Annotated in this window: 49 protein-coding genes (2 of these 49 cut by a window edge); 25 read left to right on the plus strand and 24 right to left on the minus strand. The window is 73.5% G+C overall.

Annotated elements, in window-relative coordinates; genetic code table 11:
* On the plus strand, positions 1–6 hold the end of the coding sequence (locus tag HDA43_RS07280) for a GNAT family N-acetyltransferase (RefSeq protein WP_312873075.1). It extends 2607 nt beyond the left edge of the window; only the last 6 of its 2613 coding nucleotides appear in the window; the start codon falls outside the window, past its left edge; it ends in the stop codon at positions 4–6.
* 22 nt (positions 7–28) lie between these two features.
* Here the strand turns inward: HDA43_RS07280 and HDA43_RS07285 are convergent, their stop codons facing one another.
* The gene (locus tag HDA43_RS07285; RefSeq protein WP_179818969.1) at positions 29–1765 is read right to left on the minus strand and encodes a right-handed parallel beta-helix repeat-containing protein; all 1737 of its coding nucleotides are present in this window, start codon (positions 1763–1765) and stop codon (positions 29–31) included.
* Positions 1766–1829: 64 nt separating this feature from the next.
* Here HDA43_RS07285 and HDA43_RS07290 point away from each other — a divergent pair, with 64 nt between their 5' ends.
* The 3 genes from HDA43_RS07290 to HDA43_RS07300 all read left to right on the plus strand — a co-directional run bounded on the left by HDA43_RS07290 (position 1830) and on the right by HDA43_RS07300 (position 4688).
* A complete protein-coding gene (locus HDA43_RS07290; RefSeq protein ID WP_179818971.1) occupies positions 1830–2717 on the plus strand; it encodes a TetR/AcrR family transcriptional regulator in 888 nt (295 codons plus the stop codon).
* Positions 2718–2861: 144 nt separating this feature from the next.
* On the plus strand, positions 2862–3731 hold the full coding sequence (locus HDA43_RS07295) for an AraC family transcriptional regulator (RefSeq protein WP_179818973.1): 870 nt from the start codon (positions 2862–2864) through the stop codon (positions 3729–3731).
* A 144-nt stretch (positions 3732–3875) separates the two neighbouring features.
* A complete protein-coding gene (locus HDA43_RS07300) occupies positions 3876–4688 on the plus strand; it encodes an aminoglycoside 3'-phosphotransferase (protein WP_179818975.1) in 813 nt (270 codons plus the stop codon).
* 136 nt (positions 4689–4824) lie between these two features.
* Here HDA43_RS07300 and HDA43_RS07305 read toward each other — a convergent pair whose 3' ends face one another.
* The gene (locus tag HDA43_RS07305) at positions 4825–6345 is read right to left on the minus strand and encodes a glycoside hydrolase family 3 protein (RefSeq protein ID WP_179818977.1); all 1521 of its coding nucleotides are present in this window, start codon (positions 6343–6345) and stop codon (positions 4825–4827) included.
* 304 nt (positions 6346–6649) lie between these two features.
* Between HDA43_RS07305 and HDA43_RS34810 the strand changes: the two genes are divergently transcribed.
* The 3 genes from HDA43_RS34810 (at position 6650) to HDA43_RS07320 (ending at position 8863) form a co-directional block, all read left to right on the plus strand.
* Positions 6650–7279, plus strand: coding sequence for a phosphatase PAP2 family protein (locus tag HDA43_RS34810; protein WP_312873077.1), 630 nt, complete (start codon positions 6650–6652; stop codon positions 7277–7279).
* Positions 7280–7489: 210 nt separating this feature from the next.
* A protein-coding gene (locus tag HDA43_RS07315; protein WP_376770459.1) for an IS5 family transposase occupies positions 7490–8364 on the plus strand; the annotation gives its coding sequence in 2 pieces (ribosomal slippage) (positions 7490–7858 and positions 7861–8364; 873 coding nt in all).
* A 184-nt stretch (positions 8365–8548) separates the two neighbouring features.
* On the plus strand, positions 8549–8863 hold the full coding sequence (locus tag HDA43_RS07320; RefSeq protein ID WP_179818980.1) for a hypothetical protein: 315 nt from the start codon (positions 8549–8551) through the stop codon (positions 8861–8863).
* A 147-nt stretch (positions 8864–9010) separates the two neighbouring features.
* On the opposite strand, the gene HDA43_RS07325 is transcribed toward HDA43_RS07320, so the two are convergent.
* Together HDA43_RS07325 and HDA43_RS07330 are read right to left on the minus strand one after the other, a co-directional pair.
* Positions 9011–9667, minus strand: coding sequence for a response regulator (locus HDA43_RS07325; protein WP_179822909.1), 657 nt, complete (start codon positions 9665–9667; stop codon positions 9011–9013).
* Positions 9668–9769: 102 nt separating this feature from the next.
* Positions 9770–11398, minus strand: coding sequence for a sensor histidine kinase (locus HDA43_RS07330; protein WP_218911639.1), 1629 nt, complete (start codon positions 11396–11398; stop codon positions 9770–9772).
* A gap of 91 nt (positions 11399–11489) precedes the next feature.
* On the opposite strand from HDA43_RS07330, the gene HDA43_RS07335 reads away from it, so the two are divergent.
* Complete coding sequence (locus tag HDA43_RS07335) at positions 11490–12188, plus strand: TetR/AcrR family transcriptional regulator (protein ID WP_179818984.1); 699 nt, start codon at positions 11490–11492, stop codon at positions 12186–12188.
* 269 nt (positions 12189–12457) lie between these two features.
* Positions 12458–13174: a DNA alkylation repair protein gene (locus HDA43_RS07340; RefSeq protein ID WP_179818986.1), complete on the plus strand. Its 717-nt coding sequence runs from the start codon at positions 12458–12460 to the stop codon at positions 13172–13174.
* Between the two features lie 271 nt (positions 13175–13445).
* On the opposite strand, the gene HDA43_RS07345 is transcribed toward HDA43_RS07340, so the two are convergent.
* The 5 genes from HDA43_RS07345 to HDA43_RS07365 all read right to left on the minus strand — a co-directional run bounded on the left by HDA43_RS07345 (position 13446) and on the right by HDA43_RS07365 (position 18477).
* On the minus strand, positions 13446–14357 hold the full coding sequence (locus tag HDA43_RS07345; RefSeq protein ID WP_179818988.1) for a carbohydrate ABC transporter permease: 912 nt from the start codon (positions 14355–14357) through the stop codon (positions 13446–13448).
* A complete protein-coding gene (locus HDA43_RS07350) occupies positions 14357–15259 on the minus strand; it encodes a carbohydrate ABC transporter permease (RefSeq protein ID WP_179818990.1) in 903 nt (300 codons plus the stop codon). Before HDA43_RS07350 ends, HDA43_RS07345 begins: the two co-directional genes overlap by 1 nt.
* A 139-nt stretch (positions 15260–15398) precedes the next feature.
* Complete coding sequence (gene ngcE, locus HDA43_RS07355; protein WP_179818991.1) at positions 15399–16808, minus strand: N-acetylglucosamine/diacetylchitobiose ABC transporter substrate-binding protein; 1410 nt, start codon at positions 16806–16808, stop codon at positions 15399–15401.
* Between the two features lie 19 nt (positions 16809–16827).
* Positions 16828–17598 carry a sugar isomerase domain-containing protein gene (locus HDA43_RS07360; RefSeq protein WP_312873079.1) on the minus strand — a complete coding sequence of 257 codons (771 nt, stop codon included), beginning with the start codon at positions 17596–17598 and terminating at the stop codon, positions 16828–16830.
* Between the two features lie 3 nt (positions 17599–17601).
* A complete protein-coding gene (locus HDA43_RS07365; protein WP_179818993.1) occupies positions 17602–18477 on the minus strand; it encodes a MurR/RpiR family transcriptional regulator in 876 nt (291 codons plus the stop codon).
* Positions 18478–18715: 238 nt separating this feature from the next.
* Between HDA43_RS07365 and HDA43_RS07370 the strand changes: the two genes are divergently transcribed.
* The 5 genes from HDA43_RS07370 to HDA43_RS07390 all read left to right on the plus strand — a co-directional run bounded on the left by HDA43_RS07370 (position 18716) and on the right by HDA43_RS07390 (position 25006).
* Complete coding sequence (locus HDA43_RS07370; protein ID WP_179818995.1) at positions 18716–19363, plus strand: MerR family transcriptional regulator; 648 nt, start codon at positions 18716–18718, stop codon at positions 19361–19363.
* 292 nt (positions 19364–19655) lie between these two features.
* Positions 19656–20669, plus strand: coding sequence for a glutamine synthetase (gene glnII, locus HDA43_RS07375; RefSeq protein ID WP_179818997.1), 1014 nt, complete (start codon positions 19656–19658; stop codon positions 20667–20669).
* A gap of 420 nt (positions 20670–21089) precedes the next feature.
* Positions 21090–21776: a TrmB family transcriptional regulator gene (locus HDA43_RS07380; RefSeq protein ID WP_218911640.1), complete on the plus strand. Its 687-nt coding sequence runs from the start codon at positions 21090–21092 to the stop codon at positions 21774–21776.
* A 76-nt stretch (positions 21777–21852) separates the two neighbouring features.
* Complete coding sequence (locus HDA43_RS07385) at positions 21853–23520, plus strand: NAD(P)/FAD-dependent oxidoreductase (RefSeq protein ID WP_179818999.1); 1668 nt, start codon at positions 21853–21855, stop codon at positions 23518–23520.
* Positions 23521–23590: 70 nt separating this feature from the next.
* Positions 23591–25006, plus strand: a complete 1416-nt coding sequence (locus tag HDA43_RS07390; protein ID WP_179819000.1) for an ATP-binding protein — start codon at positions 23591–23593, stop codon at positions 25004–25006.
* Positions 25007–25091: 85 nt separating this feature from the next.
* Here HDA43_RS07390 and HDA43_RS07395 read toward each other — a convergent pair whose 3' ends face one another.
* Entirely contained in the window at positions 25092–26351 is a 1260-nt protein-coding gene (locus HDA43_RS07395; RefSeq protein WP_312873080.1) for an alpha/beta fold hydrolase, read from the minus strand.
* Between the two features lie 165 nt (positions 26352–26516).
* Between HDA43_RS07395 and HDA43_RS35820 the strand changes: the two genes are divergently transcribed.
* Positions 26517–26771, plus strand: a complete 255-nt coding sequence (locus HDA43_RS35820) for a GntR family transcriptional regulator (RefSeq protein WP_218911641.1) — start codon at positions 26517–26519, stop codon at positions 26769–26771.
* 119 nt (positions 26772–26890) lie between these two features.
* Here HDA43_RS35820 and HDA43_RS07405 read toward each other — a convergent pair whose 3' ends face one another.
* From HDA43_RS07405 to HDA43_RS07415, 3 genes are all read right to left on the minus strand, one after another.
* Entirely contained in the window at positions 26891–27421 is a 531-nt protein-coding gene (locus HDA43_RS07405) for a DUF3147 family protein (RefSeq protein WP_179819002.1), read from the minus strand.
* Entirely contained in the window at positions 27418–27765 is a 348-nt protein-coding gene (locus HDA43_RS07410; RefSeq protein ID WP_179819003.1) for a DUF3147 family protein, read from the minus strand. The genes HDA43_RS07405 and HDA43_RS07410 overlap by 4 nt, the downstream gene beginning before the upstream one ends.
* Positions 27766–27911: 146 nt before the next feature.
* Positions 27912–29471, minus strand: coding sequence for a BCCT family transporter (locus HDA43_RS07415; RefSeq protein ID WP_179819004.1), 1560 nt, complete (start codon positions 29469–29471; stop codon positions 27912–27914).
* A 130-nt stretch (positions 29472–29601) separates the two neighbouring features.
* On the opposite strand from HDA43_RS07415, the gene HDA43_RS07420 reads away from it, so the two are divergent.
* The 3 genes from HDA43_RS07420 to HDA43_RS34815 all read left to right on the plus strand — a co-directional run bounded on the left by HDA43_RS07420 (position 29602) and on the right by HDA43_RS34815 (position 34184).
* Positions 29602–31455, plus strand: coding sequence for a serine/threonine-protein kinase (locus tag HDA43_RS07420; protein ID WP_179819005.1), 1854 nt, complete (start codon positions 29602–29604; stop codon positions 31453–31455).
* Between the two features lie 113 nt (positions 31456–31568).
* Entirely contained in the window at positions 31569–31910 is a 342-nt protein-coding gene (locus tag HDA43_RS07425) for a VOC family protein (RefSeq protein ID WP_179819007.1), read from the plus strand.
* A 249-nt stretch (positions 31911–32159) separates the two neighbouring features.
* On the plus strand, positions 32160–34184 hold the full coding sequence (locus HDA43_RS34815; protein ID WP_246423923.1) for a CHAP domain-containing protein: 2025 nt from the start codon (positions 32160–32162) through the stop codon (positions 34182–34184).
* A 108-nt stretch (positions 34185–34292) separates the two neighbouring features.
* On the opposite strand, the gene HDA43_RS07435 is transcribed toward HDA43_RS34815, so the two are convergent.
* The 4 genes from HDA43_RS07435 to HDA43_RS36335 form a co-directional block, all read right to left on the minus strand.
* Complete coding sequence (locus tag HDA43_RS07435) at positions 34293–36086, minus strand: S1C family serine protease (RefSeq protein WP_179819009.1); 1794 nt, start codon at positions 36084–36086, stop codon at positions 34293–34295.
* Positions 36087–36232: 146 nt separating this feature from the next.
* The gene (locus HDA43_RS07440; RefSeq protein ID WP_179819011.1) at positions 36233–36847 is read right to left on the minus strand and encodes an SSI family serine proteinase inhibitor; all 615 of its coding nucleotides are present in this window, start codon (positions 36845–36847) and stop codon (positions 36233–36235) included.
* Positions 36848–37337: 490 nt separating this feature from the next.
* Entirely contained in the window at positions 37338–39581 is a 2244-nt protein-coding gene (locus tag HDA43_RS07445; protein ID WP_179819012.1) for an MMPL family transporter, read from the minus strand.
* Positions 39582–39856: 275 nt separating this feature from the next.
* Positions 39857–41947 (minus strand): serine/threonine-protein kinase, encoded by a 2091-nt coding sequence (locus HDA43_RS36335; protein WP_179819014.1) that lies wholly within the window; start codon positions 41945–41947, stop codon positions 39857–39859.
* Positions 41948–42210: 263 nt separating this feature from the next.
* On the opposite strand from HDA43_RS36335, the gene HDA43_RS07455 reads away from it, so the two are divergent.
* Positions 42211–43032 (plus strand): HipA family kinase, encoded by an 822-nt coding sequence (locus HDA43_RS07455; RefSeq protein ID WP_179819016.1) that lies wholly within the window; start codon positions 42211–42213, stop codon positions 43030–43032.
* Positions 43029–43406 carry a DUF3037 domain-containing protein gene (locus HDA43_RS07460; protein WP_229810903.1) on the plus strand — a complete coding sequence of 126 codons (378 nt, stop codon included), beginning with the start codon at positions 43029–43031 and terminating at the stop codon, positions 43404–43406. The genes HDA43_RS07455 and HDA43_RS07460 overlap by 4 nt, the downstream gene beginning before the upstream one ends.
* Positions 43407–43512: 106 nt before the next feature.
* On the opposite strand, the gene HDA43_RS07465 is transcribed toward HDA43_RS07460, so the two are convergent.
* The 4 genes from HDA43_RS07465 to dxr all read right to left on the minus strand — a co-directional run bounded on the left by HDA43_RS07465 (position 43513) and on the right by dxr (position 48602).
* Positions 43513–44355 carry a GNAT family N-acetyltransferase gene (locus HDA43_RS07465; protein WP_179822919.1) on the minus strand — a complete coding sequence of 281 codons (843 nt, stop codon included), beginning with the start codon at positions 44353–44355 and terminating at the stop codon, positions 43513–43515.
* Between the two features lie 56 nt (positions 44356–44411).
* Positions 44412–46097, minus strand: coding sequence for an alpha/beta hydrolase (locus tag HDA43_RS07470; RefSeq protein ID WP_179819017.1), 1686 nt, complete (start codon positions 46095–46097; stop codon positions 44412–44414).
* Between the two features lie 126 nt (positions 46098–46223).
* Positions 46224–47393 (minus strand): flavodoxin-dependent (E)-4-hydroxy-3-methylbut-2-enyl-diphosphate synthase, encoded by a 1170-nt coding sequence (gene ispG / locus HDA43_RS07475; RefSeq protein WP_179819018.1) that lies wholly within the window; start codon positions 47391–47393, stop codon positions 46224–46226.
* 36 nt (positions 47394–47429) lie between these two features.
* On the minus strand, positions 47430–48602 hold the full coding sequence (gene dxr / locus HDA43_RS07480; RefSeq protein ID WP_179819019.1) for a 1-deoxy-D-xylulose-5-phosphate reductoisomerase: 1173 nt from the start codon (positions 48600–48602) through the stop codon (positions 47430–47432).
* Between the two features lie 208 nt (positions 48603–48810).
* Here dxr and HDA43_RS07485 point away from each other — a divergent pair, with 208 nt between their 5' ends.
* Both HDA43_RS07485 and HDA43_RS34820 read left to right on the plus strand, forming a co-directional pair.
* Positions 48811–49950, plus strand: a complete 1140-nt coding sequence (locus tag HDA43_RS07485; protein ID WP_179819020.1) for a trypsin-like serine peptidase — start codon at positions 48811–48813, stop codon at positions 49948–49950.
* A gap of 131 nt (positions 49951–50081) precedes the next feature.
* Entirely contained in the window at positions 50082–51287 is a 1206-nt protein-coding gene (locus HDA43_RS34820; RefSeq protein ID WP_246424450.1) for a trypsin-like serine peptidase, read from the plus strand.
* A gap of 111 nt (positions 51288–51398) precedes the next feature.
* Here the strand turns inward: HDA43_RS34820 and HDA43_RS07495 are convergent, their stop codons facing one another.
* Positions 51399–52829, minus strand: coding sequence for an aldehyde dehydrogenase family protein (locus HDA43_RS07495; RefSeq protein WP_179819021.1), 1431 nt, complete (start codon positions 52827–52829; stop codon positions 51399–51401).
* A 217-nt stretch (positions 52830–53046) separates the two neighbouring features.
* Here HDA43_RS07495 and HDA43_RS07500 point away from each other — a divergent pair, with 217 nt between their 5' ends.
* Complete coding sequence (locus HDA43_RS07500) at positions 53047–53673, plus strand: TetR/AcrR family transcriptional regulator (RefSeq protein WP_179819022.1); 627 nt, start codon at positions 53047–53049, stop codon at positions 53671–53673.
* Between the two features lie 139 nt (positions 53674–53812).
* Here HDA43_RS07500 and HDA43_RS07505 read toward each other — a convergent pair whose 3' ends face one another.
* Complete coding sequence (locus tag HDA43_RS07505) at positions 53813–55270, minus strand: PucR family transcriptional regulator (RefSeq protein WP_179819023.1); 1458 nt, start codon at positions 55268–55270, stop codon at positions 53813–53815.
* A 98-nt stretch (positions 55271–55368) separates the two neighbouring features.
* Between HDA43_RS07505 and gabT the strand changes: the two genes are divergently transcribed.
* Together gabT and HDA43_RS07515 are read left to right on the plus strand one after the other, a co-directional pair.
* Entirely contained in the window at positions 55369–56721 is a 1353-nt protein-coding gene (gabT, locus tag HDA43_RS07510) for a 4-aminobutyrate--2-oxoglutarate transaminase (protein WP_179819024.1), read from the plus strand.
* Between the two features lie 178 nt (positions 56722–56899).
* Positions 56900–57145, plus strand: a complete 246-nt coding sequence (locus tag HDA43_RS07515) for a hypothetical protein (RefSeq protein WP_179819025.1) — start codon at positions 56900–56902, stop codon at positions 57143–57145.
* Positions 57146–57274: 129 nt separating this feature from the next.
* Here the strand turns inward: HDA43_RS07515 and HDA43_RS07520 are convergent, their stop codons facing one another.
* Positions 57275–57671 carry the 3' portion of an ABC transporter family substrate-binding protein gene (locus HDA43_RS07520; RefSeq protein WP_179819026.1) on the minus strand. It continues 1307 nt past the right edge of the window, so 397 of the gene's 1704 nt are visible here — the last part of the coding sequence; its start codon lies beyond the right edge, outside the window; its stop codon occupies positions 57275–57277.

Consider the following 57671-nt stretch of genomic DNA (forward strand, 5'->3'; position numbering starts at 1 on the left):
CGCTGACCTCGTCGCCGGCCGCGACGGCTCAGGCCCCGGCCGACCGGTCCCGGTCCCGGTGCCGCCGTCCGGCCCGCGCCCGGATGGCGGCGGTGGCGGCGTTCAGCTCGTGCTCGTCCTTGATGGTGACGTTCCCCTCGTAGGTGACGCCGCTCGGCGGGTCGTCGTGGCCGAGCGGGTCGGCGTCCCAGAAGTTGCCCCGGTAGACGACGTTCTCCAGCGGCGGCCCCACGTGCAGCACGGCCGTGTTGTCGGCGCGGGCGACGACGTTGCCCTCGACCGTCACCCATGAGGCCCCGTAGTCGGTGTAGAGCCCGAAGTTGTACGGCGTGCGGGTGTCCTCGATGACGTTGCCCCGCACCAGCGCGCCGTTGCCGTGCGAGTCGCCCTGCGGCCCGGACAGGTAGACCCCGCCGCCGTCGGCCAGGACCTGCATGGTGTCGGCGGTGCGGTTGTTCAGGATCCGGGTGCCCTCGCCGGGTCCGGCCGTGATCCCGCAGTGCGGCACGTCGCCGATCTCGTTGTGCGCGACGACGCAGCCGGACGTCCCCATGATCGAGATGCCGGGCGATCCGCGGTATTCGAGCCCGATGCCGCGCACCAGGTTGTCCTCGATCACCGTGCCCCGGCTGCCGGACACCACGACGGCTCCGGCGGAGAGGGTGTCGAAGTCGCATCCGCGCACGGTGAGCCCTTCGCCGCCGGACACGCCCAGCCCGGACGCCCCGAGCCGGGTGAACCGGCAGCCCTCGACCACCGCGTCCACGGTGTCCTCGAAGACGACACAGGCGGGAATCGTCACGGAAGCGGCGGGATACGTCACGGACGCCCCCTCCCCCAGGACCGCCACCCCGACGCCGCCGCCCTCGTAGTAGCCGCTGCCGTGGTAGTGCACGAAGCCCTCGGGACGGCTCGGGCGCAGCCAGGTCGCGTCGGCGAACACCAGCCCCAGGAACGCCGTCCCCCGCGCGCCGGCCACGCGCAGCAGGGTCTCCAGCACCGGGGCGACCACCCGGGTGCGCGCGGGGTCCTCACCGGGGCGGGGCAGGTAGCGCAGCACGTGGTCGCCGGGGCGGGAGCGGTCGAGCACGAAGGTGCCCGGCTCGCGCAGGAAGCTCGGGTCGTTCTCGATCCGGGTGGGCAGGCCGGGGCCGGTGGAGGTGACGCCGTCCCACGTGGAGTCGTACAGCTCGGCGGCCCAGTCGAAGGCGGGCCGGGCCATGGTGATCGCCGTCAGGCCGCCGTCGCGGGAGACGTCCGCGACGCCCAGGCGGGCCTCCGTCCACGGGTAGACGCCCCGGTGGACGAACTCCACGTCGCGGGGGCTGCGCCAGCCGAGCGGCTCGGCGCTGTCGGTGACGTATCCGGTGGCGGTCGCGGCCGGGGACGAGCCCGGCAGGCCCGGGATGCCGGCGCGGGCGGCGCGGCGGCCGTCGACGTGGAGCTGGCGGGTCTCCAGGTCGCCGACCTCGGCCGTCCAGACGCCGTCGCGCTCGCGCCAGCCGGTGATCGTCCGGCCGCCGCTCAGCACGGCCTCCTCCCGCGCGGGGGTGCCGTACCCGTACGCCTGGTAGACGACGCCCGAGTCGGCCTCGGTGAGTTCGAGGGGCCGGGCGAGTTCGTGGGTGCCGCCCCGGAGCAGGACGACGACGTCTCCGCCCGCCTCCCTGGCGGCCGACCGGGCCCGTTCCAGGGTGGCGAAGGGGCGTTCGAGGGAGCCGGGCCAGGAGTCGTCCCCGTCGGGGGCGACGTGAAGATGGAACATGCTTGACCGCCTTTGCTGTTTATACCGTACACAAGGTATTACACCATAAACACAGGAGGTGCCAATGGCGCAGGGCAGAGCCGGGGACCCCGACCACGGGGTGGAGCTGCTGTGGCGGGAGGCGGAACGCGAGCCGCGACCGGGCCTCAGCCTGCGCCGGATCGTGCGCGCCGCCATCGAGCTGGCCGACGCCGAGGGCCTGGAGGGGCTGTCGATGCGCAAGGTCGCCGACCGGCTCGGCTTCACGACCATGTCGCTGTACCGGCACGTTCCCGGGCGCGACCAGCTCGTGGACCTGATGCGGGACGAGGTCCTGGGCGAGGTGCTCGCCGAGGCGCCGGAGGAGGGACCGGGCGCCGAGGGGGGCTGGCGGGAGCGGCTCGTGGAGGTGGCCCGGCAGGGGTGGGAGCTCCGCGGGCGGCATCCCTGGCTGGCCGAGGTGCGCGGCTCCCGTCACCTGCCGGGGCCCAACGCCGTGGCCCACTACGACTACATGCTCGGCACGCTGACCGGCACCGCGCTGCGACCGTCCGAGGTGATCGCGGTGATCGACCTGCTCGGCCGGTTCGTGGACGCCGAGGCCCTGCTCCTGGCCGAGACGCGACGCGAGGAGCGGCGCAGCGGCGTGTCCGAGCAGGACTGGTGGGGCGCCCGCGACTCCCTGTACGAACGGCTCGACCGCTACCCCACGCTCACCCGCCTGTGGGAGACGGGCGGCTGGGACCACCCGGAGGACTCCTTCACGTTCGGCCTGCGCCGCCTCCTGGACGGCGTCGAGGTGCTCGTCCGCGAACGCGAAAGAGAGAGTGACGAAAGTCGTGACGAAACAAGTCCGGAGAGCTGCCCCGAATGCGGCACCCCGCTGGACGCCGCCCCCTCGGGCCGCCCCCGCGTGTACTGCTCGCGGGCCTGCCGGCAGCGCGCCTACCGCAGGCGCAGGGCCGACGCCTAGGAACGGCCCGGACGAGCAGGCCCCGTACCCGTATGACCCGGCCGGCACGGCAGGCGCCGTACCCGATCCGAGCGGGCATGGAATGTCGGGTCCGGCCTGGTTCGCCACGCCTAGCGTGATGACGCGAAAGAGAAGGAGACGGGGATGCTGGACCGGCTGAACCAGGCCATGCGGCACATCGAGGAGCACCTCGACGAGCGGATCGACGTCGCCGAACTGGCACGGATCGCCGTCACGTCGGAGTACCACTTCCGGCGGATGTTCTCCGCGCTGGCCGGCATGCCGCTGTCGGAGTACGTCCGCCGCCGGCGGCTCAGCGTCGCCGGTGCCCTGGTGATCGCCGGGGAGGAGACGCTGCTCGACGTGGCGGTGCGGTACGGCTACGGCTCCAGCGAGGCGTTCGCCCGCGCGTTCCGCGCCGTGCACGGCATCGGCCCCGGCGAGGCCAGGCGGACCGGCGCGGCCCTGCGCTTCCAGCCCCCCATGTCCTTCCGCCTCGTCATCGAAGGGAGCATGAGCATGCGGTACCGGATCGTGGAGAAGGACGAGTTCCGCGTGGTCGGCAGGAAGGCGCGAATCCCCCTCGTCCACCTGGGGGTGAACCAGCCGATGGCCGACCACATCCGGAGCATCGACCAGGAGACGCTGGGGCGGATGGCGGCGCTCTCCGACCAGGAGCCGCGGGGGATCGTCTCGGTGTGCGACGACATCGACCCCGGCCGCGCGGAGGGCAGCGAGCTGGACTACTACCACGGCGTGGTGACCGGCGCCGACGCGCCCGGGGACCTGGACGCCCTCGTCGTCCCGGCGGGGACGTGGGTGGTCTTCGAGAGCTCGGGACCGGTCCCGGAGGCGCTGCAGCGCATCTGGGCGGACGCCTACTCGCAGTGGTTCCCGTCCAACCCGTACCGCACCAGGCCGGGGCCGGAGATCATGCGGCTCACCCGGATGTCACAGGACGGCAAGGAGGCCGCCGCCGAGCTGTGGCTGCCCGTGGAGCGGACCGAGGGCTGATCGGCCCGCGGGAGACGCCTGCCCACGAGAAACGCCTGCCCGTGGGAGACGTGCGTCCGGGGTGGGCCGTCCGGCGGTCCCGTGCGGACCCGCCCGCGGGAAACCGTTGGCCACCGGCCCGGAGCGGGGAGGATCATGTCTGTCATGAGCCTCCCCGTCATCTCCGAGATCCCGACCGGGCCGGTGGCCGTCCCCGCCGTCGTCGCGGCGCTCGCCGGCGACGACACCGTCACCCCGGTGTGGCGCAACGAGCTCGGCGGCCTGACGTTCCGCCTCCAGGACGCCTCCGGCGGCGCCCGTTACGCCAAGTGGGTCGCCGCGGGCACCCCGGAGATCGACCTCGCCGGCGAGGCGGAGCGCCTGGCCTGGGCTCAGCGGTGGGTGCCCGTCCCGCGGGTCATCGAGCACGGCTCGGACGCCGACGGCGCGTGGCTGGTCACGGCGGCGATCCCCGGCCGGTCGGCGGTGGACCCCCGGTGGACCGCCGAACCGGCGACCGCGGCCGCCGCGGTCGGCCGGGGACTGCGCCTGCTGCACGACGCCCTGCCCGTGGAGGAGTGCCCGTTCGACTGGGGCGTCGAGCGGCGGCTCGTCCGCGCGGACGAGCGCATCGCCGCCGGGGATGGACCGGCCGACGGCCTCGCCGCGCACGGGTGCGCCGACCTCGCCGAGGCCCGGGCGCGCATCGGCGAGCCGCCCCCGATCGACCGCCTGGTCGTCTGCCACGGCGACGCGTGCGCCCCCAACACCCTGCTGCGCGACGACGGCGCGTTCGCCGCACACGTCGACCTCGGCTCGCTCGGCGTGGCCGACCGGTGGGCCGACCTCGCGGTCGCGGTGTGGAGCACGGAGTGGAACTACGGCCCGGGATACGAAGGCATCCTCTACGACGCGTACGGGGTCGCCCCGGACCCCGAGCGCATCGCCTACTACCGCCTGCTGTGGGACATGGCCTGACCGGCCGCGTCCGCCCGGCCTCCGCGAGGGACGGCCGGGCGGGTCCCCGTTCGGCGATTCGTTCCGCCCCGCTCCGGCGTTATCTCTGGCTTGTCGGTTCTTTCGAGAAGGACACCCTTTACGAAGTACGTCCGATTTAGCCGTCTGAGCCCGCGCACCCGGCGAGCAGCTCGGCGGCGGCCTGGCCGCAGACGCGGGCTGCGCCGTACGTCGCCACGTGGACCGCGCCGAGGTCGCAGCGGTCGGGCAGCCCCATCTCGACCACGACGGCGTCCGGGCGGGCGGCCAGCAGGTGTTCGAGGACGGCGGTCTGCCAGGCGTGGCGGTGGGCGTCGCGGACGACGGCGACCAGGGGACGTCCGGCCGCCGTGGCCAGGGCCGCCTCGACCGCTCCCCCGGTGGCCTCGGGGGCGGTCAGGCGGGTCACCGTGGTGCCGGGCAGCAGCTTGCCGAGCGGCTCGCCGACGCCCCAGGGGGTGTGCGGGTCGATGGCGAGGTTCATCTCGGGGGCGAGTTCGAGCACGTGAGGCGGGGCGGGCAGCGGGATGACGGCGGCCGAGGAGCGCCGGGTGACCCGCAGCGCCCGCCGGGCGGCGGCCAGGCCGACGGGGACGTCCCCGGGGGACGCGGAGACGGCGGACCGGCGGGCGGGTCCGGCGGAGGCGGCCCAGAGGGCCAGGTCGCAGACCCGCTCGGCCGCGTCGGCCAGCCGTTCCTCGGGGAGCCTGCCCTCGATCACGGCGTCGGCGATGGCGTCGCGCACCTCGACGGCGGTCCGCTCGTCGGCGTGCTCACCGCCCACGCAGATCGCGTCGGCCCCGGCGGCGATGGCCAGCGCGGACGCGCCGCCGATGCCGTGTGGCCCGGAGACCGCCTCCATCTCGATGCCGTCGGTGACGATGACGCCCTCGAAGCCCAGCTCGTCGCGGAGCAGGTCGCGCAGCACCGGACCGCTGAGCGTGGCGGGCTGGGCGCGGTCGATCGCCGGGACCAGCAGGTGACCGGTCATGACCGCCCGCACCCCCTCGGCCACGGCCGCACGGAAGGGCGGCAGCGCCACCTCGCGCAGCTCGTCCGCGTCGGCGCCGACGATCGGCAGGCCGTGGTGGGAGTCGACGGAGGTGTCGCCGTGCCCGGGGAAGTGCTTGGCGCAGGCGGCGACCCCGGCCGACTGCAGGCCGCGGATCCAGGCGGCGGTGTGCCGGGCGACCAGGGCCGGGCCGACGCCGAAGGAACGCAGCCCGATGACCGGGTTGCGCGGGTTGGAGTTCACGTCCGCCGAAGGGGCGAAGTCGAGGTTGATGCCGGCCAGGGCGAGGTCGCGCCCGAGGTCGCGGGCGATCTCCTCGGTGAGGCCGGGATCGTCCACCACGCCCAGGGCGAAGTTCCCCGGCCTGCCGCTGCCGGTGGCGGCCTCCAGGCGGGTGACCTCCCCCGCCTCCTCGTCGATCCCGACGAGGACCTGCGGGTTCTCCGCGCGCAGCGCCGCCGTGAGGTCCGCGACCTGGCTCGGAGAGGCGATGTTGCGGGAGAAGAGCACCACTCCGGTCAGGCCGTCGGACAGCCGCCGCCGGAGCCAGTCGGGCGGGGTCCTCCCCTCGAATCCGGGGAGAACGACGGTGTCCGCCAGGCGAAGCAGCTCTCGGCCGCGCTTCATGCATCCTCCTCGCCCGGCGACGGCGTCTCCTGCCGTGGGCGCGCGGGCAGCACGTTGTCCCAGGGGCCTTCCCGGCGAGAGCGCTCTCCCGGGACTCCCCGCAAATCTAATAGGAAAGTTTACTAATTACCAGGGGGCTGACCGTGGGCCTTCGCCCCGGCAACCGGTCCCGTTCCCCGTGGGTCCCGGTCGGCGTGGGCGGCATTGACCAAAGTCAACGGCAGCCGGCGACGTTCGGCGACGGCCGGCCGCACCTCCCGTTCCCTACGGTCATCAGCACCGCATGGAACGACACGGAGGAAGCGTGCCCAACGAGATCGAAGACGTCCCCGACGTGAGCGCCGAGTGGTACCGGCAGATCACCGCGTTCGCCCGGACCACCCCGCACTGGTTCCAGGAACTGGCCGAGATCGGCACCGAGGCCGTACTGCTGGTCTTCGCCGTCCTGTACCTCGCCACCTGGTGGCGGGCCAGGCGGCGCGACGACCGGGCCATGGCGCTGGCGCTCCTCGCCCCCGCCGCGATGGTGGCGTCCTACCTGGTCAGCGAGATCGTCAAGGGCGCGCTGCGGATCGACCGCCCCTGCCGCCTGGTCCACGGCGTGGTCACCCTCGCCCCGTGCCCGGAGTTCGGGGACTGGTCGCTGCCGAGCAACCACGCGACGCTCGCCGGCGCCACCGCCGTGGCGCTGGCGGTCGCCTGGCGCCGCACGCTGCTCTACGTGCCGGTGCTGGCGGCGCTGGGGGCCTTCTCCCGGGTGTTCGTCGGCGTCCACTTCCCGCACGACGTCCTGGCCGGCCTGCTGCTCGGCGCGGTGGTGGCGCCGCTGGTCATGTGGGCCCTGGCCGTACCGGTGACGAGGCTGGTCGGCCGGTGGCGCGCGCACGCCACCCTCCGGACGCTGGTGCTGGACACCAGGACGGCCCGCCGCTAGGACCTGTTTTGTGGATCACTGAACGGTGAATGGCGCGACCCGCGTCTCGGACCTCGCTGGGTCTTCGCGCTGCGCGCGTATCACGCTCGGGCTGTGTCTATTTGGGGCGTTGCCCCAAACCCCAGGTGAGGGGCCTTGCGGCCCCTCACACTCCCCAGCCACCGGCCGGTTCGCCTGACGCGGCACCGATGATGTGGCTGGATAGGACACATGGTTCGCCGCCATGAACTGACCGATGACGCCTGGGCGCGCATCGCCCCATTGCTTCCGGCCAACCCCGAACGCGGTGGCCGCTGGCGCGATCACCGCCAGGTACTCAACGGCATCGTCTGGAAGATCCGCACCGGCGCCGACTGGCGCGACATCCCCGACCGCTACGGCCCCTGGCAGACCATCTACCAGCGCTTCCGCCGCTGGTCGGCCGACGGCACCTTCGCCCGACTCCTGGAACACATCCAGGTCCACAACGATGCGATCGGCCAGGTCGACTGGTCGGCCATCTGCGTGGACTCCACCATCGTGCGCGCCCACCAGCACGCCGCCGGCGCCCGTAAAGGGGGAACCGGCACCGGACGCCCGGGCAGCAATCAGCTCAGACCGATCAGGGCCGACAGGCGCTCGGGCGCTCGCGCGGCGGACTGACCACCAAGATCCACCTGGCCGCCGACGGACGCGGCCTGCCCCTGGCATTCGTGCTCACCGGCGGCAACGTCAACGACTGCACCCAGTTCACCACCGTGATGGAGGCCATCCGCGTCCCCCGCCCCGGCCCCGGCCGGCCACGCACCCGCCCCGCCCATGTGATCGCCGACAAGGGCTACAGCTCCCGCACCATCCGCGCCTACCTGCGCCGACGAAAGATCGGCGCGACCATCCCCGAACGCGCCGACCAGCTGGCCGGACGAGCCCGCCGCGGACACCGCCGCCACGCCTTCGACCCGATCCGCTACAAGCGGCGCAACGTCGTCGAACGCTGCTTCAACCGGCTCAAGCACTTCAAAGGCATCGCGACCCGCTACGACAAGCTCGCCACCCACTACCGATCGGCCGTGACCATCGTCTGCCTACTGCTCTGGCTCAGATGATCCACAAAACAGGTCCTAGGACCTGTTCCGTGGATCCCCGCCACGGCGAAGCTCCGCGGAAGAAGCTCCACAGGACAGGTCCCGGGGCCCTCCACGACCTTGCCCGCGCCGGGAACACCCGATCCGCCGGGAAACCACGCCGCCCCCTTGTGAAGCGGATGCCGACAAGCGATCAAGAATGCCCGTGACGAAAAAGATCTTCTCCGGCATCGCCGGCATCGTTCTCGGGGCCACCGCCCTCATCGGTGCCACCACCTCCCCCGCCGCCGCGGTGGGCGGCTGCACCAAGACCGCGGGCACCAACAACTCGGTGAGCGTCAAGTGCACCAGCGGGCTTGAGACCTACTTCCGGGTCTACGGCTACTTCTGCTCCACCTCGTCCTGCTCCTACGTGCCGGGCTCCCTGGTCTCCGTGGGCAGCACGAGCAAGGCCAGCAGCGGCGCCTACTACAGCGGCAAGTGGTACGTGAAGAGCTGCTACTCGACCGACGGCTGCTGAGCCTCCGGGCCTGGACCTCCGGGGGTCCAGGCCCCGGCCCGCTCCTCCGCCCCGCTCCGGACATCTCTCCGGACGCCTCTTGGGGCGCCTCGGCACCGCCGGGTACGGGCCCCCGCGCCCCGGCCCCCTCACCGCGGCGGAGTCCGCTCAGGACCGCGCGGCCAGCCCCGCCTCGTGGGCCAGGATGGCGGCCTGCACCCGGTTGCGCACGCCGAGCCGGCCCAGGATCGTGCTCACGTACGTCTTGACGCTGCCCTCGGCCAGGTGCAGGCGGCGGGCGATCTCCGCGTTGGACAGCCCCGCGCCGAGCAGGCCGAGGACCTCCCGCTCGCGGCCGGTGAGCGCGCCGATCCGGTCGCGGGCGGCGGCGCTCCTGGCGAGCCGGTCGCCGGTGATGCCGTCGATCACCCGGGAGGCGACCCGGGGCGACAGGTAGGCGGCGCCCTCGGCGACCGCCCGCACCCCGAGCAGGAACTCGCGCGGATCACCGGTCTTGAGCAGGAAACCGGCCGCGCCGTCACCGAGCGCCCTGGCGATGGCGGTGTCCTCACCGAAGGCGGTCATGATCAGCACCGCCGTATCGGGGGCGACCCGGCGCAGCTCGGGGACCGCGGCCAGCCCGTCGAGCCCGGGCATCCGGACGTCCACCAGCGCGACGTCCGGCCGGTGGACGCGCACCAGCTCGACCAGGGACCGGCCGTCGCCGGCCTCGGCGACCACCTCGATCCCGGGATCGGCGGACAGGATCATCCGCACCCCCGCGCGGACCACGGCCTCGTCGTCGGCCAGTACGACCCGGACCACCATGTCCCCCTCCGAACCTCGCAAATCCCACGCACCCCTCACGCGAACCCCGCGTGAACCCCACGGCCCTCCGGCCCGGCGGGCCCCGGTCGCCGCCCGACTCTACGGAACCCGGCCGACGGGCAGGAAATCCTTGCCCACCAGCCGCCCGCCCGCGAAGCACAGCCGGTACAGCTCCCCGCCCCGCGCGCCGAAGGGGTCGGCGTGCGTGCCGTAGTACCGGCACCGGGCCCCCGCGGGCACCGGCGGCTCCCCCACCGCCGGACCGTCGATCCGCGTCCTGGCCGGGAGCAGGGCCTCCACCGCGGCCTGCTCCATCCCCGTCCGGAGCCGCCCGAAGCCGGCCGGGGACAGTACGGAGGCCGCGGCGTCGTAGGCGGTGTACCCCACCACGGCGGCCGCCGTCCCGATGACCGTGAGCAGGGCGGCGGTGAGCGCCACCGCCCGGGTGCGGCGCACCCGGCGCCGGGCCCGCCGCAGGTGGTCGGCGGACGGCACGGGGACGTCCCGCACCGGACCGGGGACGCGGGGCAGCCTGGCCGTCAGCTCGAACCCGCCGGCCCGCTCCCCCGCGTGGAGCGATCCGCCGCACAGGCGCACCCGCTCGGCCAGCCCGACGAGCCCGTACCCCCCGCCCGGTCCCGCCCCGCCCGGGTCCGCCGCCCCGGTCGCCGCTCCCGCCCCGTTTCCCGGCCGGCCCGGGTCCGCCGGGCCGGCCCCGGCCGCACGGGTGCCCGCGGCGCGGGGCGGCGGGCCGCCGAGGCCGGTCACCACTGTCACCACGGTCTCGTCCGCGGTCCGGTCGAGCCGGACCGTCACCGGCGCTCCGGCCGCGTGCTTGGCCGCGTTGGTCAGGCCCTCCTGCACGACCCGCCGTACGGCCTGCCCGGCCATCGGGGCGAGGCCGTCCTCTCCGGGGCCGTGCAGTTCGACGTCCATGCCCGCCGCCCGGGCCCGCTCGACGAGGTCGGCGACGCCGTGCCGTACCGGGTCGGGGGCGGTGTCGTCGCGGAGCACCTCGACGATCTCCCGGAGGCGGCCGGCGGCGGCGGTGACCGCCGACCGGGCCTGCCCGGCGATCTCCCGATGGCGTTCCGCGAGGTCGGGGGCCACCTCCAGCGCGCCGATCCGCAGCGCGACCAGGCTCAGCTCGTGGCCCAGCAGGTCGTGCATGTCCCCGGCGATGCGGGCGCGCTCGCGCAGCCGTACCTGCTCGGCGACGGCGCGCTGCTCGCGCTCCAGCCGTTCGGCCCGTTCCCAGCCCGCGCGGACCAGCTCCAGGTGCTGGTGCCGGGCGTGCCCCGCCAGCCAGGGGACGACCCCGAACAGGGCGATCCCGGCGACCGTCACGAACCAGTCCCCGGTGTCGCGGCTCAGCACCGGTACGGCGAGCACCGCCGCGGCCGTGCCGGCGCCCAGCGCGATCAGCGCGGGCCGCACCCGCGGCACGCGCAGGCCCGCCAGGTAGCTCATGACGGCCAGCGCCGGGAAGCAGCCCACCGCCTTGCCGGTCCCGGCGGCGGCCAGCCAGAGCGCCGCGGTGACGAGCATCGCCGGGAGCGGGCGCGACCGGCCCAGCGCCACGGCCGCCCCGATGGCGGCGGCCCCGGCGGCGATCTCCCAGGGGGTGTAGCGGTCGGCCAGCAGGACGGACCGGCCGCCCCACAGCAGGGGCAGGCACAGCACCGCCCACAGCAGGAGATCCCTGGCCGCCGTCGCCTTCCGCCTCACGCGGGCCACGGTATCCGGACAGCGGCCCGCCAGGGAAAACGGGCGTGAGCTGGTGTGTTCCGGTGAACAAGCGATTGCGCAAAGGACCATAATGGGTGACGTGAACCCGCGAAAGAACTCCGGCGGCACGACCGGCGCCCCGGCCAGGCGCCAGGGCGCGGCCAGGCGCGCGACCGCGTCCGGCTCGGCCTCCGAGCGCCGTGACCACCTCGTCCAGCTGGCCGCCGAGCTCTTCGCCCGCAAGGGGTTCCAGGCCACGACCGTCCGCGAGATCGCGGTGGAGGCCGGCATCCTGTCCGGGAGCCTCTACCACCACTTCGACTCCAAGGAGTCGATCGTCGACGAGGTGCTGACCACCTTCCTCGACGACCTGGTGGGCCGCTACCGCGCCGTGTTGGCGCGCGGGGGCGAACCGCGCGAGGTCCTGGCGGAGATGGTCCGCACCGGGTTCGCCGCGCTGAAGCCGCACCGCGCCGCGGTCACCGTCATGCAGAACGACTGGAACTACCTGCGATCCCTGCCCGGCGACCGCTTCGGCTACCTGGTGAAGGCCGAGGAGGAGGTCGAGCGGATGTGGATCGAGCAGATCAAGCGGGGCCAGGCCACCGGCGGGATCCGCCCCGACGTCGATCCCAAGCTCACCTACCGCATGATCCGCGACACCATCTGGGTCGCGGTCCGCTGGTTCCGGCCGGACGGCCGCCTCGACACCGCGGCCATCGCCGAGCACTACATCATGATCCTCTTCGACGGCCTGGCCACCGGCGAGCGCAGCAGCCACCCGGGCTGACGGCCCGCGGGCCACGAGCCGGACGCCCCGGCCCGCGGCTTCCGGGTGACGGCCGCTCCCGGTCGGCGGTTTCCGGGCCCGGCTTGACGCCCGGGGACGGAACCGACACGGTGATGCGAACCGGCACGGCGACGCCCGGCGGCAGGCGAGGGGCGGGCCGGCGGCGGAGCCGAGAAGGAGCCGAGGAGAATCCGGCGAAGAGCCGGCGAGGAGCTGACCATGAGCGCCGGGCGGGCCACGCGCGGGGACGGCGCGGCGGACGGGGAGTGATGGACACACTGCACAAGGCCGTGCGGATCGCCCTGACAGAGGCGGCGGACCCGGGCAAGGCCGAGGCGATGCGGGCCTACATGAAGTCGGACCTGCCCTTCCTCGGGGCCCAGGCGGTGCCGCGCCGTACCGCGCTCCGGAGGGTCTTCGGCGAGCACCCGCTGCGGGACGCACGCGAGTGGCGCGAGGCGGCGCTGACGCTGTGGCGGGACGCCGAGTACCGCGAGGAGCGCTACGCCGCGATCGAGCTGACCGGTTTCCGCCTCTACCGGGCCCACCAGACGCTCGACGCGCTGCCGATGTACGAGGAGATGATCGTCACCGGTGCGTGGTGGGACTACGTCGACGAGCTGGCCGTCCATCGCGTCGGCGGCCTGCTGGCGGCCTTCCCCGACGTCATGCGCCCGCTCATGCTGCGCTGGGCCCGCGACCGCGACCTGTGGCGGCGCCGTACGGCCATCCTGTGCCAGAACCGGTTCCGGGGGGCCACCGACCCCGGCCTGCTCTACGCCTGCATCGAGCCGAGCCTGTCCGACAACGACTTCTTCGCCCGCAAGGCGATCGGCTGGGCACTGCGCGAGTACGCCAGGAGCAACCCCGGCGAGGTGCTCCGCTACGTCGACCACATGGGCATCACCGGCCTGAGCCGCCGCGAGGCCCTGAAGAACCTGACGGATCCCAGGAACCCCGGGAGCCCGAAGAGCCCGGCGGTGTGAGGGGCCGGATGACGTGAGGGGCCGCGGGGCCCGCCGGCCCCTGATCCGCCGCCGGGCGATCCGGCCGGTGGACGACCGGCCCGGCAGGCGGGCGGACGGTCCGGCGGACGACGGACGCCCGGACCCGGCACCGCCGGGCGGCCCCTCCCGGGGAAGGTGGAGAGGCCGCCCGCCGGCCCGGCCCCCGGCCCGGATGCCCGGCCGTCCTCCGCCGGCCCGGATGCCCGGCCGCCGGGCGGAGGGCGGCACGCAGCGGGGCGTCAGCGGGACGTCACTTGAGCGCCCCGGCGGTCAGGCCCTTCTGGATCTGGCTCTGGAAGATCGTGTAGACCACGAGCATCGGCAGGATCGCCATGCTGAGCGCCGCGAACAGGGCCGACCAGTCGGCGTCGTAGCCCGCGGCGGTGGAGATGTCGGCGATGCCCTGGGTGAGCACCCACTTGCTCCGGTCGGAGTTGAGCAGCACCAGCGGGAGCTGGTACTGGTTCCACTGCCCCAGCACGTTGAAGATCGTCACGCTGACGATGCCCGGGCGGGCCATGGGCAGCATGATCTGGAAGAACACCCGGGTGTGCGAGGCCCCGTCCACGAAGGCGGCCTCGGCCACCGCGCCGGGCAGCGTACGGAAGAACGCCGCCAGGAAGAACACGGTGAACGGCAGCGAGTAGGCGATGTAGACCAGGACCAGCCCGGCGTGGGTGTTCAGCCCGATGAACGGCCCGACCACCGGCAGCGTCCCCATGTTCTGCACGACGAAGAACAGCGGGGTCAGCGCGAGGTAGACCGGGAAGGCCAGACCGGAGACGAACAGGAGGTAGATCGCCCGGTTGCCGACGAACCGGTAGCGGGCCAGCACGTAGGCCGCCATGGAGCCGAACAGCATGGTGCCGAACACGCCGAACGCCACGACGACCACGCTGTTGATCATGTACTGGCCGATGTGGGCCTGGTCCCACGCCCGCGCCCAGTTGTCGAGGCGCAGGGCGGCCGGCAGCGACCAGGCGTCGCCGAAGATCTCGTCCTCGCTCTTGACCGACGCCAGGAAGGTCCATGCGATCGGGACCACGACCAGGACCGTCCACACCAGCAGCGCGAGGTGCGTCAGGACCCCGAACGGGCCGAGCCGCCGCCTGCGCTCCTCCCGGGCGAGGGCCCGGCTGCGGGGTATCGCCGCTTCCGCCACTAGAACTCGATTCGCTCACGCCGCGACAGGCGCAGGGCCAGCGCCGCGAACCCGATGGTGAAGAAGAAGAGCACCACGCCCATCGCCGAGGCGTAGCCGAACTTGAAGTACTGGAAGGCCGTCCGGTAGATCTCCGCGGCCATCACGGTCGTGGAGTGGTCGGGCCCGCCGTGCTCGGCCGTCATCACCCACACGATGGCGAAGACGTCCAGCGCCGCGATGCCGAGGTAGACCCAGCCGACCTGGATGGTGTCCCACAGCAGGGGCAGGGTGATCCGGAAGAAGAGCTGCGCTCCCCCGGCGCCGTCGATCGCCGCCGCCTCGAACAGGTCCCGCGGGATGGAGGCGATGCCGGCCGAGAACAGCACCACGTAGAAGCCGACCGCCTGCCAGACGAGCACGCCGAGGATCGACCACAGCGCCACGCCGGTGTCGGACAGGAAGCCGACGGGCTCGAACCCGAGGGCGATCAGCGGCGCGTTGAGCATGCCGCTCCGGTCGGGCCGGAAGACCTGCTGGAACAGCACCGCGACCACGGCCACGGCCAGCACCTGGGGGAAGAAGAACACCACCCGGTAGAACTTCGACCCCCACACGCCCGCGGCGCCGCCCCGTCCCCCGGCGTTGAGCAGGAAAGCGAAGAAGAGGGCGATACCGACGGTGAGCAGCGGCATCAGGATCAGCAGGAGCAGGTTGTGGCCGACCGCCGTCCAGAAGACGTCGTCCGCGAAAAGCCTGCGGAAGTTCTCCAGGCCGACGAACCCCGGGGACGCGGTGACCCCGCGCCAGTCGGTGAGCGCGATGTAGAACGCCTGCGCGTAGGGGGCGATCACATAGATCAGGTACAGCGCCACCGGGACCGCGAGGAACCCGGTGACGAACCTCAGCCTGCCGTGGCTCACCGGCCGTCCTCCGCTTCCCCGGCCGCCGCGCCCGGCGCGCCCACCGCGTGCTCCGTACGCGCCGGACGCGGAGTCCACGCGGTACGCGCCGTGCCCTCCCCCGCCACCGGCCGTCCGGCCGTGCCGCCGCTCACCCCGGTTACCTCGAGAACTTCTTCACGGAGGAGTCGTTCTTGATGGAGTCGGCCTTCTTCTGCACGCGGTCCGTCCACTGGTCGACGGTCAGCTTGCCGCTCATGAGCTGCCCGGTCGCGGCGGCCACCTCGTCGTGCATCTCGACGTACCACTTGCGGAACAGGAACCAGACGGTGTTGTCACCGGCCGCGGTCAGCACGTCGGAGGAGCTCTTCAGGCCCGGCTTCAGGGTGCGTCCCTCGCCGGCGCCCTTGACGATGGTGAGCGTGGAGACCAGCTCCATGAACTTGCCGGCGCCCTCCTTGGAGAGCATCGCGCGCATGTACTCCATGCCCGCCCGGGGGTTGCCCGACTTGGACGGCACGACGTACTCCTCGCCCGGCCGGGCGTGCACCGTGCCGTACGGCAGGGCGTCGGAGGAGGTGAAGTCCGGCAGCGGGAACATCGCGTAGTCGAAGTCGGCGGGGGTGGTGTCCTTCTGCTCGTTCTCCAGCCAGGAGCCGCAGGGCAGCATGGCGACCTGGCCCTTGTTGTGGGCGGTCTGGGTCTGGATGTGGTCCAGGCCGGCGGTGCCCTGGAGGAGGTACTTGGCGCCGAGCTCGGCGAAGGCGGTGGCGGCCTGCTTGACCGGCTCGGCCTTCCAGGCGCCGTCCTCCAGGTTGTCGATGTTCTTCAGCACGTCCTTGCCGCCGATCTTCGCGGCGAGGGTGAGGATGGTCTCGTAGATGTAGAAGGGGTGCTTGCCGGCGTAGGTGAACGGCGCCATCTTGCCGGCCTTCTTGATGGTCTCGCAGAGCTTGAGGAACTCGTCCCAGGTCTTGGGCGGCTGCCAGCCCTCGGCGTCGAAGAGCTTCTTGGAGTACCAGATGCCCCAGACGGTGGTGGCGTAGTTGAGGACGTACGGCGTGCCGTCGTAGCTGCCCAGCTCGATCGCGACGGGGTCGATCGTGTCGCGCACCTTGACGGCCGGGTCGTCCCAGCTCGGCGCGTCGAACAGCGGCGTGAGGTCGGCGAGCTGGCCGTCCTGGACGAGGGCGCCGAAGTCCATGGCGTCGGCGCCGGAGTTGTTGATGAACTCCGGGGGGTTGCCGCCGGCGAAGCGCGGCTGGAGGGTCTTGGCGATCTCCTTGGTCGCGTTGTGCTTGATCTCCAGCTTGGGGTGCTTGGCCTTGATCAGCGCTTCGTGGACGTCCTTGGCGTAGGCGTCGCCGAAGCCGCCGTCGAAGATCCAGATCTCCAGGGGTTTGCCCTCGGTGAAGCCGAGCGGGTTGGCCGCGCTGGTGGCTCCGGCGGCCGGCGCGGACTGGGAGGCTCCGCCGTTGCCCGCGGGAGTGGCGCAGGCGGACAGCGCGGGCAGCGCGATTCCCGCGAGGACCGCGCTGCGCAGCAGCTCGCGCCGGGACAGTTGGGTCATTCTTCCTCCTGGGGGGTGATCAGGCACCTCGCCGGATCCTTCCGGCGTAGCGGTTCTCAAGGTCGCGGTTGTGCTCGTCGCCGCCGGTCACGTTGACGGACCGGTAGACCGGCGGTGTGCGGCCCGCCCCGGCCAGGGCGCGCACCACCTCGGCGACGACCATCTGGGCCAGCAGCGCGGAGGTGATGGTGGAGACCGCCCCGAACGTGCCGCCCCCCGGCAGCGGCATGATCGCGTCGCCGTACGGTGCACCGTTGTCGAGGACCACGTCGGCGAGGTCGAGGAGCTTGCGGCCCGAGGGGTGGCGGGAGGCCATCTCCGTACTGTGCCGTACGGAGGTCACGGCGACCAGGCCGTGGCCCTTCTCCTTGACGATGGAGGCCAGCTCCACCACCGAGCCGTTCACCCCCGAGCTGGAGATCAGCACGAACGCGTCCTGGGGCCGCACGGGGGCGAGGTCGTAGATCCGCCGGGCGACGCCGGGGTCGCGTTCCAGCTCGCTGGGAGCGCCGAGGAGCATGTCCACGGGGGCTCCGCCGTACAGGACGAGGTCGCGCAGCGAGAGCCGGTTGGTGGGCACGAGCCCGCCGGCGCGGCCGGCGATCTCCATCGCGATGGCCTCGGAGTGGCCGGAGCCGAACGCCTGGATGACGCCGTCGTCCAGGACGGACGCGGTCAGCAGCGCCGCGGCCCGTCCCACCGCCTCCGCCTGCGTGCGGACGACCTCGTCCATCAGCGCCCGCGCCTCGCGGGCGTAGTCCGCGGCTCCGACCTCCATGCCGGTCTCCACTCGTCAGCTCCTTTCCACGCGGTGGCTTTCGAGCACCCGGATGGTGAGCTCGAACGCCCGGTCGGTCTGCTCGTAGGTGCGCTGCGCGACGGCGACGTAGACGGCGTCGAGGACGAACAGCTGGGAGTGGACGGCGGCCAGGCCGCCCAGCCGGAAGGTGGTCTCCCTGCTGGCGGTGGTCAGCACCAGACGGGCGAGGTCGGCCAGCGGGGAGCGGACGAAGGAGGTGACGGCGACGGTCGTCGCGCCGCGGGCGGCGGCCTCGGCGAGCGGCTCCAGGACCTCGCGGGTGCGGCCCCGGTGGGAGACGCCGATCGCGACGTCGCCGGGGGCCAGCAGCGCCGCCTCGGCGAGGGACTCGTGGGCGTCGGCGTGGCTCCAGCAGGGCATCCCGATCCGGCGCAGCCGCCCGGCCATCATGCTCGCCGCGGACCCGCTGGTGGAGACGCCGAAGATCAGCGTCCGGCGGGCTGCGACGACGGCGTCGGCGACCCGCGCGACGGCGGTGGCGTCGAGCTGGGCCGCGGTCTCCTGGATGAGCCGGGAGTCGGTGGCGGCCATCACGCCGATCGCGACGTCCAGGGGGTCGGTGGGGGCGATCTCGTGGCCGACGCCGGCGTCCCAGTGGGCCTGCGCGGCCCGCCCGGTCTCGGTGGCCAGCGCGACCCGCAGCCCGGCGTAGCCGGTGAAGCCGAAGACCCGGCAGAACCGGGTGACGGTCGCCGGGGAGCTGCCGCTGCGCTCGGCGAGCGCCATGATCGTGGAGCGGGCGGCCGCGGCGGGGTCGGCCAGGATGGCCTCGCCGACCCGGCGGAGGGCTCCGGGCAGCGTGGGCGTCTCGGTCTGGATGCGTCCGAGTGCGCCTGCGGCCACAGACATTCCTTTCACCAGCCGGGAGATTGGATGAAAATTATTCTTACCGGGAGATCGCGTCAACCCCCTGCCGCTTTCCGGTGAAAACCGACGTGTCAGAGAAGGAAATCCCACGAATTCTCGGAAATCACGCGGATTTCGCCCGACTCTCCGGCCTTCCCGCCGTTCCGGCGCATGGCGGCCGGTCCGCCCCGGCCCGGCTCGCCGCTCCGGCGGCGGCCCGGGCCGCCGATACCATCCGGTCATGCGGATCTCCCAGCTCAGCGCCGCCACGGACGTCCCCGTCCCGACCATCAAGTACTACCTGCGCGAGGGTCTCCTCCCCCCCGGGGAGCAGACGTCGGCCACCCGGGCGGAGTACGGCGAGGGCCACGTGCGCCGGCTGCGCCTGATCCGCGCGCTGCTGAAGGTGGGCCGGCTGCCCATAGCCGCCATCCGCAGGGTGCTCGCCGCCGTGGACGACGAGAGCCTGGACATGCACACCGTACTCGGCACCGCCCACTACGCCCTCGCCCCGGCGGTCGAGCCCCGGCCCGACGACGAGGACTGGCGGCGCGCCCGCGCCGAGGTGGACCGGCTGGTCGACGACCTCGACTGGCGGGTCACCCCCTTCGCGCCCGCCCGCGACGAGCTGGCCCAGGCCGTCCTGACCCTCGGCCGGCTCGGCATGCCCGCCACCGGCGAGAGGCTGCGGTCCTACGCCGAGGCCGCGCTCCGGCTGGTCACCGAGCGCGAGACCGGCGTCATCCCCTTCGACGGCCCCCGGGAGAGCGCGGTCGAGGCGCTGGTGGTCCTGACCGTGGTGTACGGCCGGATCTTCGACGCCATGCGCCGTCTGGCCCAGGAGTCGGTCTCGGCGGGCCGCTTCGAGGCCGGCGGCTCGCCTGACTGAACGCCGGGCCGACCACCCGACCGGCCACCGGGCCGGACACCGGAACGGCCACCGGAACGGCCACCGGGCCGAACATCGGGCCGGACACCGGAACGGCTCGCCCGGACCGGACACCGGGACCGCACCGGCGTGCCGGGCCGGCCCGCGCACCGCCCCCCAATGGGACATATCACCCAAAACTCGGCAAACGGGCATCGGTAACATTCTGTTCACATACGGGCAACAGCCGGGAAACCGCTCCTTGCGAGTCTGGAAGCGCACCAGACCTCTCCCTCCTCAAGGAAGTCCGCGGATGACCTTCAAGGCCGAATACATCTGGATCGACGGCACCAAGCCGACCGCCAAGCTGCGCTCCAAGACCAGAATCCTGGCGGACGGCGCCGAGCCGCCCCTCTGGGGCTTCGACGGTTCCAGCACCAACCAGGCCGAGGGCCCGTCCTCCGACCGCGTGCTCAAGCCGGTCTTCACCTGCCCGGACCCGATCCGCGGCGGCGACAACGTGCTGGTGCTCTGCGAGGTCCTCAACACCGACCTGACCCCGCACGTCAGCAACACCCGGGCCAGGCTCGTGGAGGTCGCCGAGCGGTTCGCCGACCAGGAGTCCTGGTTCGGCATCGAGCAGGAGTACACCTTCTTCAAGGAGGGCCGCCCGCTCGGCTTCCCGCAGGGCGGCTTCCCCGCCCCGCAGGGCGGCTACTACTGCGGTGTCGGCGCCGACGAGGTCTTCGGCCGTGACGTCGTCGAGAAGCACCTCGACCTGTGCCTGGAGGCCGGCCTGGCGATCTCCGGCATCAACGCCGAGGTCATGCCGGGCCAGTGGGAGTTCCAGGTCGGCCCGGCCGGACCCGTCGAGGTCGCCGACCACCTGTGGATGGCCCGCTGGCTGCTCTACCGCGTCGCCGAGGACTTCGACATCGCCGCCACGCTCGACGCCAAGCCGGTGAAGGGCGACTGGAACGGCGCCGGCGCGCACACGAACTTCTCCACCAAGGCGATGCGCGAGGGCTACGACGCGATCATCACCGCCTGCGAGGCGCTCGCCGAGAACGCGCTGGAGCACGTCAGGAACTACGGCGACGGCGTCGAGGACCGCCTCACCGGCCACCACGAGACCGCCCGGTGGGACCAGTTCAGCTACGGCGTCTCCGACCGCGGCGCCTCGGTGCGCATCCCGTGGCAGGTCGAGGTGGACAAGAAGGGCTACATCGAGGACCGCCGCCCCAACGCCAACGTCGACCCCTACACGGTCACCCGCCTCATGGTGGACACCTGCTGCACGGCCCTGGAGAAGGCCGGCCAGGTCTGACCCTCCCGCGCCGGCGCGTCACGTCCGGGCCGCGGCCGCCTCCACCGGGGACGGCCGCGGCCCTTCGCCGTTCCCGGGGGTCCTCCGTACGGCGGCCCGGCGGAAAAGCCCGCGCGACCCGAGGGCCGCGCGTGGCCCGAGGCCCCGCGGTCCGAAGCTCCGCGTGATCCGAAACCCCGCGGTCCGAAAGCCCCGTCCGGCCCGAAGGCTCCGCGCGGTCCGAAACCCCGACCGGCCCGAAGGTCCCGCGCGGCCGGAAAGTCCGGCACGGCCGGAAAATCCGACGGTGAGCGACCCGTGGAACGGCCGCCGGGTTGAGCGGCCGGGAGCCGGGTCCACGACTCCGACCTGGAACATGGAACCGAATTTGGCGGTTTGGGACAACACTAAACGGTGACAGCGCGCCGTAGCATGACTGCGATGCGAGACGTCGTGGAACAGTTGCAGCGCCTGGGCATGTCGGGATACGAGGCCAAGGCGTACGTCGCGCTGGTCGGAGCCGGACGGCCGCTCAACGGCTACGAGGTGGCCAAGCGCTCGGGCGTGCCGCGCAGCACGGTCTACGAGACGCTGGGCAAGCTGGTGTCCCGGGGCGCCGCCTACGAGCTGCACGAGGAGGAGGGCGCCGTCGGCTACCAGCCGCTGCCGCCCGCGGCCCTGCTGGAGCGCATGCGCCGGGAGTTCGACGACTCGATGGAGTCGCTGCAGTCCTCGCTGCCCACGATCGCCGCGCCGCCCGAGGCGCCGCCGACCCACAACCTCAGGGACGCCGAGTCGCTGCTCACCCGCGCCGGGGACGTGGTGGCCGCCGCCCGCTCCGCCCTGCTCGTCGCGGCCTGGCCGGAGGAGACGGCGCTGCTGTCCCCGCTGGTCCGCAGGGCCGCGAAGCGCGGGGTCGAGGTGTCGGCGACGTGCTTCGGGACCGAGCCGGACAGGGCGGGAGACCGGGCCGGCGAGGACGCCGGGGGCCGCCTCCTCGTCGTCGTGGGCGACCGCCGGGAGGTCCTGATCGGCGGCCTGGCGAACGGCGCGGGCTGGGGCGTCTACACCCAGGACCGCGCCGTGGTCCTGCTGGCCGCGCAGTACATCAGCGGCGTCCGTCGCTGATCTTTGAGGCGTCCGATATTGGTATGTCCGCCTATGACATCCTTCAAGGAGGCGCCGTATCCCTGGAAGGCAGACAATGGATAAACCGGTCATCGTTACGGTTGACGACGACCCGGGCGTGTCACGGTCGGTCGCGCGTGACCTGCGACGCCGCTACAGCCACTCCTACCGCGTCGTCCGGGCCGAGACGGCGGCCCAGGGCATGGAGAGCCTCCGCGAGCTGCGGCTGCGCGGCGACGACGTCGCGATCGTCCTCGCCGACTACCGCATGCCCCAGATGAACGGCGTGGAGTTCCTGGAGCAGGCCATGGACCTGTACCCCCACGCCCGCCGCGTGCTCCTCACCGCCTACGCCGACACCGACGCGGCGATCCAGGCGATCAACGTCGTGGACCTCGACCACTACATGCTCAAGCCGTGGGACCCGCCGGAGGAGAACCTCTACCCGGTGCTGGACGCCCAGCTCGACGCCTGGCAGCGGACCGACCGGCGCGAGACCGGCGAGCTGCGGGTGGTGGGCGCCCGCTGGTCGGCGCGGTCCTACGAGGTCCGCGACTTCCTGTCGCGGAACCAGGTGCCCTACCGCTGGCTGCTGGCCGACGCCCCCGAGGGCGCCGAACTGCTCGCCGCGGCGGGTGAGACGGACGCGACCCCGCCGGCCGACCGGCTTCCGGTGGTGGTCACGGCCGAGGGCGCGACGCTCACCGCCCCCTCCGTCCCGGAGCTGGCCGCGGCCGTCGGCCTGTCCACCACCCCCGCCACCGACTTCTACGACCTGGTCGTCATCGGCGGCGGCCCGGGCGGGCTGGGCGCGGCGGTCTACGGGGCCTCGGAGGGGCTGCGCACGGTGCTGGTCGAGCAGCACGCCTCCGGCGGTCAGGCCGGGCAGAGCTCCCGCATCGAGAACTACCTCGGCTTCCCCGACGGCCTGTCCGGCGCCCAGCTCGCCGACCGCGCCCGCCGCCAGGCCCTGAAGTTCGGCGCCGAGCTGCTCACCGCCCGCCAGGTCACCAGCCTGGAGGTCAGGGGCCGGGCGCGGGTGATCGGCTTCGCCGACGGCGGCAGCATCGCGGCGCACACCGTGATCCTGGCCACCGGCGTCGCCTACCGGCGGCTCACGGCCCCCGGCCTCGACGGTTTCATCGGCTCCGGCTGCTACTACGGCGCGGCCCTGACCGAGGCGCCCGAGTGCGCCGGCAGCGACGTCTACGTCGTCGGCGCGGCCAACTCGGCCGGGCAGTGCGCGGTCCACCTGTCGAAGTACGCCCGCACGGTCCATCTCCTCGTCAGGGGCGACTCGCTGGAGAGGTCCATGTCGCACTACCTGATCGAGCAGATCTCCGGGCTGCGGAACATCGAGGTGCACACCGGGACCGAGATCACCGCCGCCGAGGGCGACGATCACCTGGAGCGGCTGGTCCTCAAGGGGCCGGACGGCGAGCGGACGGTGGACACCGAGCGGTTGTTCGTCTTCATCGGCGCCGAGCCGTTCACCGACTGGCTCGGCGACACGGTCGAGCGTGACGCCCGGGGCTTCGTCCTCACCGGGCCGGACCTGACCTCCGGCGGGAACCGTCCCCGTAACTGGCCGCTCCAGCGCGAGCCGTACCACCTGGAGACCAACGTCCCCGGTGTGTTCGCCGCCGGGGACGTGCGGGCCGACTCCATCAAGCGGGTCGCCTCGGCCGTCGGCGAGGGGGCCATGGCGGTGGCGCTGGTCCACCGTTATCTGGAGAAGGCATGAGCGGGGCATCCGGAGGGGCCGCGAGCGGAACGCGGGCCCGCGGCGCCGCGAGGGCCGGGAGGAAGGCCGCATGACCGACCCGGAAGTGCTCAGAGGGCTGTTCCTGTTCGAGAGGCTCGACGACGAGAAGATCGCCTGGCTGGCCTCCCACGGCGAGGAACGCGACTACGGCGCGGGTGAGACGGTCGTACGGCAGGGCGACCCCGCCGAGTCCTTCTTCGTGCTCGTCGACGGCGAGGTCATGATGACCACCGAGACCCCCGCCGGGCCGGTCTCCATGGCCCCCACCTCCCAGCCCGGCGTCTACGCCGGGGCGACCTCGGCCTACCTCGGCGACCGCGCCCCGGACTCCTACGCCCACTCGCTGCGCGCGACCAAGCCGTCGCGGCTCTTCGTGCTCCCGGCCAGGAAGTACGGCCACATGATCGGCGAGTGGTTCCCGATGGCGGTGCACCTGCTCGACGGGGTGCGCCTCGGCGGGCTCGCCCAGCGGGACTTCATCGACCGCAGGCAGCGGCTGACCGCGCTCGGCACGATCACCGCCGGGCTCACCCACGAGCTCAACAACCCGGCGGCGGCGGCCGTACGCGCCGTGGGCGAACTGCGGGAGATGGTCCGCTCGTCGCGGCGGGAACTGGCCGCGCTGGCCGAGGCGGGCATCCCCGCCGACCGGCTGCGCGCCCTGATCGACCTCCAGGAGGGCTGTACGGAAGGCGCCGGGGAGGCGCCCGCGCGGTCCCCGCTGGAGATCTCCGACGCCGAGGACGCGCTGGGCGAGGCGCTGGAGGAGGCCGGGGTGCCGGACGGCTGGGAGCTGGCCCCGGCGCTGGTGAGCGCGGGCTTCGGCCCCGACGGGCTGGACGCGGTGCGCGAGGCGGTCGGCGAGGAGCACCTGCCCGGCGCGGTGCGCTGGCTCTCGGAGGCCATCGAGATCGGTCAGATGCTGGACGAGGTGACCGACGCGACCGGGCGGATCTCCTCGCTGCTGGCCTCCGCCAAGCAGTACTCGCAGATGGACCGCGCGCCGTACCAGACGGTGGACGTGCGGGAGCTGCTGGACAGCACGCTCGCCATGTTCAAGGGCAAGATCCCGCCCGGGGTGAGCGTGGCGACCGACTACGACCCGGAGCTGCCGCCGATCCCCGGCTACGCCGGGGAGCTCAACCAGGTGTGGACCAACCTGATCCACAACGCGCTGGACGCGATGAACGGCAGCGGCACGCTGACCGTCCGCACCCGCGTGGAACACGACACCACCGCCCTGGTGGAGGTCTGCGACACCGGCCCCGGCGTCCCGGAGCACCTGCACGAGCGGATCTTCGAGCCGTTCTTCACCACCAAGGCCGTCGGCGAGGGCACCGGGCTGGGGCTGGACATCTCCTACCGCATCGTGGCCGGCCGGCACGGCGGCGATCTGCGGGTGGAGTCGGTGCCCGGTGACACCCGCTTCCAGGTACGGCTCCCGCTCACCGAACCGCCCGCCTGAACGTCCGGCGGGAGCCGGAGCGGGCCCGGGAGCGACAGCCGGGGTGGGGGCGGGAGGCCGGGCGCGGGCCGGACGGCCCGGCGGGTCAGGGGCCGTGGACGCCCTTGACCGTCTCCATCAGGCGGGCGAGGACCCGGCCGCCGGAGACGCGCACGCCGTCGTGCTCCCACTCGTTGGTCACCCAGGCCCGCACGCCGCCCACGGCGCGGGCCGTCTCCATCGACAACCCCTCGTCGACGTACATGTCGTCGTAGTAGACGGCGGCGGCGACCGGGACCCGGTTGTCCGCCAGCCGTACCGGGTCGTAGAGGGCGGGCCAGTCGGAGCGGGTGGCGATGATCTCCGCGGCGGCCCTGAAGGGGCGGAGCGCGGCGATCTCGTCGAACATCCAGGGATAGATCATCTCCCCGGTGGGCAGCAGCGGCCGGGCGTCCTCGGCGAACTCCTCCGGCAGCAGGCGGTGCGCGGCCCAGGCGGTGGCGCCGCCCTGGGCGTAGATCGACTCGTGCAGGACCGCGTAGAGCGGGTTGCCGACGAAGCCGGTGGCCATCATGACCTCGTACCGGAACAGGTCGGAGAGCCGGTCGCCGGTCCACGCCTCGTCGAGCATCCAGTGCAGGCGGTCGGCGCCGTCGCTCATCCCCAGGCACATGCCGAGGCTCTGCAGGCGGCGCACGGTCAGCCGGTCGCCGTCGGGCAGCAGGACCTCCCGGTCGCGCAGGTGGTCGGCGATCGCGTCCAGGCGGGCGGAGTCGCCGGGGTGGCGGGCGAAGTACCGCTCGACCTTGGCGCGGACCCTGGGGTAGGTCCGCGCGTAGACGTCGTCGGCGCTCGCCGCGAGCCCGGCCAGTCCGCCGGTGACGTAGCAGGCCGCGAGCCCCTCGGGCGCCCGCGACAGGTAGGTCAGCGTGACGAACCCGCCGTAGCTCTGGCCGAGGGTCTCCCACGGCCGCCCGCCGCACAGCTCGCGGCGGATCAGCTCGGCGTCGGCGACGATCGCGTCGGCGCGGAAGTGCGCGAGGCGGGCGGCCAGCCCGGCGTCGGTTCCGGAGGCGGTGTCGGAGGTGACCGGGGTGCTGCGGCCGGTTCCCCGCTGGTCGAGCAGGAGCACCCGGTGGGTCCTCAGCGCGTGCCCCAGCCAGCCGTCCGCGCCGGTCGGCCGCGGCGACTTGCCGCCCGGCCCGCCCTGCAGGAAGAGCATCCACGGCAGGTCCTCGCCCTGCCTGGCCGGGTCCACCGCCTCCCGGGCGAAGACCTCGATGGTCTCGCCTCCGGGGTCGGCGTGGTCGAGGGGGACGGTGAAGACGTGGTCGGTGAGGGCCACACCGGGCAGCAGGACGGTCACCCGCCGAACGGTACCGGAAAGCGGCCGGGCGGGCCGTCCCCCGCCTGTCCGGGCGGAAGACCCGCGAGACGGACGTCCCGGACGCGCCGGAACGGACGCCGGCGAGGCGGGCTCCCGCCGCGCGCCTGCTCGGCGTTCCCCGGGCGGGCGTCTAGATTCATGGCCGTGACGATCGACCACGGCGGGGACGTCCCCGCCTACCGGCAGCTCGCGGACGTCCTCCGGGCGCAGATCACCCGCGGCGAGATGGAGATGGACCGCCCGATCCCCTCCGTGGAGGACCTCGGTGAGCGGTACGGCCTCGACCCCGAGGACGTACGGCGGGCGATCCAGGTGCTCCGGGACGAGGGGCTCCTCTACACGCTGGAGGGCACGGGGGACTTCGTGTCCTCCCGCGCCGAGGAGACCGGCGGCGGCTGACCCGCGCCCGCCGGGCGCGCGGGGCCGCCGGGCTCCGCGGGTGCGACGCCGGACGATCTCGTCCGCGCGTAGCCGCCGGAAGTCGTCCGGAGCGGACGCGGCGTCGGGCCCGGACGGGTTCAGCCCGCCGGAGGCTCGTCTCCCCCGGCGCCGAACGCCCTGGCCAGCAGGTAGCAGCCCAGCGAGAGGACGGCCCACACCGCGGTGGCGGCGGCCAGCGCCGCCCACAGCGGCCACCGGCCGGCCAGCGCGGCGGCGGTGACCGCGGCGAAGCCGAACAGCCCCACCGCGCCGAAGGTCGCGCCCCGGGCCTCGTTGCGGGCCTGGCGCACGCTCTCCTTCTTGGCGACCAGCGTCAGCGACGCCATCAGGATCGCCGGGAAGGCCAGGAAGAGGCCGCCGAACCGCGGGCCGGCCACCGTGGCGACCACCCCGGCGAGGGCGGACACCCCGGCGCCGAAGGCGAACCGGATCAGCCAGTCACGCGGCCTGGTCCTCCCGAGCTCACGGGGGGCGAGCCGTACCTCGTCGTCGTCGCGCCGCTCGTCACTCCGCCCGCGGTCGCCGCCGGAACCGTCGTGGTCGTCACGATCGTCGTGGTCGTCGCGATCGTCACGGTCGTCGTGGTCGCCGCGGAGATCGTTCGTCACGGCCACACCACCAGGTAGCCCGCCACGGCCACGGCCAGCCAGACACCCAAGGCGGCGGACGAGCCCTTCCAGGCGCCCCACCGCTTCAGCAGCGGCACCCCCACCAGGCAGTAGGCGACGAACGCGACCGCCCCGATCGTCATGCCCAGGGCCGACTGGCGGACGTCGGACACCCCGCTGAGCGCGGCCGTCACCAGCATGCCGCCCAGGGCCACGGACGGAGCCGCGGAGAACACGCCCGCCAGCCTCTTCGGAGCGATCATCTCCGCCAGCGCGGCGAACAGCAGCACGAACAACCCGCCCGCCGCGGCCTTGAGCAACACCTTGACGACTTCGAGCCCCATGGCGCTTCCTCCCCCGGGCATCCCTCACCCAGGCCACCACGCTGCCCGCGGTTCCGCCGAACATGCCCTCCGCCACGCCGTACGGCCGCCGGAACCCGGCACCGCGTCCGGCCCGCTCTGGCGGGCGCCGCCCGGAGCGGCGCGCGTCAGGAGCCGTCGTCCTCGCCCCAGGCCCGGCGGATGGCGGTCGGCAGGCCGTAGTGCCGCCCCCGGGGGACGGCGACCCCCGGGTCCTGGCGCAGTTCCTTCACCAGGGCCAGGCAGAGCAGGAGCATGACGATCAGGAACGGCAGCGCGACCAGGATCGTGGCGCGTTGCAGCCCCTCCAGGCCACCGGCCAGCAGGAGCACCAGGGCGACCGCGCCGGTCAGCACGCCCCACATCACGACCAGCGGCCGGGGCGGGTGGAGCGCCCCCCGGCTGGACAGCGAGCCGAGGACGAGCGCGGCCGCGTCCGCGCCGCTGACGAAGTAGAGCGCGACGAGGATCACGGTGATCGCGGTGGTGAGCAGGGTCAGGGGCAGGTGGTGGAGCAGCGTGAACATCGCCGACTCCGGCCCCTCGGTGAGGGTCGCGGAGAAGTCCGCCGTACCGGTGCGCTGGAGCCACACGGCGGCGCCGCCGCTGATGACGAACCAGATCACGCTGACGCCGGACGGGACGAGCAGGACGCCGATGACGAACTCGCGGACGGTCCGCCCCCGGGAGATCCGGGCGATGAAGGCCCCGACGAACGGCGCCCACGACATCCACCACGCCCAGTAGAAGATGGTCCAGGTCCCGAGCCACTTCTTGTCGATGAACGCCCCCGTCCGCGAGGACATCGGGAGGAGGTCCTGCAGGTAGCCGCCGACCGACGCGGGGAGCAGGTCGAGGGTGGCGACGGTCGGGCCGAAGACGAAGATGAGCACGGCCAGGACGGCGGCCAGGTAGATGTTGGCGGTGCTCAGCCACTGCACGCCCCGGTGCACACCGGTCGCGGCCGAGACGACGAACGCGGCGGTCAGCACGATGATGACGATCACCTCCAGCCGCCGGCCGCTGAACCCGAACAGCTCGTTGAGGCCGTACTCCACCTGCAGGGCTCCCAGTCCCAGGCTGGTGGCGGTGCCGAAGACCGTGGCGAGGACGGCCAGCAGGTCCAGCACCCGTCCCGCGTGCGGGCGGGGCCTGCCGCCGAACAGCGGGGTGAAGGCGTCGCTGAACCGGTTGCCGCGGCCCATCCGGAAGGTCGAGTACGCCAGGGCCAGGCCGGTGATCGCGTAGATGGCCCAGGGGTGCAGGGTCCAGTGGAACAGCGAGTACTCCATCGCGACCCGCGCGGCCCCCGCCGAGCCCGCCGTGACGCCCAGCCCCGGAGGCGGCCTGAGCAGGTGCGTGATCGGCTCGGCGACGCCGTAGAACATGAGGCCGATGCCCATGCCGGCGCTGAACATCATCGCGACCCACGCGAGGTTGGAGAACTCGGGGGTCTCGCCGTCCCTGCCGAGGCGGATCGTGCCGTACCTGCTCGCCGCCAGCACGACCGCCAGGACCAGGAAGAGGTCGGCGGCGACCACGAACAGCCAGCCGAAGGCGTCCAGCACCCAGCCGAGCGCGCCCGTGCCCGCCGTGTCCAGCGAGCCCGGGGAGAGCACTCCCCACGCCACCATCGCGAGCAGCAGTGCCACGGCGACCGCCACCAGCGGAGCATCGAGTTTCCGCATGGAACCGGGCCCCCGTCATCGACACATCCCCCGTACTCGCCTTACTGCCCGGTGCGAAGTTCGCGAACCGTGACAACCACCCCGGGGGGTGAGACCGTCGAACAATCGACGGCGCTCGGAGGGGGACTGGATGGTTCCGGGATACCGCGAGGTGCGAGAGCTCGGCAGCGGGGGCGGCGGTCGCGTGGTGCTGGCCACCTACGAGGCCACCGGTGCCTACGTCGCCATCAAGTATCTCGGCGCCTCCCTGCGGGACTCCCCCGGGTTCCTGGCCGGGTTCCGGCGGGACGCCCGCGTCCTGGCGGAGCTGCGCGACCCCAACGTGGTCTCGCTCCACGAGTACTACGAGGACGTGATCCAGGCCGCGATCGTGATGGAGCTGGTGGACGGCGTCTCGCTCCGGAGGATCCTGGCCCGGCACGGCGCCCTCGGCCCCGAGGCCGCGCTGGTGGTGCTGCGGGACTCGCTGGCGGGCCTCGCGGCCGCGCACACCGCCGGGGTCGCGCACCGCGGCCACCGGCCGGAGAACGTGCTCGTCCAAGCGGACGGCACCGGCAAGCTGGCGGACCTCGGCGTCGCCGCCCGCACCGCCGGGCCGGGGCCGCCGGGCGGGCCGCCCCACGCGGCGCCCGAGCGGGGGGACGGGCGTCCGGCCGGCCCGGCGGGAGACCTGTACGCGGCCGCGTGCGTGTTCTTCGAGTGCCTCACCGGGCGCCCGCCGTACGGCACGGCGCTCACAGAACCCACGGCGCTCACAGAGTCCGCGGAGCCAACGGTGCCCATGGAGCTCGCGGGGCTGGTGGCGCGCGGCCTGGCCGCGGACCCGGCGGACCGGCCGGCCACGGCCCGGGAGTTCGCCGCGGACCTGGAGGCGGTCGCGTCCGCCGCCTGCGGGCCCGGCTGGGAACGGCGTGGGCGGCAGCGCCTGGCCGAGCTCGCCATCGGGCTGGCGCTGGCGTTCCCGCTGGCCAGGACCGCGCCGAAGAGGGGTGTCCCGAGGCCGCCGAACGCGGCCGGACGGACGGGCGAGACGCGCCGTCCCCGGCTCGGCCCGCGGATCGTGGCGGCGGCGGGGGTGATCGGCGTCGCGGTCACCACCGGGCTGGTGGTCGCGGGCCGGGTCCCCGACAGGCTCGCCTCGGACACGGTCTTCACCCCCGCGCCGGGACACCCCGCGGGCGGCGGCACGGCGGCCTCCGGCGACCGGAGGACGACCCGGCCGGCCGCCCATGAACGGTCCCGGGGCTCCGTCGCCCCCAGCCCCTCCCCCGGGCCGCCGAGGAGCGCGGCCCCTGGCCGGACCGCGCCGCCCGCGCCCACCGGGCCGGGCGGGCGCACCGACCGGTCCGTCTCTCCGGCGCCCACCGGCGGACCCGGGCGTCCCGGCCCCACCGCGCGGCCGAGCCGTCCGGAGCCCACCCCGGCGGACAGTGGTCCGGGCCGCCCGAGACCCACCGCGCCGGAGGGCCGGCCGAGCGCCACCCCGACGGACACCGTCCCCGGCCCGCCGAGCCCGACGGGACCGACGGCCTCCCCGGGCACGCCGTCCCCCGCCGGGCCCTCGCCCACCCCCTCCCCCGGCGCCCCGGCCGCGGAGGTGGAGATCACCTCGTTCGACGGCGCCGAGATCGGCTTCCGGGTGCGGGCAGCGGGCACCTCGGCGGTGACCGTGCGGCTGGGGTTCGCCCAGAAGGTCGTCGGCGGCGAGGGCGGGCTGACCGGCGGCGTCCGCACCCTGACGCTGTCCGGCCTGACGGAGTACACCCGCCGGATCTCCGGGGAGTTCGCCGCCCTTCCCCCGTGCGGGGAGTACGTCCACCGGCTGGTGACGGCCGCCGTCGTCCCCGGCGGTGAGATGCGCTCCCGGGACGTACGGCTGGACCTGCCCGCCTGCGGACGGGACGCGGCCTCCGGACCTTCCGGGCGCTCCGGCGTCTCCGGCCTTTCGGGTTCCTCCGGGGTTCCGGACCCGCCGGAACCCTGATGAAGCGCAGCGAGTACCCAGGTTTCACGAAAAATCACCTGGAACCGCGTCTTGTAGCTGGAAACCGGCATCGCTAGCTTGTCGATCGACAACCGACCCCCGCGGAGGCTCCTTTGACCAAGCTTGGCAACGTCCTGATCCCCGTGGCCGACATGGGAGAGGCGATCGCCTTCTACTCAGGGACGCTCGGCCTGGCGGTGCGCTTCCGCGACGGCGACCGGTTCGCGGCCCTGGACGGGGGCGGCGCCACGGTCGCGCTGGTGGCGGCGGAGGAGCGGGTGGCCGGGGAGGTCACCGCGCCGTCCTACCGGGTGGACGACGTCGCGCGGGCCGTACGGGAGCTGGCGGACGCGGGCGCGACGGTGGTGCGCGATCCGGAGGCGGGGCCGCACGAGACGAGGGCGGTGCTCCGCGACCCCTCGGGGAACGTCCTTGTCCTCTACGCACCCATCTGACCCGCCTTACCCAGTTTGAAGATCTGTGCACGCTTTACCGTGACGTAACCTAATCTTGAAGTATGTAACCTCTCCCGTCACGGAAGACACTGGCCAATGGTGCCGCCACACGCGCCCCGGTCCCTCTCCGACCGGCCCGCGTGAACGCACCATCGTTCGACCCCATCCCCGACGTCCAGGTCGCGAGGGCGGCGCGACCACACACGCACGGCCGTCGGGGTTCTCGCGAAACTCTCTATGACCCCTGAGATGCACAAGCTCATCGAGCTGCTGGAAAGCCAGCTCGGTTACTCCGAGAAGTCGGACGGCTACACGAAGTTCGGCGGCTGGTACGACGGCACCGTGGAGTCGAAGGACGACTACACCTCCGCACCCTGGTGCGACATGTACCTGTCGTGGGCGGCGCACAAGCTCGGCTACGAGAGCTGGGTGGGGCAGTTCGCCTACACCGTCTACCACGCGCGGTGGTTCAAGGAACAGGACGCCTGGGGCACCACCCCGAAGCCCGGCGCCATCGTCTTCTTCGACTGGGGCGGCTCGAACAAGATCGACCGCATCGACCACGTGGGGATCGTCACCAAGGTCGAGGGCCGGAAGATCCACACGATCGAGGGCAACATCGACGGCGGGGTCGCCAAGCGCAAGGTGCGCGACACCGACAAGGTCGTCGGCTACGGCTACCCCGAGAAGATCAAGGCCCGGCTGGAGAGGGAGGCGGCCGAGAAGAAGACCGTCATCACCTCCTCCGACGTCCGGGCCGACAACTCGGTGGAGGTCTCGCCCGACCCCGGCGTGCTGGCGTTGTTCGCCCTGCCCGACCCCGTGCCGGTCGAGAAGACCGGTCCCAAGAGCACCGCCAAGACCACCGCCAAGGCCGCTCCCAAGCACGCCAAGGGCCCCGGCAAGCACGCCGCCCCCTCCCCGTCCCCCACCCGGGTCGAAACCACCACGACCACGACCGTCAACGGCACCGGTACGGCGGACGCCACCGGCACCACCGGCACGACGGGCGCGACGGCGGGGATCACCGGTACGACGGCCGGAAAGGCCGCCGCGCCGTCCGGGTCGTCGGCCGGAAAGCACGCCAAGCCGGCCACCGCGGACACCAAGGCGCTCGCCGCGGACCCGGTCGCCTCCGGCCGCGACCTGTCGCTGCCCGCCCCCCAGCTCGGCAGTCCGACCGTCCTCGCGCCGGTCCTGCTCACCGCGATGGCGATGATCGCCCACGCCAGGATCAAGCAGTCGCGGACCCGGCTCTCCCTCGCCGGCGCGACCCCCGCGGCCCCGTCGCGGAAGGCGCCCGCCCGCCGGGCCCCCGGCCGCCGCCGCGCCCCGGGCCGCCGCCGGATGACCAAGAACGCGCCCGCCTCGGCCCCGATCGTCTCCCCCGCCCCGGCCGCCGAGCCGCGGACCGCCGGGACGGTCCTCCCCGAGGTCACGGCCGCGTCCCTCCTCGAGATCACGACCGCGTCGCCGGCCGTCTCGACGACCACCGCGGCGGTCCCGCCGGCCGAGCGCGTCGTCACGGCCCCGCCCCTGCACGTCCACCGGGCCGACGAGATCCTGCCGGCCGCCCTCGCCCGTACCGGCTCCCACGGCGCGGAGGGCGAGTCCTTCCCGGCCGCGGCCAGTCTCACGCGCGCCGAGGAGACCGACCTGTCCGCCCTCCTCGCCCGCGTGAGCGAGGCCGCGGAGAGCTGGCTCTCCGGCGCCTCCGGGGGCCGTTCCCCCGACGTCCCCGAGAGCTGGTTCTCCCCCATGCCGGAGAGCCGGTCCGCGGCCGTCTCCGAGAGCTGGTTCTCCCCCGTTCCGGAGAGCCGGTCCGGCGCGGCCTGGGACGCCCCGGGGGCCGGAGACGCCGGAAGGCCGGAGCGGGCTCCGGGCCGGGAGACCTCCCCGGTCCGCCGCCACGACGGCCCCAGGGTTCCCTACCAGGGCAGGCGCCGGCTGCGCGAGCATCCCGCCGAGTCCCCCACCTTCACGCCGGACGCCCCGCCGCGGGGCCGGCGGCACCGCCGCGAGCACCCATTGGAGACGTCCACCTTCGTGCCGGACGCCCCGCTGCGGGGCCGGCGGCACCGGCGTTCCGAGTCCGTGGTCAGCACGACCGTCCGGCTCGGACCCGCCGTCCCGGCCGCCCGCACCCGGCCCGGGGACGTCCCGGCCCGATCCGCGGACGTTCTCGTCCAGGGGGACGTCATGGCCGGCGGTGACGCCCTGATGCCCGGCGGCTACCGGGGACGCCGCCGGGCGAAGGTCCCCGAGCACGTGTGACCGCTCCCGCTCCCGGCCCTCCGAGGGTCCCGGGAGCGGGCGCGCTCACGGGTCTCCGGATGTCCATGAGAACGTCCGGAGCCCCGCCGGGCCTCCGGGGGCGGCGCCTCAGCGCCCGTCGTCCGGGTGCCGGCCGATGTCGCGGCGCAGTCGTTCCAGCTCCGCCTCCAGCCCGGCGATCCGGGTGTCGGCGCCGGGACCGGACCGCGACGGGGCCTGACCGTACGGCGGCTGCGGGGCGACGGCCGGGCCGCTCTCCGGCCCCATCGGGAGAGGGTGCGGCGAGCGCCGCGAGTGGGCGGGCTGCCGCGGCCCGCCGTACGGATCGGCGTTGTACGGGTCGGCGTTGTACGGGTCGTGCCCGCCGTACGGATCGGCGCCGTACGGGTCGTACCGCCCGGACCGGTCGTCATAGGGCACGGGTCCGTGCCCCGCCGGCGGGGGGGCCTGGTGCGCGCCGTACGGGATCTGCGGGAAGGACGCCGGAGCCTTCGGCCGCCGCCCGCGCCTGACCACGGCGGCCAGCGCGCCGAGCGCGACCACGAGCGCCAGGCCGCCGCCGCCCCACAGCAGCCACGGCAGGATCGGGCTGGAGCTCCTGTCCCGGCCCGCGGTGATGGCCTGCTGGGAGTCGGAGATGTAGCGGGCGACGTAGGGGTGGTTCGGGTGCAGCGCCTGGACCTCCCGGAACTTCGGCAGCGCCTCGGAGTAGTGGTCGGCGAAGAACAGCTCCAGCGCCTCGTTGTAGCTCTTCGTCGTCACCGACTCGGCGGGCCTGATGTTCTTCTCGTTCAGCTTCTCCTTGACGACGCCGACCGGCAGCACGAAGCTCTCCCCCTCGGTGGAGCCTCCGTCCTGCTGGATCAGCCCGCCGACCAGGATGCCGATGACCTTGCCGTCCCTGCTGAACACCGGGCCGCCCGAGTTCCCCGGGTAGGAGGGCGCCTGCGTCTGGATGTACGGCACGCCCTCGGGGGTCTGCCTCGCGGCGTTGTAGGGACCCTCGGTGAACGCGGGTTCGAGCTTGGACTCGATGTTGAAGATCGAGGTCTGCGTCACCGTGCCGGGAAACCCGCTGATGTAGAGCGTGTCGCCGACCCGCACGTCGGAGTCGGCACCCAGCGGCACGGTCGGCAGGTTGCTCATGCCGTTGGCCTTGAGGATCGCGACGTCCTTGCCCGGGTAGACCGTCCCCTTGGCGACCAGCTCGATGGGGATCGCCTTGGCGGTCTTGTCCACGCCGCCACCCGGCAGGCTCTGCAGCAGGGACAGCGAGCTCTCGACGTTACGGATCTTGATGTTGTCGGCGTTCCAGACCTGGAAGATCTTGGCGGCGGTCCGGACGATCTCGTCGTCGGAGGCGAACTCGCCGAGGCCGGCCACCAGGTCGGCGGCGTCCTTCTTGTTGATCTTATCGAGTGCCTGGGACGCGAAGGTCCGCGCCAGCTCGGCGTCCTCCTGGCCGACGCAGTGGGCGGCCGTCACCATGTAGCCGTCCGGCGTGACCCACCAGCCCGTGCACAGCCCGCCCGCGGTGGCCTTCACGACCCGCTCCGGCTTCCCCGGTGAGAAGTAGCGGCCCGGGTTCCTGGCCATCTGCTGGACGACCCACCGGTAGATGCTGTTGTCGTCGGAGGAGATCTTGCCGGACTGGACGGCCTCGACCCCCTGCATGGTCAGACTCCTGATCGCCTGCGGCTTCGCCACCGGAGTCGGCACCGCGACGTCGGCGGCGTAGGACACCGAGGTGAGCTGCACGGCCGGATGCGTCCGGGCCGCCAGCCGCGTTCCCACGGGAATCTCCGGATCCTTCGGGGCCGCCAGGGCGGCTCCCGGCGACGCCAGGACGCCGGTCAGGACCAGCCCCGCCAGCCCGGCCGCGACGGTTGTTCGTGCCTGCATTCGCTTGCTCTCCCCAAACTCGCTTTCCGGAACGGGAGCATTCCGGGCACGACTTGGGGAGGACTTGGAACCGGCTGGCAGCCCCGCCGGGGACTCCGGCCGGGGACCGGACCTCCCCGGCCGGAGGACTCAGGGGGCGAGGGCGGTCAGAACACGAAGACCCCGCCGGTCGCCCTGCGCAGCTCGCAGAAGTTGGGGTAGGTCTGCTGGAACCGGACGGGCCGGCCGTTCCAGAAGCCGTACGCGCTCGCCCTGACCGGCTGGTGCAGGCGCGGGCAGAAGACCGGCGACACGGAACCGACGTAGGCCGGGTTGCCCTGCGCCGGGTACAGCTGCGCGCACGCCGCGACCGGGTTGGGGTGCGTGCCGCGCGCCGGCCCGCAGCTCAGCGAGACGGTCCGCGGCTGGCTGAACGGCCCGTAGGCCCTGGCGACCGACAGCGTGAGCTGCCTGACGCCGGGGTAGGGCGGCCTGGGCGGCCCCACGGGCGGATGCGGTACGGGCGGAGGCGGTACGGGCCGGCCGGCCCCGTGCGGCATGGGCCCGGGTGGCGGCGGCTGGAGGCCCTCCGGGGCCGCCGGCCCCTGCCAGGCGGGGTCCGTCTGGGCCTGCGCGGAGCTCGGGCCGTGCCCGTGGCCGTATCCGGGGTCGTATCCGGGGTCGTATCCGGGGTCGCCGGGTCCGGCGGCCGCCTGGGCGGCGGTGGCGACACCGCCGAGCAGGGACAGGCCGGTGACGGTCATACACAAGAGACGTCGCATGGAATCCCCAAAGAAGACGCGTTTCCTGAGACCGGAAAAGGGGTTTTCCAGTCTTTTTGGGGGGATGATGTGCGTCCTGACCAGCGGAAATGATATATCCGCTAAAGCCGAGATGTCGCACGACGACTCGCCGCCGAACGTCATCTACGACTCGTTTTTCCGGCGCTGAGCCGCTTAATCGGCACAGAACCCGTCAACCGCCGCGAAACCGCTTCATCGGAACGGGCACGCGGCACGGCCGTCGGCGCCATTCTCGCCGAAACCGGTGCCACCGCGGGGGCTCATCGGGAAAACCCCCGGGAGGGGCGGCGAAACCGCCCGGCCGTCCCGCCCCGGAGACGACCCTCCCGAGAGCCGCCCGGCGAGCCCGCCCCGGAGACGACCCGCCTGAGAACCGCCCGGCGAGCCCGCCCCGGACACCGGCCGCCGCGCCCGGACGGCGGCCGCCGCGGTCAGCCCAGACCGGCGCGGTCAGCCCAGACCGGCGCGGTCAGCGCAGACCGGCGCCGACGAGCCGGCCGCGCGGCTCCTCCGCCGGGGTCTCCTCCTCCTCGTCGTGCCCCTCCACGGAGAGGTTCGGCAGGATCCGGTCCAGCCACCGCGGGCACCACCAGTTGAGCCTGCCGAGCAGGGCCATGGTCGACGGCACCAGGAGGCCGCGGATGACGGTGGCGTCCACCGCGACGGCGACGGCGAGACCGACACCGAAGATCTTGACCATGGGGTCGGGGTAGGCGATGAAGGCCACGAAGACGGCCACCATGATCAGGGCCGCGGAGGTGATGACCCGGCCGGTCGAGCCCAGCCCCTCGGCCACCGCCCGCCGGTTGTCGCCGTGCCGCAGGTACGCCTGCCGTACGGCGGTGAGCAGGAAGACCTCGTAGTCCATCGACAGGCCGAACAGCACCGCGAACAGCATCAGCGGGATGTAGCTGTCGATCGGCACCGTGAAGAAGACCGCGGTCAGGAAGGAGTCGTCCACACCGACCGGCGGGTCCATGCCGACCAGGGCGCTGCCCAGGCCGAAGGAGAAGACCAGCGACAACGCGCCGAACGCCGCGCCGAGCGAGACCAGGTTCATCACCGCGGCCTTGATCGCCACCACGGGCGACCGGAACGCCAGGAGCAGCAGCACCGCGCTCAGCGCCACCACGACGGCCATGACGATCGGGGTGCGCTCGGCCATCCGCGCGTTCGCGTCGGCCATGCCCGCCACCTGGCCGCCCACGTGCAGCTCGGCCCCGTCGAGGCGGATCGCGCGCACACCCTCGACCACGTCCAGCGCCCGCGGGTCGCCGGGGCCGTAGTCGGGGATCGCCTGGACCAGCACGGCGGTGCCGGCGTCGTTCAGTACGGGGTCGGCGACGTGCGCCACGCCGTCGACCGCGGTCACCTTCCTCTTGAGCTCCTTGAGCACGGCCGGCTCGGACTCCGGGTCCGGAACCTTCACGTCGAGTGAGGCCACCACGATCAGCGGCCCGTTGAACCCCGGCCCGAACCCGGCTTCCAGCAGCTCGTAGGCGCGGCGGGCGTCGGTGCCCTTCTCGGCGTAGCCGTCGTCGAGCGTGCCGAGCTTCATCCCGAGGGCGGGGGCGGTCAGCGCGCCGAGGATCACGACGCTGAGCGCGAGGACCCGCCAGGGGCGGCGGGCGACCCAGGTGCCGAGCGCCGACCAGCCGGAGGCGCCGTGACCGCCCTTCCGGCCGCCCGCGAACGGCAGGCGCAGCGCGTTCACCCGGTGCCCGAGCAGGCCGAGGAGCGCGGGCACCAGGGTGACCGCGGTGACCACCGCGCAGACGACCGAGATGCCGGTGATCCAGCCGAGCGTCTGCAGCATCGGGAACCCGGCGAGCATGAGCGCGCTGAGCGCGATGATCACCGTGCCGCCCGCGAAGACCACCGCGCCGCCGGAGCTCGCCACGACCCGGCGCACCGCCTCGTGGACCGGCACCCCGGAGGCCAGCAGCCCGCGGTGCCGGCTCAGCAGGAAGAGCGCGTAGTCGATGCCGACGCCGAGCCCGATCATCGTCGCCATGATGGAGGCCTGCTTCGGCACGTCCACGAGGTGCCCGAGCAGGCTGATCAGGCCCAGGCCGGTCGCGATGCTGACCAGCGCCGTGAAGATCGGGATCATCGCGGCCACCACCGTGCCGAACGCGAAGAGCAGCACCAGCAGCGCGCAGAGCACGCCGATGATCTCGCTGGTCCCCGTCTTGATCTCCTTGTCGGCCGGGGTGGAGGCGACGGCGGGCACCGCCTCGATCCCGGCCGCCCGCACGGGGGCCGCCGCGTCCGAGACCTGGCGGCTGATCTCGGCCACCTTGTCGGTGTCGTGACCCTGGAGCTTGACGGTGATGAGGCCGATCTGGAGGCTGGAGGCCAGACCGCCGGTCCGGTAGGGGGTCTGCACCTCGGTCACGTTCGGCAGCGCGCGGATCTCGTCCATCGCCCGCTGGACCGCGTTCTTGCGGCTCTGGACGGTGAGGGGCCCGTCCGGCGAGTAGAGCACCATCTGGACCGTGCCGCCCGTGTCGTAGCCGGGGCCGAAGCCCTCGCGCATCAGGTCGTGCGCCCGCTGGGCGTCGGTGCCGGGGATGGCGACGTCGTTGTTCACCGGGCCGGGGAACAACAACGAGCCCGCGGTGAGCAGCACCGCCACGGCGACCCACAGCGCCAGCACGGCCTTGCCGTGCCGCGCGCACCAACTTCCCAGCCGCCCCAGCAAGCCCGACATCGGTGACCGTCCCCTTGAGAACCCTCGAAACCGGCGCGGCCCTCGTACGGCACGCGAAATCCCCAAGAGAGCGTATTGCGAAATATCACGAAATAAGCGACCTTGACAATGAATGAGACGATGAACACACTCGTCCACCGAACCCCGCGCGCATCAATCCCCACCGGATCGCCCCAGGACGCCGCCCACGTCCCACCGGCCCCGCGAATCTCACGGATCTCGCAGGTCACGCCGTCGCGACGCCTCGCCCCCCGCTCCGGCCCGCCCCGCCCTGCTCAGCCCTCGCCCGCCGGGCCCTCCGACGGGTCGGGCTGCTCCGTGGCGGGCGGGTCCGGCGGGGCGGAGGGGTCCGGCCCGTCGGAGGGCTCCCCGGGCCCCGGCCCGGACTGCCCGGCGACACCGACGGTGATCACGACCGTGGCGCCCGGCGCGGCGCACCCGCCCGGCGCCGGGTCCTGCTCCAGCACCTTCCCGTCCCGCCCCGGGTCGTCGACGAGCCGGGGCAGCAGCCGTACGGCGAGGCCCACCCCGCTCAGCGCGTCACGCGCGGCCTCCGCCGTCCGACCCGCCAGCGAGGGCACCGGTGTGCCGCGCCGGGACACGACGAGCGCGACCCGGTCGCCGGAGGAGGCCCGCGAGCCCGCGGCGGGGGTGCTGGCGAGCACCTCTCCCCGCGGCCGCGCCGAGCAGCGCGTGGTGACCTCCCCCCGGACCAGGCCCGCCCGGGTGAGGGCCGCCCCGGCGGCCTCCGTGTCCAGGCCGGCCAGGCGCGGGACGGCCACCCCCGCCGAGATCTCCAGATCGACCCTGCTCCCCCGGGCGACGGTGGCCCGTGCCTCCGGCCGGCTCCCCACGACCTGCCCGATCCGCCGGTCGGAGTCGGTCCGGGTGAGCGTGCCCAGGACCAGCCCGGCCTTCCTGACGAGCCGCGACGCCTCGGCGTGGTCGAGCCCGGCGAGCACCGGAACGGTCACTCCCGGAGCGGCCGGCGGCGGGGTGGAGGCGCTCTCCGCCGGCGGGACGGAGGTCTTCCCCGTTCGGGACCTCGTGGGCGGGATGAGCGGCGCGGTGACGCCGGACGGGATCTCGGCCGGGCGGGCCGTCCGGTCGGGGTGCGCGGTGAGCCGATCCCGTACGCCGGCCTCGGCGGACGGTCCGATCAGCCCGTCGCCCAGGGCCTGGCTCCCGCCTCCGCCCACCGCGGGGATCAGCGTCCCCGCCAGCACCGCCGCGCTGACCAGCAGCGCCCCGGACATCGCGACGGAGGCCCTGGTGACCGCCCTCCGGGAATGGGCGGGCGGCTCGGTCGCCCTGGCGGGGAAGGCGCCGGGTCCCGGCGGGCCGTCGTGGCCCGCCGCGCGCCCGGCGGACGACGGACCCGCCGACTGCCCCGCGAACGGCGAAGGGTCCCCCGCCTGCTCCACGAACGGCGAAGGGTCCGCCGCCTGCCCGGCGAGCGACGGGAAACCCTGCGGAGGGCCCGGTGCCCGGTCCGGCGGCGGCCCGGTACGGCCCGCGGTGTGGCCCGCGGGCGGCGTGACGCCCGGCGCCGGCACTCCGCCGTCCTCGCCGAGGAGCGCGAGCAGCAGCTCCCGGCTCGTGGGGCGGTCGCGGAAGTCCTTGGCCAGGCAGCCCGTGACCAGCCTGCCGAGCCAGCCGTCCAGGCGGCCCAGCTCCGGGGGCGCGGTGAGGACGCGGTGCAGCACCGCCGCGACAGAGTCATGGCCGAACGGGGGCCAGGCGTTGGCCGCGAAGCACAGGGTGGCGCCCCAGGCGAAGACGTCGGCCGCCGGGCCCACCTCGGCCCCCTCCACCTGCTCGGGCGCCATGTAGGCGGGGGTGCCCGCGCCGCCGGCCACCGGGGCGGCGCCGGTGTCCAGCGCCCTGGCCAGGCCGAAGTCGATCACCCTGGGGCCGTCCGGGCCGAGCAGCACGTTCTGCGGCTTGAAGTCGCGGTGCACGATCCCGGCCCGGTGGATGGCGGCCAGCGCGGTGGCCGTGCCGATCGCCAGGCGTTCCAGGGCGCCACCCGAACGGGGGCCGCCGAGCTCGACCTCCCGCTGGAGCGAGGGGCCGTCGACGAACTCGCTGACGATGTAGGGGCGGTCGCCCGCCAGTCCGGCGTCGACCACCTGGGCGATGCAGAACCGGGCGACCTGCTTGGCCAGCTCGGCCTCGCGCAGGAAGGCGTGCCGGTCCTCCCCGAGCGACCGGTACAGCAGCTTGACGGCGTAGCGCTCGTCCCCGCCCGCGGGATGCGCGGCGAGGTAGACCGTTCCCTGGCCGCCCTCCCCCAGGCGGCCGATGATCTCGTACTCCCCGAGTCTCCCGGGGTCCGCTGACGTGAGCGGCTCCGTAGTCGGCACGTGAGCCTCCCTCCCCCCGCCGTCGCCCCCTCCCTCCACTCAAGAAGAGGTGTCCCCGGCAGTCAACGGTGACCAGGCCACCGGCGACCGGACCGTGACACTCATGTGATGCTCAGGTCAGTGCCTTTCCGCCCGAAACCGGCCCCGCCCACGACCGGACCCGTCCAAGACCGGCCCCGACCACGACCGGACCCGCCCGGAACCGGCCCCGCCCGGAACCGGTGCCCGCCGCCCGTCCCCGGGCGACCCGGTAGCCTGGCGAGGTGCTGGAACAGATCACGGCGACCCGTTATGTGACGCCCCTGCGGGAGGGCGGGTCGCTGCCCGGGGTGGTCGAGGCCGACGACCTCGGCACCTACGTCGTGAAGTTCCGCGGTGCCGGGCAGGGCCGCCGGGTGCTCGTGGCCGAGGTGATCGGCGCCGAGCTGGCCAGGCGGCTCGGCTTCCGCACCCCCGAGCTGAAGATGATCGAAATCGACCCCCAGCTCGGCGCCCGCGAACCCGACGAGGAGATCCAGGACCTGCTCAAGGCCAGCGAGGGCGCCAACCTCGCGGTCGACTTCCTGCCCGGGGCGCTGGGCTTCGAGCCCCTGACCTGGCCGCCCGACCCGGAGTTCGCCTCCCGGCTGATCTGGTTCGACGCACTGATCCACAACGTCGACCGGAGCTGGCGCAACCCCAACCTGCTGCTGTGGCACGGCGACGTCTGGCTGATCGACCACGGCGCGGCCCTGTGGTTCCACCACAACTGGCCCACCGCCGACCCCCGGCGCGGCTTCCGCGCCGACGACCACGTGCTGGCCCCCTTCGCCACCGAGACGGCGCGGGCGGACGCCGAGCTCGCCCCGCTGATCACCCGGGACCTCCTCGACGCGGTGGTGGACGAGGTCCCCGACGAGTGGCTGGAGGACGAGCCGGGCTTCGACGGCGCGCAGGCCGTACGGCAGGCGTACGTCGACCACCTGCTGGCCCGCGTCCAGGAGCCGCGGACGTGGGTGCCCGAGCCGCCCGCCGAGCCGGGACAGGCTCCGCGGCGGGAGGAGAAGACCGGCTCGGTGGGCGGGTTCTGGAGGGACAACCGGTGAAGGACGTCTACGAGTACGCCGTGATCCGGGTGATCCCCCGCGTCGAGCGCGGCGAGCTGATCAACGCCGGGGTGCTGCTCTACTGCCAGCCGCGCGGCTACCTGTGCGCGCGGGTGGAGCTGGACGAGGCGCGGCTGCGCGCCCTGGACCCCCGGGCGGACGTCGAGGGGGTACGGCAGGCCCTGGGCGTCTACCAGCGGTCCTGCACCGCCGACGCGGGGCCGCTGGCCGCCGAGCCGCTGGGCGGCAGGTTCCGCTGGCTGACCGCCCCGCGCAGCACGATCGTGCAGACCGGCCCGGTCCACGCCGGCCTCACCGCCGACCCCGACGCGGAGCTGGAGCGCCTGCTGACCTGCCTGGTACGCGGCGTCTGACCCGGTACGGCGGGCCTTTCCGGCTCGTCACGGCCCGGTGGACCCGCCGGGCTGACGCCCCCACGGTCCGGCCTCCACGCCTGAGGCGGCCAGGCGGCCGGACCGGTCAGAACAGCACCGACATGAAGGTGCCGACCTCCTCGAACCCGGCCCTGCGGTAGACGGCCCTGGCGGGGGCGTTGTAGTCGTTGACGTACAGCGAGACCACGGGCGCGAAGCAGTCGAGCGCGTGCTTGACCACGGCGGCCATCCCGGCCACCGCGTGCCCCCTGCCCCGCAGGCCGGGGTGGACCCACACGCCCTGCACCTGGCAGGCCAGCGGCGTCACCGCGCCGATCTCGGCCTTGAAGACGACCCGGCCGTCCTCGATCCGCGCGTAGGACCGGCCGATGCGGATCAGCTCGGCGACCCGGGAGCGGTACAGCGCCCCGCCGTCCCCGAGCTCCGGGGAGACGCCCACCTCCTCGGTGAACATCGCCACGCAGGCCGGCAGAAGGATGTCGAACTCGTCCGGCCGGACCCGCCTGACCAGCGGGTCGATCGGCACCGGCGACGGACGGGTGGCCGCCATCACCGGCTGCGCCCAGCGGACGGCCCGCGCCGGACCCCAGTGGGGCTCCAGCCGCTCCCACAGCGGCCCGACGGCCTCGACCGGGCCGACGATCGACGAGCATCGGCGGCCCTGCCTGCGGGCGCGGTCGGCGAAGGCGTGCACGGCATCGTGGCCGGCGTTGACCGGCACCAGGTTGGCGCCGGCGTAGCAGAGGGCGGTCAGGCCGCCGCGCGGTCCGAAGCCCCACATCTGCCCGCCGAGCCGGGCCGGGCTGAGCCCGACGGCACGGACCCGGGAGGCCACGAAGACGTTGGCCACAGGGTCGGCGTCGAGCAACGCCAGAACCTCGTCACGGTCGTTGTCGTCGAGCACGCGCGACGCCATCGTGCGGAGCATCACGGCCTCAGCCTACGCGACCCCCTCGATTTTGGCAGGAACCAACTCAGAGGCCGTCATCCCCCCATGGCGATCGGCCGGGCCACCGGGCGATCCTCGACGGGCACGGGCTCAGGGTTTCCGGCGCAGCGGACGTCGGCGGCGATTCCGGGACGACGTGCCGCACCGTACGCGGCCCCCGTCCCGATCCCGGCCGTCCCGGTACGGCGGGCGTCACCGGACGCGGCCGGCCGCGCGGACGTCGCCGCCGGGGCGGGCGCGGGCAGGGTGCCGTCCCTGAGGTAGGCGAACAGGCGGCGGTCCACGCACGCGTTCCCGTCGAAGGCGACGCCGTGGTTACCGCTCGTCGCGCTCACCAGCCGGGAGGCGGTGAACAGACGGCGCAGCCGCAGCGCCCCGTCGTACGGCGTGGCGGCGTCCCGTTCGGCCTGGATGAGCATGATCGGCGGCAGCCGCGGGTCGTCCCGCAGCCTGACCGGTGTACCGCCCCGCTGGGGCCAGAACGCGCAGGGAGCGTTGTACCAGGCGTTCGACCAGGTGAGGAAGGGCGCCCGGCTGTGCATCCGCGTCATGTCCCGCCGCCAGGCGCCCCAGTCCCGCGGCCAGGGGGCGTCGCGGCACTGCACCGCGAGGTAGACCGCGTAGCTGTTCTCGGCCGCGACGTCGGTCTCCACGTTGCGGCGGTGGGCGGCGAGCAGCGGCCCGGCGTCCCCCTTGCGGACATAGGCGGAGAACGCCCTGGCGAACTGGGGCCAGACCAGGTCGGAGTAGCCGGCGACGGTGTAGAGGTCGTCGAGCTCGCTCGGGCCGAGCCTGCCCCCCGCCGGGTGGTCGCGCAGCCGGTCGCGCATGGCGTACCAGGCGAAGGAGACGGCCTTCTGGGTCGGGCCGAGCCGGTAGACGTCGTTGTGGCGGGCCGTCCACCGCAGGAAGTCCTGGTGCCGCCGGTCGAAGGTGACGTTCTGCGCGAGGTTGGACTCGTACCAGATCCCCTTGGGGTCCACCACGCTGTCCAGGACCATCCGCCCGACCCGGTCGGGGAAGAGCGTGGCGTAGACCGCGCCGAGATAGGTGCCGTAGGAGTAGCCGAGATAGCTGATCCGCCGCTCGCCGAGCGCCTCCCGGATCGCGTCCATGTCCCGGGCGGAGTTCTCGGTGGTCATGTACGGCAGCAGCCAGTTCCACCGGCTCCCGCACGCCTCGGCATACTGGCGGGCGCGACCGACCAGCACGCCCTCCTCCCGGCGGTCGCGCGGCACGTAGTCGGGGCGGGGGGCGTCGTAGAGCTTCTCGGGGCTCATGCAGCGCAGCGCGGGCCGGCTCCTGCCGACGCCCCGCGGGTCGAAGCCCACCACGTCGAACCGGCCGGACAGACCGGGAGGGAGCTGGGCGGCGACCCGCCGGGCCAGGTCGCGGCCCGAGGCGCCGGGCCCGCCCGGGTTGACCAGCAGCACGCCCAGGTGGTCGCGGCCCGGCGCGGCCGTCCCGCGGATCCGGGTCAGGGCCAGGCTGATCGTCCGGGACGGGTCGCCGTAGTCGAGCGGCACCCGCACCCAGGCGCACTCCTCCTCGTTCGCCGCCCGGCCGGGGACGGCCGGGGGCCCGAAGATCCCGGTGCCGCGCTGCCCGCCGCAGGGTTTCCAGACCGGTTCGTCCCGCCGCTGCGCCACCGCCCCCTGGGGCGCCCCGATCCCGGCGGCCAGCAGCGCGACGCCCGCGACGACCCTGATGACCCTTTTCACATCGTCCCCCTACTTCTACGGCAGAGGTGATGGTCTCCCGGGACGCGACGGGGCCACCGGCGACACGGCCGGTTCTTTACCGGCGGGCGCCCGGCCGATTACCTCCGCGGGAGACGGGGGCGGCCGCTAGCCGACGACGACCTGGGCGCCGGGGCCGTCCTCGTCGTCGAGGTCGACCTCCACGCCCATCTCCTCGGCCAGGCGCAGGGCCTCCTCGATGAGGGTCTCGACGATCTGCGACTCGGGGACGGTCTTGATGACCTCGCCCTTGACGAAGATCTGGCCCTTGCCGTTGCCGGAGGCGACGCCGAGGTCGGCCTCGCGGGCCTCGCCGGGGCCGTTGACGACGCAGCCCATCACCGCGACGCGCAGCGGGACCTTCAGCCCGGCGAGCCCGGCCTGCACCTGCTCGGCCAGGGTGTAGACGTCGACCTGGGCGCGGCCGCAGGACGGGCAGGAGACGATCTCCAGGCCGCGCTCGCGCAGGCCCAGCGACTCCAGGATCGCGGCGCCCACCTTGATCTCCTCGACCGGCGGGGCCGACAGCGACACCCGGATGGTGTCGCCGATGCCCTCGGCCAGCAGCGCGCCGAACGCGACGGCGGACTTGATCGTGCCCTGGAACGCCGGGCCCGCCTCGGTGACGCCGAGGTGCAGGGGGTAGTCGCAGCGGGCGGCGAGCAGGCGGTACGCCTGGACCATCACGACCGGGTCGTTGTGCTTGACCGAGATCTTGATGTCGCGGAAGCCGTGCTCCTCGAACAGCGAGCACTCCCACAGCGCCGACTCCACCAGCGCCTCGGGGGTGGCCTTGCCGTACTTCTCCAGCAGGCGGCGGTCGAGCGAGCCGGCGTTGACGCCGATCCGGATCGGCACGCCGTGGTCGGACGCGGCGCGGGCGATCTCACCGACCTTGTCGTCGAACTTCTTGATGTTCCCGGGGTTGACCCGGACCGCCGCGCAGCCCGCCTCGATCGCGGCGAAGACGTACTTCGGCTGGAAGTGGATGTCGGCGATCACCGGGATCTGCGACTTCTTCGCGATGATCGGCAGCGCTTCGGCGTCGTCCTGGGACGGCACGGCGACGCGGACGATCTGGCAGCCCGCGGCGGTCAGCTCGGCGATCTGCTGCAGCGTGGCGTTGATGTCGGCGGTGACCGTGGTGGTCATCGACTGCACCGAGACCGGCGCGTCCCCGCCGACCGGCACGGAACCGACCATGATCTGGCGGGATTTGCGACGCTCGGCGATCGGCCGGGTCCTCACGGACGGCATACCGAGTGCAACAGAAGTCATTTTTCAGCCCTTGTGAAAGTCGACGGCGTTCACAGTTTAGGCAGCACCGGTGAGCTCCCGGGCACGAACCCGCGCCCAGGTGTCGGCGGCGAGCACCTCCTCGACCGAACCGGCCTCGGTGACGGTGTGCTCGGCGACCACCGCGGCCACGGTGTCGACGATGCCGGGGAACGGCAGCCGGCCGGCCAGGAACGCCTCCACGCAGACCTCGTTCGCGGCGTTGTAGACGGCCGGGGCGGTGCCGCCGGCCTCACCGACGTGCCGGGCCAGCGCGACGGCGGGGAACGCCTCGTCGTCGAGCGGCTCGAAGGTCCAGGTGTGGGCGCGGGTCCAGTCGACCGGGGAGGCGGCGCCGGCGACCCGGCCGGGCCAGCCCAGGGCGAGGGAGATCGGCAGCCGCATGTCGGGCGGGCTGGCCTGGGCGACGACCGAGCCGTCGGTGAACTCGACCATGGAGTGGATCATCGACTGCGGGTGGACCACGACGGTGATGCGGTCGAAGCCGATGTCGAACAGCAGGTGCGCCTCGATGACCTCCAGGCCCTTGTTGACCAGCGTGGCGGAGTTCACCGTGATCACCGGCCCCATCGACCAGGTCGGGTGGGCCAGCGCCTGCTCCGGGGTGACCCCGGTGAGCTCGGCGCGCGGCCTGCCGCGGAAGGGGCCGCCGCTCGCGGTGACGATCAGCCGGCGTACGGCCGAGGGGTCGTGCCCGGTGGGGCTCGCCGCCCACAGGCACTGGGCGAGCGCGCTGTGCTCGGAGTCGACCGGGATCAGCTGTCCCGGCCCGGCCAGGCGCTTGACCAGCGGGCCGCCGACGATCAGGGACTCCTTGTTGGCGAGGGCCAGCGTGCGGCCCGCCTTCAGCGCCGCCAGCGTCGAGGTCAGCCCCAGCGCGCCGGTGATGCCGTTGAGCACCATGTCGGACGGCCAGGCCGCGGCCTCGGCGACGCCCTCGGGCCCGGCGAGGACCTTCGCGGTCACGCCGAGCGCGGACAGGGCCTCGCGCAGCGCGGGGACGGCCGCGGGGTCGGCGACGGCCACCGCCTCGGGCCGGAACTCGGCCGCCTGGCGGGCCAGCAGGTCGACGCGGGCGCCCCCGGCGGCGAGCGCGGCGACCCGGAACCCGCCCGGGTTGCGGGCGATGACGTCGAGGGACTGGGTTCCGATGGAGCCGGTCGAGCCGAGCAGGACGACGGAGCGTGTCATGTCTGGGTCCACGGCCCCATTCTCGCGGCTCCCGCCCACCGGTCGCGCCCGCGCCGGCGGCCGGTTCCGCGGAACGTGGGAGACGGGCGATAAAAAGCGAGATTTAAGTCCGAATTTAAATATAGCAATACTCGTAAATCTTGAGAAATGCAGACATGTGGCGCACTAGCTTCCCGACCCATCGTTCAGGTTTTTCGGAGGTAGAGAAATGCGCCGTACGGCACGTCTGGTCCCCACCCTCACGCTCGCCGCGGGCAGCGTCCTGCTGCCCGCGGCGTTCGCCCACGGCGCATCGGCGGCAGCCGCACCCGGTGCGTCGGCGGCCGCGCACGGCCCGGCGGCGGCGGCGGACGCGCACGGCGCCGCCGCGGCGCGGGCCGCCTCGCGACCCGCCGCGCACGCCGCCGCGGCGAAGACCACCCTGGAGCCGGTCGAGAAGGAGGCCGCCGACACCCGGAGCGAGCAGCTCGCCGTCCGCCGCTACTGGACCGAGGCGAAGATGGAGTCCGCCAAGCCGCTCGACGCGCTCGCGCCCAGAAAGGAGGGCGTCCGGCTCACCGCGTCCGCGACCGCCGCGCAGGCCGCGGCCGACCCGGTCGAGATCCCGGCCACCCGCCCGGGGGGCGAGACCGCGACGCCCGCCGCCGCTGCGGCGGCGCGCACGTCCAGCGGAGCCGCGTGGACCCGCGGCGGGGCGGTGACCAGGTCCGCCGGGCGGGTGTTCTTCACCTACCAGGGCCGCAACGCCTCCTGCTCGGCCACCGCCGTCACCGGCGGCAACGAGAGCACGGTGATCACCGCCGGGCACTGCGTGCGGATGGGCGGCGCCTTCCACACCAACTGGGTGTTCGTCCCCGGCTACGCGAACGGCCGGCGCCCGTACGGCACCTGGGTGGCGACCGCCCTCTACACCACCCCGCAGTGGAACAACGGCGAGGACGTCAACTACGACGTGGCCGCCGCCGTGGTGGCCCCGCTGGACGGCAGGTCGCTGACCGACGTCGTCGGCGGGCAGGGCGTCTCCTTCAACCAGCCCCGCAGGCAGCGGATGCACGCCTTCGGCTACCCCGCCGCCGCTCCCTACGACGGTTCCAAGCTGGTCTACTGCGCCGGCCAGACGTTCGACGACTTCATGATGTCCCGCGACATCGGCCTGAACTGCACCATGAACGGCGGGTCGAGCGGCGGCCCCTGGTTCACCGGCTTCGACGAGAGCACCGGGCTGGGCACGGTGAACTCCGTCAACAGCTTCAAGTACGGCTTCGCCGGCGGATGGATGTTCGGCCCGTACTTCGGCGCCGAGGCCCGCGACGTCTACGAGGCCGCCCAGGGAGCGACCGCGCCCTGAGGGCCGGCCCCGGGCCTCCCCTCATCGGGCCGGATCGCGGGGCCGTCCGGCCGCCGGGAGCGGCGCGCCACCATGCCGCATTGACCGAAAGTAGTCACAACGACACACCACGTAGTGCAAAATCGGGTCTCATGACCTCAAGCCTCCCCCTGCTTGCGGGTGCCGCGCTCGTCGCCGGGCTCGTCGGCGGCCCCGCGGCCCGTCCCGTGACCGACGCGGCGCCCCCCGGAACCGGCCGGGCGGACCCGGCCGCCGCCGCCCACCGGACCCACCCCGCGGACGCGACCGGCGCGAACGGCGCGAACGGTGTGCCCGGCGCGGCCGGTCCGGTCGCCCCGGTCGCGGCCGACGTCGCCGACGTGGTGGAGCACGCGGCCGCGGACGACTCGCCCGGCCATCGGCGGGTGCTCGACTACTGGACCCCGCAACGGATGGCGGCGGCCGTCCCGATCGGCGTGCTCGGGAAGGTGACGGGGCTGCTGGGCGGCCGGCGCGCCGCCGCCGGCGACGACCGCCCGGCCGCTCCCGCCGTGAAGGGCCTTCCCGCCGCTCTGGCCGCCGGGGGCGACCGCCGGGCCGTTTCCGCGCACGGGCGCCCGGCCGCCGCGACCGAGCGGCTGGCCGCGCCCGCGGCCGGAAACCGGCGGGCCGCCCCGGTCACCGGGGCCCGCTGGGTCACCGGCGGCTCGGTCGCCCAGACCACCGGGCGGGTCTTCCTCACCGTCGGCGGCGTCGACTACGTGTGCTCGGCCGGCTCCGTCCGGAGCGCCAACCGCGACCTGGTGGTGACCGCCGGGCACTGCGTCAAGGACGGCGCCGGCGCCTGGGCGGACAACTGGGTCTTCGTGCCCGGTTACGACCGGGGGCGGCAGCCGTACGGGCAGTTCACCGCCCGCCGCATGTTCGTCGCCGGTCCCTGGGCGCGCGGCGCCGACGACAGCTACGACGTGGGCATGGTGGCGCTGAACACCAGGAACGGCAGGCACCTCGGCGACGTGGTGGGGGCCCAGGAGATCGCCTTCGGCACCCCCCGGGGCCGCCCGGCCCACGGCTTCGGCTTCCCCGCCGACGCCCCCTACGACGGCGAGCGGCTGGTCTACTGCGCCGGACCCGTGCACGACGACCCGCACGAGCAGACCGCCGACCAGGGCATGCGCTGCGACATGACCGCCGGCTCCAGCGGCGGCCCCTGGCTGACCGGCTTCGACGCCGTCACCGGCCGCGGCACGATCACCTCGGTGAGCAGCTTCAAGTACAGCGACGACCACGGCACGATGTACGGCCCCTACTTCGGGAGCACCATCAGGGACCTGCACACCGTCGCCGAACGGTCCTGACGACGGGGCGGCCGCAAAGCGCGCGGCCCGCGGCCCCGGGGCGGGGTCGCGGGCCGCGCGGTGAGACGGCTCGGAGAGCGGGGACGGGTCGGACCGGCCCGGCGGCCTCCGTCAGAGAGAGGACAGACCGGTGAGGACCATGACCTTCTCGTAGGTGAGGTCCTCCATGGCCGAGCGGACGCCCTCGCGGCCGACGCCGGAGTCCTTGACGCCGCCGTAGGGCATCTGGTCGGCGCGGTAGGACGGGACGTCGCCGATGATCACGCCGCCGACCTCCAGCTCCCTGTTGGCGCGGAAGGCGATGTCGAGGTTGCGGGTGAACACCCCGGCCTGCAGGCCGTACCTGGAGTCGTTGACCGCGGCGAACGCCTCGTCGACGCCGGAGACGGTCTGGACGGTCATTACCGGGCCGAAGACCTCCTCGCAGCCGAGCTTGGTGTCGCGCGGCACGTCGGCGAGGACGGTCGGGGCGACGGTGGCGCCGTCGCGGGTGCCGCCGGTCAGCAGCCGGGCGCCGGCCGCGACGGCCTCCTTGACCCAGCTCTCGACGCGCTCGGCGGCCTCGACGGAGACGAGCGGCCCGACCTGGGTCTTCTCGTCGGCGGGGTCGCCGGTGACCAGGGCCTCCACGGCCGGGATCAGCTTGGCGAGGAACGCCTCGCTCACCCGCTCCTCGACGATGACCCGCTGGACCGAGATGCAGCTCTGCCCGGCCTGGTAGTTGGAGAACAGCGCCGTCCGGGAGGCGGCCCAGTCGAGGTCGGCGTCGGCGAGCACGACGGCCGCGGCGTTGCCGCCCAGCTCCAGCGTGACGTGCTTGCGCGGCACCTGGTCCATGATGGCGTAGCCGACCGGCCCGGACCCGGTGAAGGAGACGACCGGCAGGCGCGGGTCCTCGACGAGGGCGGAGGCGCGGTCGTTCGGGACGGGCAGGACGGAGAACATGCCCGCGGGCAGGTCGGTCTCGGCCAGGATCTCCCCCAGCACCAGGGACGACAGCGGCGTCGCCGGGGCGGGCTTGACGATGATCGGGGCGCCGACCGCGATGGCCGGGGCGACCTTGTGGGCCACCAGGTTCAGCGGGAAGTTGAACGGAGTGATCGCCAGGACCGGGCCGTGCGGGACGCGGGAGACGTAGGCGAGGCGGCCCGCGGAGGCGGCCTCGGTGTCCAGGCGCACGGTCTCGCCGTTGAGGCGGCGGGCCTCCTCGGCGGCGAACTGGAAGGTGGAGATGGCGCGGCCGACCTCGCCGCGGGCCCAGAAGATGGGCTTGCCGTTCTCCTCCATGATGAGCCGGGCGATCTCCTCGGCCCGCTCGGTCAGGCGGCGCACGACGTGGGTGAGGGCCGCGGCCCGCACGTGGAGGGGCAGCGCGGCGGCCTGCTTGCGCACGGCGTCGGCCGCGGCGACGGCCTCCTCGACCTGCTCGGGGGTCGGCACGGAGCAGACGCCGACGACACGGCCGTCATGGGAGTTGGTCACGGTGAGCTCGGCGTCCCCCGTGGCGGGGCGGCCGGCGAGCCAGAAGGGGCGCACGTCCATGGATCAGACGCTATGTCACGGTCTCTGGGACGGTGTTACTCCACCATGCACAAGACCCTTGCGCCGTCGCGCCGTTACGCATAAAAATATCTCGCTCTCTGCCTGTAACGGAAACAGGGCCAATTATGGATATTTCTGAGATGGCACCTGTTCCACGGAGCGCGGCCCCGATCACGTCACCGATCGCCACCACCCGAGAGCGGAAGGGCATGGTCGCATGACCTCTACGGCGCCACGCGGCCTTCAGGGCGCCTACCTGATCGGCGAGCGCGCCGGCCAGGACGAACTGCGCGGCAGGCTGCTCGACGTGGCCAGCCAGCTTCTGATCACAGTCGGCCCGGAGAGCCTGTCGATGCGCCGTATCGCCGCCGAGGCCGGGTGCTCGACGACCGTCATCTACACCATGTTCGGCAGCAAGGAGGGCCTGGCCGAGGCCCTGTACCTGGAGGGCTTCGAGCGGTTCCGGCGACGGCTGGAGGCGGTGCCGCCGCACCGCAACGCGCTGGAGCACCTGACCGCGCTCGGCCCCGCCTACCGGGAGGCCGCGCTCGCCGAGCCCGGGTACTACGCGCTGATGTTCGAGCGGGCCATTCCCGGCTTCGCGCCGAGCGAGCGGGCCAGGACCCTCGCCAGGGCGGCGCTGAACGTCCTGGACCGGGTGATCGCCGACTGCATCTCGGCGGGCTACCTCATCCCGACCCAGCCCAGGAAGATCGCCGACGCCCTGTGGGCGGCGGCCCAGGGCGCGATCGGCCTGGAACGCGCCGGGCACCTGCGCGACGGCCACACCTACCAGACCGTCACCTACGCCACCATCTCCCGCTACCTCGCCGACCGGCCCTGACCTCCCGGCCGCCCTGACCGTCCCCGACCTCCCGACCGGCCCCGGCCTACCGGCCGCCCGAACGGCCCTGACCCGATCCGCCCGGGGTCGCCCGGCCTGTCGTGACCGTCCCGCGTCCCGGCCGGCGGGTCCGCGGCGGTCAGTCCGCGACGGTCAGCGCGACCCACAGCTCGGCGCGGGCCGCCGGGTCGTCGAGGTCACGGCCGAGGAGCTCGGCGACCCGGCGCATGCGGTAGCGCAGGGTGTGCCGGTGCACGCCGAGCCGCTGCGCCGCCGCGTCCCAGTGACCGTTGCAGGCGAGGTAGGCGCGCAGCGACTCCAGCAGGTCGGCGCGCGAGCCGTACTCGCGCAGGGGGGCGAGCAGCGCCGTGGCGAACGCCGCGCTCGCCTCCGGGTCGAGCAGGGCGAGCAGGCCCTGGCCGGCGAGGTCGGCGAAGCGCATGACCCCGGCCGAGCCGCGCCGGGCGGCGGCGAGCGCCTGGTCGGCCTGGTCGAGCCCGGCGCGCAGGTCGTCGAGGGTGACCGGGGCGCCGATCCCGACCGGGCCGTGCTCGGCCAGCGCCGCGGCGACCTCCTCCACGCGGTCCCCGGCCACGACGACCACCGTCCGGCCGTCGAGGGGGGCGGCGAACTCGGACCCGGCGGCCTCCAGCGCCGCCTCGGTGTCGCCGGCTACGCAGAGCACGCTCAGCGGCCCGTCCGGCAGCCCGTCGCCCAGCCGTTCCAGTGCCTCGACCCCGGCCCGCGCCTGCCCGGCGAGCAGCAGCCCGAGCACCGCCGAGCGGACCCGCCGCTCGGCGGCCAGGTGCTCCCGGCCGTGCTCGACGGCGAGGGTCAGCAGCGAGCCGGCGGCGTTGACCACGGTGTGCGCGACCGGGGTGAACGGCCGCTCCAGGCCGACGGCGAAGAAGCCCCTGACCCGGCGGGCGCCGAGCGGCTGCACGACGACGTACTCCCCCGGCGTGGACAGCGACAGGCTCGCGGGCGCGCCGCCCCCGGGGGTCTTGCGGAGGCGTTCCAGCTCGGGGCGGAGGGCTGCGACCCGGGAGGCGCCCCGGCCTGTGGCGTGCCGTACGGCTCCGGACTCGTCGAGCAGGACGGCCCAGCCGCCGAGCTCGCGGGCCAGGCGGTCGATGACCGCGCGCGGCCCCTCGGGGCGCAGCGCGGCGCGGGTGAGGCGTCCCTGCGCGGCGAAGGCGCGGCTGATCTCGTCGTACTGCTCGGCCGCGATCAGGTCGCTGACCAGCTTGCTGATGGCGACGAAGGGCGTGTCGCGGGGCACCTCGACGAGCGGCAGCCCGGCCCGCGCCGCCGCGGCCACCAGTTCGGCGGGGACCGTCTCGTGCCCCAGGCCGACGCCGAGCCCGAGGCCGGTGACGCCCTTGCCGACCAGCCGGGCGACGTACGACGCGGCGTTGTCCGCGTCCAGGCGCATGCCGGTGGTCAGCACCAGCTCGCCGCCCTCCAGGAAGGGCGTCGGGTCCTCCAGTTCGCTGACCGCGACCCAGCTCACCGGACGGTCGAGGCCGTCGTGGCCGGCGAGCACGCCGAGCCGGAGCGGCAGGCGCCGCACGACTGTGCGGAGCGTCGGCGCCACGGTCTACCTCCGGTTTGTACGTTACGTCCAGCACGCTCTTCGCAATTTTGCCATAGTGCATCATCAGCACACCGACGGACGCGACATACCTTCGCACTATGAGCACCGTCACCCAGGGCGGCCCCTCGCTTCCCCAGGAGCGCCGGGTCGTCACCGAGATCCCCGGCCCCAAGTCGCGCGAGATGTTCGCCCGCAAGCAGGCCTCCGTCCCCCAGGGCATCGGCACCACCCTGCCGGTCTTCGTGACGCACGCCGGTGGCGGTGTCGTCGTGGACGCGGACGGCAACTCCCTCATCGACTTCGGCTCCGGCATCGCGGTGACCAGCGTCGGCAACGCGGCTCCGCGCGTGGTCGAGCGGGTCACCCGGCAGGTCGCCGACTTCACCCACACCTGTTTCATGGTCACGCCGTACGAGTCGTACGTCGAGGTCTGCGAGAAGCTCAACGCGCTGACCCCCGGCGACCACGAGAAGCGGACCTTCCTCCTCAACAGCGGCGCCGAGGCCGTGGAGAACGCGGTCAAGGTCGCCCGCAGCGCCACCGGGCGCGACGCGGTCGTGGTGTTCGACCACGGCTACCACGGCCGGACGCTGCTCACCATGACGCTGACCGCCAAGAGCATGCCGTACAAGCATGGTTTCGGGCCGTTCGCCCCGGAGGTCTACCGGGTGCCGCTGGCCTACCCCTACCGTTGGCCGACGGGGCCCGAGAACTGCGCCGAGGAGGCCGCGGCCCAGGCCATCGACCAGATCAGCAAGCAGATCGGCGCGCAGAACGTGGCCGCCGTGGTGATCGAGCCCATCGCGGGCGAGGGCGGCTTCATCGAGCCCGCCAAGGGCTTCCTGCCGCGGATCGTGGAGTTCTGCCGTGAGAACGGCATCGTCTTCATCGCCGACGAGGTCCAGACCGGCTTCGCCCGGACCGGCAACCTGTTCGCCTGCGAGGACGAGGGCATCGTCCCGGACATCATCGTGACCGCCAAGGGCATCGCGGGCGGACTGCCGCTGTCGGCCGTCACCGGCCGCGCCGAACTGCTCGACAAGGTCCACCCGGGCGGCCTGGGCGGCACCTACGGCGGCAACCCGCTGGCCTGTGAGGCGGCGCTGGGCGTGATCGAGACCATCGAGGCCGACGACCTGGTCGGCAGGGCCCGCCACATCGGCGAGGTCATGCTGCCCCGGCTGCGCGCCCTCGCCGAGCGCAACCCGGTGGTCGGCGACGTGCGCGGCCGCGGCGCCATGATCGCCATCGAGCTGGTCGTCCCCGGCACCAAGGACCCGCACCCCACCGCGGCGGGCGAGATCGCCAAGCGGTGCCACGCCGAGGGTCTGCTCGTGCTGACCGCCGGCACCTACGGCAACGTGCTGCGGTTCCTGCCGCCGCTGGTCATGCCCGACCACCTGCTGGAGGAGGGCCTGACCATCCTGGAGAAGGCCATCAGCGAGGTCTGACCATTTACATCCCCATAAAAGGGGCACCCGGCTTGATGCTGGGTGCCCCTTTTGCTGCCATACGACATGCGCGCGGGACGTGATTTAACCGCCCCTTGGCCCACAGCACGACGACCACGGGAGATCGCGGCGTTATAACGGTTGCGATACGAGATCGCAGATCACGACCGGAGGCGCGATGAGCCGGCGGCCGACCAGAGGGGGGCAGGACGCCATGACCTTCGACCCCGAGGGCCTGACCCGCACCCAGCGGGAGGGCGACGCCTGCGTGGTCTGTCACAAGAAGTGGCCGCGCCCGCGCATCAGGATCGGGCGGCTGCCCGACGAGGCGGCGCTGTTCGCCTGCCCGGAGTGCGCCGACGCGCTGCTGCAGGACCCGAGGGAGAACGTCCGCCCGCTGCCCCGCCGCGCGGCCTTCTTCTAGAGCCCCGCGTTTCCGGGTCCCCCTCCCGCCTCGCCGAAAAGGGCTGAGAAAAGGGCCGTGCCCTCCCCCGCCGGAGCGGGGAAGGGCACGGAGAAGCGGTCCCGCGCCGGTGTCACCGGGCGGTGGCGCCTACTTGGTGAAGCCGATCTTCGTCCAGTCCTTGTCGGCGTAGCCGAACGAACCGTAGTTCGCCAGGTTCTTCTTGGCGGCGTGGATGTCGGGGCGCTGGTAGATGGGGAGGGTGTGCACCTCGTCCCAGATCAGCTTGTCGGCCTGGTTGCCCAGCTCCATGGCCTTGGCCGGGTCCATCTCGCCGCCCGCCTGCTCGATGACCTGGTCCAGCTCGGGGGTGCCGATGCGCGGGAAGTTGCTGCCGTAGTTGTCCGGGCCGGTCGGCGTCTTGTAGATCTGCGACAGGCCGTTCAGCGGGAACGGCGTGCCCAGCCACGAGAACGGCGTGATGTCGAAGTTGCCGGGAATGATGAAGTCGTCGAAGAACTTGTCACCCGGCACCGGCTCGACGGTG

The organism is Streptosporangium sandarakinum, assembly GCF_013409935.1.
GTDB lineage: Bacteria > Actinomycetota > Actinomycetes > Streptosporangiales > Streptosporangiaceae > Streptosporangium > Streptosporangium nondiastaticum.

What these genes read in the sequence shown, in the direction of transcription:
- HDA43_RS07300 (WP_179818975.1), top strand. Translation starts at nt 3,876, where the DNA reads ATGAGCCTCCCCGTCATCTCCGAGATCCCGACCGGGCCGGTGGCCGTC.
- HDA43_RS07365 (WP_179818993.1), bottom strand. Translation starts at nt 18,477, where the DNA reads ATGTCTGTGGCCGCAGGCGCACTCGGACGCATCCAGACCGAGACGCCC.
- HDA43_RS07420 (WP_179819005.1), top strand. Translation starts at nt 29,602, where the DNA reads ATGGTTCCGGGATACCGCGAGGTGCGAGAGCTCGGCAGCGGGGGCGGC.
- HDA43_RS07285 (WP_179818969.1), bottom strand. Translation starts at nt 1,765, where the DNA reads ATGTTCCATCTTCACGTCGCCCCCGACGGGGACGACTCCTGGCCCGGC.
- HDA43_RS07335 (WP_179818984.1), top strand. Translation starts at nt 11,490, where the DNA reads ATGGGTGACGTGAACCCGCGAAAGAACTCCGGCGGCACGACCGGCGCC.
- HDA43_RS07305 (WP_179818977.1), bottom strand. Translation starts at nt 6,345, where the DNA reads ATGAAGCGCGGCCGAGAGCTGCTTCGCCTGGCGGACACCGTCGTTCTC.
- HDA43_RS07385 (WP_179818999.1), top strand. Translation starts at nt 21,853, where the DNA reads ATGGATAAACCGGTCATCGTTACGGTTGACGACGACCCGGGCGTGTCA.
- ispG (WP_179819018.1), bottom strand. Translation starts at nt 47,393, where the DNA reads ATGACTTCTGTTGCACTCGGTATGCCGTCCGTGAGGACCCGGCCGATC.
- HDA43_RS07295 (WP_179818973.1), top strand. Translation starts at nt 2,862, where the DNA reads ATGCTGGACCGGCTGAACCAGGCCATGCGGCACATCGAGGAGCACCTC.
- dxr (WP_179819019.1), bottom strand. Translation starts at nt 48,602, where the DNA reads ATGACACGCTCCGTCGTCCTGCTCGGCTCGACCGGCTCCATCGGAACC.
- HDA43_RS34815 (WP_246423923.1), top strand. Translation starts at nt 32,160, where the DNA reads ATGCACAAGCTCATCGAGCTGCTGGAAAGCCAGCTCGGTTACTCCGAG.
- ngcE (WP_179818991.1), bottom strand. Translation starts at nt 16,808, where the DNA reads ATGACCCAACTGTCCCGGCGCGAGCTGCTGCGCAGCGCGGTCCTCGCG.
- HDA43_RS34820 (WP_246424450.1), top strand. Translation starts at nt 50,082, where the DNA reads ATGACCTCAAGCCTCCCCCTGCTTGCGGGTGCCGCGCTCGTCGCCGGG.
- HDA43_RS07440 (WP_179819011.1), bottom strand. Translation starts at nt 36,847, where the DNA reads ATGCGACGTCTCTTGTGTATGACCGTCACCGGCCTGTCCCTGCTCGGC.
- HDA43_RS07495 (WP_179819021.1), bottom strand. Translation starts at nt 52,829, where the DNA reads ATGGACGTGCGCCCCTTCTGGCTCGCCGGCCGCCCCGCCACGGGGGAC.
- HDA43_RS07380 (WP_218911640.1), top strand. Translation starts at nt 21,090, where the DNA reads ATGCGAGACGTCGTGGAACAGTTGCAGCGCCTGGGCATGTCGGGATAC.
- gabT (WP_179819024.1), top strand. Translation starts at nt 55,369, where the DNA reads ATGAGCACCGTCACCCAGGGCGGCCCCTCGCTTCCCCAGGAGCGCCGG.
- HDA43_RS07465 (WP_179822919.1), bottom strand. Translation starts at nt 44,355, where the DNA reads ATGCTCCGCACGATGGCGTCGCGCGTGCTCGACGACAACGACCGTGAC.
- HDA43_RS07435 (WP_179819009.1), bottom strand. Translation starts at nt 36,086, where the DNA reads ATGCAGGCACGAACAACCGTCGCGGCCGGGCTGGCGGGGCTGGTCCTG.
- HDA43_RS07290 (WP_179818971.1), top strand. Translation starts at nt 1,830, where the DNA reads ATGGCGCAGGGCAGAGCCGGGGACCCCGACCACGGGGTGGAGCTGCTG.
- HDA43_RS07515 (WP_179819025.1), top strand. Translation starts at nt 56,900, where the DNA reads ATGAGCCGGCGGCCGACCAGAGGGGGGCAGGACGCCATGACCTTCGAC.
- HDA43_RS07340 (WP_179818986.1), top strand. Translation starts at nt 12,458, where the DNA reads ATGGACACACTGCACAAGGCCGTGCGGATCGCCCTGACAGAGGCGGCG.
- glnII (WP_179818997.1), top strand. Translation starts at nt 19,656, where the DNA reads ATGACCTTCAAGGCCGAATACATCTGGATCGACGGCACCAAGCCGACC.
- HDA43_RS07445 (WP_179819012.1), bottom strand. Translation starts at nt 39,581, where the DNA reads ATGTCGGGCTTGCTGGGGCGGCTGGGAAGTTGGTGCGCGCGGCACGGC.
- HDA43_RS07415 (WP_179819004.1), bottom strand. Translation starts at nt 29,471, where the DNA reads ATGCGGAAACTCGATGCTCCGCTGGTGGCGGTCGCCGTGGCACTGCTG.
- HDA43_RS07370 (WP_179818995.1), top strand. Translation starts at nt 18,716, where the DNA reads ATGCGGATCTCCCAGCTCAGCGCCGCCACGGACGTCCCCGTCCCGACC.
- HDA43_RS07500 (WP_179819022.1), top strand. Translation starts at nt 53,047, where the DNA reads ATGACCTCTACGGCGCCACGCGGCCTTCAGGGCGCCTACCTGATCGGC.
- HDA43_RS07485 (WP_179819020.1), top strand. Translation starts at nt 48,811, where the DNA reads ATGCGCCGTACGGCACGTCTGGTCCCCACCCTCACGCTCGCCGCGGGC.
- HDA43_RS07410 (WP_179819003.1), bottom strand. Translation starts at nt 27,765, where the DNA reads ATGGGGCTCGAAGTCGTCAAGGTGTTGCTCAAGGCCGCGGCGGGCGGG.
- HDA43_RS07390 (WP_179819000.1), top strand. Translation starts at nt 23,591, where the DNA reads ATGACCGACCCGGAAGTGCTCAGAGGGCTGTTCCTGTTCGAGAGGCTC.